Source organism: Actinomadura vinacea, from assembly GCF_039532545.1.
In the GTDB taxonomy this organism is placed as follows: domain Bacteria; phylum Actinomycetota; class Actinomycetes; order Streptosporangiales; family Streptosporangiaceae; genus Spirillospora; species Spirillospora vinacea.
This window is the reverse complement of the sequence record NZ_BAAARW010000020.1, coordinates 566443-622814: the sequence shown is the minus strand read 5'-3', so window position 1 is coordinate 622814 and position 56372 is coordinate 566443. Positions and strand designations below refer to the sequence as shown.

The 56372-nt window shown below is 71.6% G+C and carries 53 protein-coding genes and 1 pseudogene (2 of these 54 only partly in view); 20 read left to right on the top strand and 34 right to left on the bottom strand.

The annotated features are described in order from the left end of the window. Nucleotides 1-29: the 5' portion of a hypothetical protein gene (locus ABD340_RS27280; RefSeq protein ID WP_344592681.1), read on the bottom strand. 310 nt of this gene lie to the left of the window's left edge; only the first 29 of its 339 coding nucleotides appear in the window; its start codon is at nt 27-29; the stop codon falls past the left edge of the window. A 59-nt stretch (nt 30-88) separates the two neighbouring features. On the opposite strand from ABD340_RS27280, the pseudogene ABD340_RS27275 reads away from it, so the two are divergent. Both ABD340_RS27275 and ABD340_RS27270 read left to right on the top strand, forming a co-directional pair. Then, nucleotides 89-619: pseudogene (locus tag ABD340_RS27275) on the top strand (DUF5753 domain-containing protein); the annotation flags it as partial. Beyond that, nucleotides 616-813 carry a DUF397 domain-containing protein gene (locus ABD340_RS27270; RefSeq protein WP_344592679.1) on the top strand — a complete coding sequence of 66 codons (198 nt, stop codon included), beginning with the start codon at nt 616-618 and terminating at the stop codon, nt 811-813. The pseudogene ABD340_RS27275 and the gene ABD340_RS27270, both read left to right, overlap by 4 nt. A gap of 638 nt (nt 814-1451) precedes the next feature. Here ABD340_RS27270 and ABD340_RS27265 read toward each other — a convergent pair. From ABD340_RS27265 to ABD340_RS27220, 10 genes are all read right to left on the bottom strand, one after another. Beyond that, on the bottom strand, nt 1452-1655 hold the full coding sequence (locus tag ABD340_RS27265) for a hypothetical protein (protein WP_344592678.1): 204 nt from the start codon (nt 1653-1655) through the stop codon (nt 1452-1454). Between the two features lie 674 nt (nt 1656-2329). Continuing rightward, the gene (ggh, locus tag ABD340_RS27260; protein WP_344592677.1) at nt 2330-3739 is read right to left on the bottom strand and encodes a glucosylglycerate hydrolase; all 1410 of its coding nucleotides are present in this window, start codon (nt 3737-3739) and stop codon (nt 2330-2332) included. A 197-nt stretch (nt 3740-3936) separates the two neighbouring features. Continuing rightward, complete coding sequence (locus ABD340_RS27255; protein ID WP_344592676.1) at nt 3937-4998, bottom strand: ABC transporter ATP-binding protein; 1062 nt, start codon at nt 4996-4998, stop codon at nt 3937-3939. A 7-nt stretch (nt 4999-5005) separates the two neighbouring features. After that, nucleotides 5006-5845 (bottom strand): carbohydrate ABC transporter permease, encoded by an 840-nt coding sequence (locus tag ABD340_RS27250; RefSeq protein WP_344592674.1) that lies wholly within the window; start codon nt 5843-5845, stop codon nt 5006-5008. Next, nucleotides 5842-6723 (bottom strand): carbohydrate ABC transporter permease, encoded by an 882-nt coding sequence (locus tag ABD340_RS27245; protein WP_344592672.1) that lies wholly within the window; start codon nt 6721-6723, stop codon nt 5842-5844. The genes ABD340_RS27250 and ABD340_RS27245 overlap by 4 nt, the downstream gene beginning before the upstream one ends. After that, complete coding sequence (locus tag ABD340_RS27240; protein ID WP_344592670.1) at nt 6723-8027, bottom strand: ABC transporter substrate-binding protein; 1305 nt, start codon at nt 8025-8027, stop codon at nt 6723-6725. Before ABD340_RS27240 ends, ABD340_RS27245 begins: the two co-directional genes overlap by 1 nt. Nucleotides 8028-8135: 108 nt before the next feature. After that, nucleotides 8136-9359, bottom strand: a complete 1224-nt coding sequence (locus ABD340_RS27235; protein ID WP_344592668.1) for an ROK family protein — start codon at nt 9357-9359, stop codon at nt 8136-8138. A gap of 45 nt (nt 9360-9404) precedes the next feature. After that, nucleotides 9405-11021 (bottom strand): PH domain-containing protein, encoded by a 1617-nt coding sequence (locus ABD340_RS27230; RefSeq protein ID WP_344592667.1) that lies wholly within the window; start codon nt 11019-11021, stop codon nt 9405-9407. Between the two features lie 74 nt (nt 11022-11095). Beyond that, complete coding sequence (locus ABD340_RS27225) at nt 11096-11596, bottom strand: PH domain-containing protein (protein WP_344592666.1); 501 nt, start codon at nt 11594-11596, stop codon at nt 11096-11098. 10 nt (nt 11597-11606) lie between these two features. Next, on the bottom strand, nt 11607-12149 hold the full coding sequence (locus ABD340_RS27220; RefSeq protein WP_344592664.1) for a hypothetical protein: 543 nt from the start codon (nt 12147-12149) through the stop codon (nt 11607-11609). 158 nt (nt 12150-12307) lie between these two features. Here ABD340_RS27220 and ABD340_RS27215 point away from each other — a divergent pair, with 158 nt between their 5' ends. After that, nucleotides 12308-13552 carry a sensor histidine kinase gene (locus ABD340_RS27215; protein WP_344592662.1) on the top strand — a complete coding sequence of 415 codons (1245 nt, stop codon included), beginning with the start codon at nt 12308-12310 and terminating at the stop codon, nt 13550-13552. Then, the gene (locus ABD340_RS27210; protein WP_344592660.1) at nt 13549-14190 is read left to right on the top strand and encodes a response regulator transcription factor; all 642 of its coding nucleotides are present in this window, start codon (nt 13549-13551) and stop codon (nt 14188-14190) included. Before ABD340_RS27215 ends, ABD340_RS27210 begins: the two co-directional genes overlap by 4 nt. Before the next feature lies 1 nt (nt 14191). Here ABD340_RS27210 and ABD340_RS27205 read toward each other — a convergent pair whose 3' ends face one another. Beyond that, nucleotides 14192-15337 carry an MFS transporter gene (locus ABD340_RS27205; protein WP_344592659.1) on the bottom strand — a complete coding sequence of 382 codons (1146 nt, stop codon included), beginning with the start codon at nt 15335-15337 and terminating at the stop codon, nt 14192-14194. Nucleotides 15338-15531: 194 nt separating this feature from the next. On the opposite strand from ABD340_RS27205, the gene ABD340_RS27200 reads away from it, so the two are divergent. Continuing rightward, nucleotides 15532-16338: an SDR family NAD(P)-dependent oxidoreductase gene (locus ABD340_RS27200; protein ID WP_344592658.1), complete on the top strand. Its 807-nt coding sequence runs from the start codon at nt 15532-15534 to the stop codon at nt 16336-16338. A gap of 57 nt (nt 16339-16395) precedes the next feature. Here the strand turns inward: ABD340_RS27200 and ABD340_RS27195 are convergent, their stop codons facing one another. From ABD340_RS27195 to ABD340_RS27145, 11 genes are all read right to left on the bottom strand, one after another. Beyond that, nucleotides 16396-18717, bottom strand: a complete 2322-nt coding sequence (locus tag ABD340_RS27195; protein WP_344592656.1) for an NACHT domain-containing protein — start codon at nt 18715-18717, stop codon at nt 16396-16398. Nucleotides 18718-18806: 89 nt separating this feature from the next. After that, nucleotides 18807-20375: a serine/threonine-protein kinase gene (locus ABD340_RS27190; protein ID WP_344592654.1), complete on the bottom strand. Its 1569-nt coding sequence runs from the start codon at nt 20373-20375 to the stop codon at nt 18807-18809. Between the two features lie 103 nt (nt 20376-20478). Then, nucleotides 20479-21078 carry a dihydrofolate reductase family protein gene (locus tag ABD340_RS27185; protein WP_344592652.1) on the bottom strand — a complete coding sequence of 200 codons (600 nt, stop codon included), beginning with the start codon at nt 21076-21078 and terminating at the stop codon, nt 20479-20481. 75 nt (nt 21079-21153) lie between these two features. Further along, nucleotides 21154-22248, bottom strand: coding sequence for an acyl-CoA dehydrogenase family protein (locus tag ABD340_RS27180; protein ID WP_344592650.1), 1095 nt, complete (start codon nt 22246-22248; stop codon nt 21154-21156). Next, nucleotides 22239-23177, bottom strand: coding sequence for a VOC family protein (locus ABD340_RS27175; protein ID WP_344592648.1), 939 nt, complete (start codon nt 23175-23177; stop codon nt 22239-22241). The genes ABD340_RS27180 and ABD340_RS27175 overlap by 10 nt, the downstream gene beginning before the upstream one ends. Nucleotides 23178-23205: 28 nt before the next feature. Next, complete coding sequence (locus ABD340_RS27170; protein ID WP_344592647.1) at nt 23206-23979, bottom strand: enoyl-CoA hydratase/isomerase family protein; 774 nt, start codon at nt 23977-23979, stop codon at nt 23206-23208. A 29-nt stretch (nt 23980-24008) separates the two neighbouring features. Then, complete coding sequence (locus ABD340_RS27165) at nt 24009-25250, bottom strand: acyl-CoA dehydrogenase family protein (RefSeq protein ID WP_344592645.1); 1242 nt, start codon at nt 25248-25250, stop codon at nt 24009-24011. After that, on the bottom strand, nt 25247-27004 hold the full coding sequence (locus ABD340_RS27160) for an AMP-binding protein (RefSeq protein ID WP_344592643.1): 1758 nt from the start codon (nt 27002-27004) through the stop codon (nt 25247-25249). The genes ABD340_RS27165 and ABD340_RS27160 overlap by 4 nt, the downstream gene beginning before the upstream one ends. A 449-nt stretch (nt 27005-27453) precedes the next feature. Beyond that, on the bottom strand, nt 27454-28314 hold the full coding sequence (locus ABD340_RS27155; RefSeq protein ID WP_344592641.1) for a C40 family peptidase: 861 nt from the start codon (nt 28312-28314) through the stop codon (nt 27454-27456). 246 nt (nt 28315-28560) lie between these two features. Beyond that, nucleotides 28561-29847, bottom strand: a complete 1287-nt coding sequence (locus tag ABD340_RS27150) for a pyridoxal phosphate-dependent aminotransferase (RefSeq protein WP_344592640.1) — start codon at nt 29845-29847, stop codon at nt 28561-28563. Nucleotides 29848-29918: 71 nt separating this feature from the next. After that, nucleotides 29919-30401: an NUDIX domain-containing protein gene (locus ABD340_RS27145; protein ID WP_344592638.1), complete on the bottom strand. Its 483-nt coding sequence runs from the start codon at nt 30399-30401 to the stop codon at nt 29919-29921. Nucleotides 30402-30504: 103 nt separating this feature from the next. Between ABD340_RS27145 and ABD340_RS27140 the strand changes: the two genes are divergently transcribed. The 6 genes from ABD340_RS27140 (at nt 30505) to ABD340_RS27115 (ending at nt 35680) form a co-directional block, all read left to right on the top strand. Continuing rightward, nucleotides 30505-31035 (top strand): hypothetical protein, encoded by a 531-nt coding sequence (locus ABD340_RS27140; RefSeq protein ID WP_344592637.1) that lies wholly within the window; start codon nt 30505-30507, stop codon nt 31033-31035. After that, on the top strand, nt 31032-32174 hold the full coding sequence (locus ABD340_RS27135) for a sensor histidine kinase (protein ID WP_344592635.1): 1143 nt from the start codon (nt 31032-31034) through the stop codon (nt 32172-32174). Before ABD340_RS27140 ends, ABD340_RS27135 begins: the two co-directional genes overlap by 4 nt. Further along, entirely contained in the window at nt 32174-32830 is a 657-nt protein-coding gene (locus ABD340_RS27130; RefSeq protein WP_344592633.1) for a response regulator, read from the top strand. The genes ABD340_RS27135 and ABD340_RS27130 overlap by 1 nt, the downstream gene beginning before the upstream one ends. Before the next feature lie 232 nt (nt 32831-33062). Then, entirely contained in the window at nt 33063-33974 is a 912-nt protein-coding gene (locus ABD340_RS27125) for an ABC transporter ATP-binding protein (protein ID WP_344592632.1), read from the top strand. Beyond that, nucleotides 33971-34984 carry an ABC transporter permease subunit gene (locus tag ABD340_RS27120; RefSeq protein WP_344592631.1) on the top strand — a complete coding sequence of 338 codons (1014 nt, stop codon included), beginning with the start codon at nt 33971-33973 and terminating at the stop codon, nt 34982-34984. The genes ABD340_RS27125 and ABD340_RS27120 overlap by 4 nt, the downstream gene beginning before the upstream one ends. 168 nt (nt 34985-35152) lie before the next feature. After that, the gene (locus tag ABD340_RS27115) at nt 35153-35680 is read left to right on the top strand and encodes a methyltransferase domain-containing protein (protein WP_344592630.1); all 528 of its coding nucleotides are present in this window, start codon (nt 35153-35155) and stop codon (nt 35678-35680) included. A gap of 235 nt (nt 35681-35915) precedes the next feature. On the opposite strand, the gene ABD340_RS27110 is transcribed toward ABD340_RS27115, so the two are convergent. From ABD340_RS27110 to ABD340_RS27085, 6 genes are all read right to left on the bottom strand, one after another. After that, a complete protein-coding gene (locus ABD340_RS27110) occupies nt 35916-36521 on the bottom strand; it encodes a hypothetical protein (RefSeq protein ID WP_344592629.1) in 606 nt (201 codons plus the stop codon). After that, entirely contained in the window at nt 36521-37132 is a 612-nt protein-coding gene (locus tag ABD340_RS27105; protein ID WP_344592628.1) for an RNA polymerase sigma factor, read from the bottom strand. The genes ABD340_RS27110 and ABD340_RS27105 overlap by 1 nt, the downstream gene beginning before the upstream one ends. Nucleotides 37133-37904: 772 nt before the next feature. Then, nucleotides 37905-38630 (bottom strand): dienelactone hydrolase family protein, encoded by a 726-nt coding sequence (locus ABD340_RS27100; RefSeq protein WP_344592627.1) that lies wholly within the window; start codon nt 38628-38630, stop codon nt 37905-37907. 174 nt (nt 38631-38804) lie between these two features. Beyond that, nucleotides 38805-41747, bottom strand: coding sequence for a right-handed parallel beta-helix repeat-containing protein (locus ABD340_RS27095; protein WP_344592625.1), 2943 nt, complete (start codon nt 41745-41747; stop codon nt 38805-38807). 35 nt (nt 41748-41782) lie between these two features. Continuing rightward, nucleotides 41783-43117 (bottom strand): sensor histidine kinase, encoded by a 1335-nt coding sequence (locus ABD340_RS27090; protein WP_344592623.1) that lies wholly within the window; start codon nt 43115-43117, stop codon nt 41783-41785. Next, nucleotides 43114-43770: a response regulator transcription factor gene (locus tag ABD340_RS27085; protein WP_344592621.1), complete on the bottom strand. Its 657-nt coding sequence runs from the start codon at nt 43768-43770 to the stop codon at nt 43114-43116. Before ABD340_RS27085 ends, ABD340_RS27090 begins: the two co-directional genes overlap by 4 nt. 197 nt (nt 43771-43967) lie before the next feature. Between ABD340_RS27085 and ABD340_RS27080 the strand changes: the two genes are divergently transcribed. Genes ABD340_RS27080 through ABD340_RS27065 form a run of 4 tightly spaced genes read left to right on the top strand, consistent with a single transcriptional unit; the run spans nt 43968 to nt 47579 of the window. Continuing rightward, nucleotides 43968-44516: a hypothetical protein gene (locus ABD340_RS27080; RefSeq protein WP_344592620.1), complete on the top strand. Its 549-nt coding sequence runs from the start codon at nt 43968-43970 to the stop codon at nt 44514-44516. Further along, nucleotides 44513-45655: an efflux RND transporter periplasmic adaptor subunit gene (locus tag ABD340_RS27075; protein WP_344592619.1), complete on the top strand. Its 1143-nt coding sequence runs from the start codon at nt 44513-44515 to the stop codon at nt 45653-45655. Before ABD340_RS27080 ends, ABD340_RS27075 begins: the two co-directional genes overlap by 4 nt. Beyond that, the gene (locus ABD340_RS27070; RefSeq protein ID WP_344592618.1) at nt 45652-46350 is read left to right on the top strand and encodes an ABC transporter ATP-binding protein; all 699 of its coding nucleotides are present in this window, start codon (nt 45652-45654) and stop codon (nt 46348-46350) included. The genes ABD340_RS27075 and ABD340_RS27070 overlap by 4 nt, the downstream gene beginning before the upstream one ends. Further along, nucleotides 46350-47579 (top strand): ABC transporter permease, encoded by a 1230-nt coding sequence (locus ABD340_RS27065; protein ID WP_344592617.1) that lies wholly within the window; start codon nt 46350-46352, stop codon nt 47577-47579. Before ABD340_RS27070 ends, ABD340_RS27065 begins: the two co-directional genes overlap by 1 nt. A gap of 96 nt (nt 47580-47675) precedes the next feature. Here the strand turns inward: ABD340_RS27065 and ABD340_RS27060 are convergent, their stop codons facing one another. Further along, nucleotides 47676-49049, bottom strand: coding sequence for an MFS transporter (locus ABD340_RS27060; RefSeq protein WP_344592616.1), 1374 nt, complete (start codon nt 49047-49049; stop codon nt 47676-47678). Nucleotides 49050-49195: 146 nt separating this feature from the next. Between ABD340_RS27060 and mgrA the strand changes: the two genes are divergently transcribed. Beyond that, on the top strand, nt 49196-50221 hold the full coding sequence (mgrA, locus tag ABD340_RS27055; RefSeq protein ID WP_344592615.1) for an L-glyceraldehyde 3-phosphate reductase: 1026 nt from the start codon (nt 49196-49198) through the stop codon (nt 50219-50221). 92 nt (nt 50222-50313) lie between these two features. Here the strand turns inward: mgrA and ABD340_RS27050 are convergent, their stop codons facing one another. Continuing rightward, nucleotides 50314-50547, bottom strand: a complete 234-nt coding sequence (locus tag ABD340_RS27050) for a hypothetical protein (protein WP_344592614.1) — start codon at nt 50545-50547, stop codon at nt 50314-50316. Nucleotides 50548-50574: 27 nt separating this feature from the next. Here ABD340_RS27050 and ABD340_RS27045 point away from each other — a divergent pair, with 27 nt between their 5' ends. Together ABD340_RS27045 and ABD340_RS27040 are read left to right on the top strand one after the other, a co-directional pair. Beyond that, the gene (locus ABD340_RS27045; RefSeq protein WP_344592613.1) at nt 50575-51276 is read left to right on the top strand and encodes a HemK2/MTQ2 family protein methyltransferase; all 702 of its coding nucleotides are present in this window, start codon (nt 50575-50577) and stop codon (nt 51274-51276) included. Then, nucleotides 51260-51463 (top strand): CDGSH iron-sulfur domain-containing protein, encoded by a 204-nt coding sequence (locus ABD340_RS27040; RefSeq protein WP_344592612.1) that lies wholly within the window; start codon nt 51260-51262, stop codon nt 51461-51463. The genes ABD340_RS27045 and ABD340_RS27040 overlap by 17 nt, the downstream gene beginning before the upstream one ends. On the opposite strand, the gene ABD340_RS27035 is transcribed toward ABD340_RS27040, so the two are convergent. Further along, a complete protein-coding gene (locus ABD340_RS27035) occupies nt 51454-52512 on the bottom strand; it encodes an iron-containing redox enzyme family protein (RefSeq protein ID WP_344592611.1) in 1059 nt (352 codons plus the stop codon). The genes ABD340_RS27040 and ABD340_RS27035 overlap by 10 nt on opposite strands. Next, nucleotides 52502-53638 (bottom strand): carboxylate-amine ligase, encoded by a 1137-nt coding sequence (locus ABD340_RS27030; RefSeq protein WP_344592610.1) that lies wholly within the window; start codon nt 53636-53638, stop codon nt 52502-52504. The genes ABD340_RS27035 and ABD340_RS27030 overlap by 11 nt, the downstream gene beginning before the upstream one ends. A 156-nt stretch (nt 53639-53794) precedes the next feature. Between ABD340_RS27030 and ABD340_RS27025 the strand changes: the two genes are divergently transcribed. Further along, a complete protein-coding gene (locus ABD340_RS27025; RefSeq protein WP_344592608.1) occupies nt 53795-55306 on the top strand; it encodes an FAD-dependent oxidoreductase in 1512 nt (503 codons plus the stop codon). A gap of 45 nt (nt 55307-55351) precedes the next feature. Next, the gene (locus ABD340_RS27020; RefSeq protein ID WP_344592606.1) at nt 55352-56131 is read left to right on the top strand and encodes a 2-keto-4-pentenoate hydratase; all 780 of its coding nucleotides are present in this window, start codon (nt 55352-55354) and stop codon (nt 56129-56131) included. Here the strand turns inward: ABD340_RS27020 and ABD340_RS27015 are convergent. Then, nucleotides 56128-56372, bottom strand: partial view of an alpha/beta hydrolase gene (locus ABD340_RS27015; RefSeq protein ID WP_344592605.1) — the end only. The gene runs 670 nt beyond the window's last position; only the last 245 of its 915 coding nucleotides appear in the window; the start codon falls outside the window, past its right edge — the gene reads right to left on this strand; the stop codon is at nt 56128-56130. The two genes, ABD340_RS27020 and ABD340_RS27015, sit on opposite strands and share 4 nt — an antisense overlap.

Below are 56372 nucleotides of genomic sequence, written 5' to 3'. Positions count from 1 at the left end.
ACCGGGCGCGGGAAAAGCGGAGTCTGCATCGTTCAGGCGGGCGCGTAGCGCAGCAGGACGACTCCAAAATTGGTTCAATACGTACACTTCGTACGAACGCGTGGCTCGCAGGGTCGAGGTCTACCAAGCCCTGGTGGTCCCCGGTCTGCTCCAGACGTCGGATTACGGCCGTGCGCTGTTTGAAGCCGTTGAAGATGTGGTGGACGTGGATCAAGGCGTGGCGATGCGTCTTGAACGGCAGAAAATTCTCGACAGTGAAGAGCCTCCCCAGTTGCGTGTACTCCTGAAGCAGAGCGTGCTCGAAGATCCGGTAGGGGGCCCGGTCGTGATGAAGGCTCAGCTCGCCCACCTCTTGAAGGTCAGCACACGCCCGAACGTCCACGTTCGGGTGCTGCCCAGGTCTAAAGGGGTGCACGTTGGCCTGGATGGTTCCTTCATGCTCATTCAGGGGCGAAGGGGGGAATGTGGGTATATAGAGGCAGTTGACGGGGGAAGGTTGATCACAGACCCGACAAAGCTATCCTCGCTGCGAGTACGTCTCGACCGGATCGGGGACGACGCGTTGCCCCGAGAGGCGTCGAGGGAGCTGATCCTGCGGCTGATGGAGAGAATGACGTGAGCACCCCCCGGTGGCGCAAGAGCAGTCGTTCGGAGAGTGGGACGGCTGTTGAGTGCGTCGAGTTGGCCGACCTGGGAGGCAAGATCATCGGCGTCCGTGACAGCAAGGCCTCCGAAGTGGGGCATCTAGCACTTGATGCCGCTGACTTCGCCGCCCTCGTGGGCCAGATCAAAGTGGGCGGTCTGGACCTCTGACCAGTGGTGGAGGCGTGGTGAGCGATCCAGTGCGCTGTGCGCCGGACCGGATGCGGGCCGCTGGGGATCGTCCAGGACGGCGCCCCATCCTGACGCGGCTGGCCTGCGGATGTCCGCGGTTCGCCACGAACACCGGCGACGACTTCCTCGCCGTCGACCTGGACGGCGGGTCGTCCACATCAGCAAGGGCTACGGGGCCGTGTACGTCGCCGACTCCGTCACCGCGCTGCTGCGCCGCGGCGTCGAGGCGCTCGAGCGGCGGCCCCTCACCACGCGAGGCGCACGAGCGGGTACTCCGGTTCGGTGCCGACGCCGAGTACCACGTTGGCGACCTGAACCTGTGACCCGTGGTCAGGCCGCCGGCCTGGGCTGGCGCGCGTAGCGTATGAGATGGAGGACCAACCTGGCGATGAGAGCCTCCAGCAGCATGACAAGGGCCTTCGCGAGGATGGTGGTGACGATCCCGGGCACTGACGCCTCGCTGTCGGGTCGGGGGTGCTTCGTATTGTTTATCCCTCTACGTCACTGATGTAGGGACACGACCGTCTAGCGGGGGAATGAACAGCCACTGACGTTTGACGCATGCTGAACCCTGGGTCCTGCGCTCGATCGCAGGATCCAAGGCTCCCGGCCTGCGCCTACTCGGGCTTGGACCGTCCGCCCGGCCGGCGGGCCCGCCGCGCGATCATGGTGCCGACGCCGATCGCGGCGGCCACCGGCCATTCGATGACCCCGAAGACGGCGGTGGCGGCCAGCCCCCCGTAGAACGCGAGCTGCGGGGGAGACGGTAGGCGCGAGCCCGCGGAGCCGACAGCCTGCCCGGCCGCTGACATGTTGGGCATGCCAGGCGTCGGAACGCGAAGCCTGTAGACCTTCATGTGAGGAGTGACGACGGGAATCGGCACAGCGGTCCGCCGCTCTTCGGACGGCGCTGTCCGCGTCTCCCGGGCAGGCTTGCGCGTCTTGGCCTCCTCCGCCGCGGCCTTCCTCCTCGGTGCGGCCTTCTGTGCTGTGGCCCTCTTCCTTGGCGTGGCCCTCTGCTGCGTGGTCAACCCGACCACCTCCTGTGCCTGACGTCTGCTCCCTCTACCCGGTGCACGGCACGGCAATCCTCATGCGGCCACATTTGAGATTTGCTATAACGTGGCGCTCCCGCGGGTGGCCCCTCCCCGCGCACTATCTCATATGCGCTGGACTCATCCGCGCCCAGGGAATGGTTATTGCCGGGGATCTCGATGGCCAACCGAATGCTCGAAGTCGCAGCTCAGTGGGATCCAGTGTGGAAACGATTCATCTCAGGGCGACCCGCGTAGGAATACGCATCGGGCCGCAGGTACGCCTCTGTCCGCTGGTCGTCCTTATTGAGTTCGGCCCGTTCTCTTGCGAGCTGGTTCGCGGCCGCATCGGGGGCGGACGTCCATTCCTGAGCGGGCGCCATGCTTTTTCGCCCTGCTCGCCGCAGCGCAGCGGCTGTCGGCCTGACCCCGGCCTGCCTGTTCGGTTCTATGGCCGGACGTCAGTCGGTGAGGGCCAGGTCCAGGGCTACGGCGGCCGTCCAGGACTGGGGGCGGCCGCCCAGCGGGGTGCCGGTGAAGGGGTGGTAGTACTCGGCGAACACGCCGTCGGAGAGCTGGTCCAGGGCGGAGGCGCGCAGGACGGCGGCGGCCTCGGGTTCGCCGGAGCGTTCTAGGCCCCAGATCAACAGCCAGGTCATCGGGGGCCACTGCGGGCCGCGCCAGTAGCGGGCCGGGTCGAACGACGGCGAGGACGGGCTCGTGCTGGGGGGCAGGGCCACCGCCAGGCCGGGGTGGCCGCACCAGTCGGGGGAGAACAGGGCGTCGACGAGGGCCCGGTGCTGGGCCGGGGACACGCCGCCGCACAGCAGCGGCGCGAAGCCGGCGATCGTCTGGGAGTGCAGGGGCTGGCCGGTGCGAAGGTCGAGGTCGGTGGCGAAGCCGTCGTCGCCCGCGGTCGAGGCGACGCCGCGGCGGAACCGCTCGGCGTGGCCGGTCAGCTCGTCGGTGCCGGGCAGGCCCAACTCGTCGCCGACGGTGGCCAGTTCCGCGGAGGCGGCGGCGAAGATGGCGCTGGCGAACACGTCGGCGACCAGGAAGCTCAGCGTCTCGCGGGCGCGGGCGTCGTCGTAGCCCGCCTGCCGCAGCTCCTCGATCAGCCACTGGTAGCGGGCGTAGTCGCCGTCGGTGGGACGTTGCGCGGCGCCGTCCATCGTGTCGAGCGCGTGCACGTCGGCCCGCCGGAACGGGACGAACGCCTTGGCCGGGACGACGGCGGAGTACGGGACGTCCCAGCGGGGCGAGTTGTCCATCCCGCTCTCCCAGCCGTGGTAGATCGTCAGCAGCCCGCGGTGGTCGGGGTCGCGGCGCTCGGCCAGGTAGCGGTGCCAGGCCAGCAGGCCGGGCCAGAGGCCGCGGATCCGGTCGGCGGCCGAGTGCAGTTCGCCGGGGCCGGCGCGGCGGGCGGCGTCGAGGACGCGGCGCACCGCAATACCGTGGACGGGCGGCTGCATGAGGCCGCTGGTGGCCCGGCCCCGCGGGGCGTCGGCGGAGACCGCGCCGCAGGCCCAACGCTTGGGGCCGGGCTCGTAGGAGGCGTCGCCGTCGGCGAACACGATGTGGGGGACCATGCCGTTGCGCCACTGCGCGGAGAACAGCGTCTCCAGCTCGGTCAGCGCCCGGGGGATGGACAGCCGGGCCAGGCCGATGGCGATGAAGGCGGCGTCCCAGCTCCACATGTGGGGGTAGAGGCCGGGGGCGGCGACCGTGAGGGAGCCGCGGTCGTTTCCGCGCAGCGCGTAGGCGGCCCTGACGGCGGTCTCGACGTTGGTGAGAGCGGTCGGCTGGGGCCGGGCTAGCGGCTGGTGTCGTTGGCCGAGGCGAGGGACCTCCGCCGAGGGGGTTGCAGTCACGAAACTCCTACTTCGTCCGCAGAATCGGACACTTTGTCCGCGACGCAGGACATAGTCTCCCGTACGGGGACCCCGGTGCAAGGGTCCGGAGTCGTAACCCGGACGTAACACCTATGCAACATACCTGCCAAGAGCGGCACCTTATAGGGGCGGGGGAGACTGTCTTGGAATCCGCTTGACCTGCGGCTTCGGCGCCCTCAGGTGAGGGCGAGGCCGGTCCGCGGGTCGTAGCGGCCGAGCCGGTCGGGACGGGGACGCAGCCAGAGCCGGTCACCGGGCGCCACCGTGAAATCGGCCGGAACCTGGACCTTGAGCCGCTGCCCGCCCACCAGCGCGGTCACCAGGGTGGCGCTGCCGAGCGGCTCGACGACCTCGGCGGCGGCGCGCAGCGCGTCCGCGGCCTCGGTGCCGGACGCGATGATCGTCTCGGCCCGGACGCCGATCAGCACCGGCCCTGCGGTCCAGCCCGGCGGCGCCGGGATCCGCTGCCCTTCGAGCTCGATGGCGCCGCCGTCCACGACGGCCTCCAGGAAGTTCATCGGCGGGCTGCCGAGGAATCCGCCGACGAAGATCGAGGCGGGCGCGTCGTACACCTCCAGCGGCGCCCCGGCCTGGACGATCTCGCCCTCGTCCATGACCGCGACCCGCTCCCCGAGGGAGAGCGCCTCCACCTGGTCGTGCGTGACGTACACGCAGGTGGTGCCCAGGTCGGCCAGCAGCTTCTTCAGCTCGGCCCGGAACTGGAGCCGCAGCAGCGCGTCGAGGTTGGACAGCGGCTCGTCCATGAGCAGCACGTCCGGCTCCATCACGATCGCGCGGGCGACCGCCACCCGCTGCCGCTGCCCGCCCGACAACTGGGCGGGGTAGCGGTCCAGGAGGTCTTCGAGGCGGAGCAGCCCGGCGGCCCATTCGACCTTGGCCTCGATCTCCCGCCTGGCGGTCTTGCGCATGGCCAGGCCGAAGCCGATGTTGCGGGCCACCGTGCGGTGCGGGAAGACCGCGTAGCTCTGGAACACCATGGACAGGTCGCGCTCGCGGGGCGGCAGGTGTGTGATGTCGGCGCCTCCGATCCTGATCGTGCCCGCGTCGGGCGTCTCCAGGCCCGCGATCATCCGCAGCAGGGTGGTCTTGCCGCAGCCGGACGGGCCCAGCAGCACCAGCAGCTCGCCGTCGGCGACGGTCGCGGACACCGCGCGGACGGCGGGACGCGCGCCCCCGGGATAGGTCTTCTCCAGCCCGGTGATCTCGACCTCGGCCATGATCTCCCTATCTGAGCGTGCCGCCCCACATGTTCAGCAGGTACTTGCGCATGCCGAAGATGAACAGCAGGGCCGGGACGACCAGCGCGAAACCCCCGGCGAAGCGGTAGGCCAGCGGGCTCCACTGCAGCGAGCCGAGCACCTGGGCGGGCAGCGTGCGGTTGGTGAGGGTCAGGACGGCGGCGCCGAGGATCTCGTTCCAGGACAGCACGAAGGTGAACACGGCGGCCGCGGCCGTCCCGGGCAGCGCCAGCGGCGCCACCACCTGCCGGAACGCCTGGAGCGGCGTGCAGCCGAACACCAGCGCCGCCTCCTCCACGTCCCGCGGCACGGAGGTGAAGATGCTCGCGGTGATCAGGACGGTGGTCGGCAGCGCCAGCGCGGTGTGCAGCAGCGTCACCGCCAGGACGCTGTCGGAGGCGCCGACGGTGATGAACAACCGGGCCAGCGGCACCGACAGCACCACGATCGGCAGCGCCCGGGTGAACAGCAGGAACAGCTGGTAGGAGTCGCGGCCGGGGAACGCGAACCGGGCCAGCGCGTACCCTGCCGGGGTACCGAGCAGGAGTGCCAGCAGGACCGTGAACAGGCCGACGGACAGGCTGTTGAGCAGGGCCGGGACGACGCCGGTACTGGTCAGGAACGAGCCCATCGTCTCCGCCGACACGCTGGTCGGCAGGAACGACTTGGGGTAGGCGTTCAGCGCGTCCGGCGACGAGAACGCGGCCAGGGTGATCAGGTACATCGGTGCCACCATGAACGCGGTGATCGCCAGGCAGGCCGCCTGCACCAGGACCCGGTTCCGGCGGGCGCGCCGCCTGCCGTGCCGCTTCCGGACGGGGCTCATCGGGCGCCCCGCACGATGTCGGGCTGCCGCAGTGCCCGCAGGTAGATCACCGCCGTGCCCATCGAAACCGCCAGGATGACCATGCCCACCGCCGAGGCGACGTAGGGGTTCTGCAGGTTGACGTACCACTCGTAGGTCTCGCCGATCAGCAGCGGGAAGCCGCGCCCGGTGAGGGCCTGCGCGACCGCGAACGCCTGGAGCGCCAGGATCGTCCGCAGGATCAGCGCGACCTGGATGCTGGGGCGCAGCAGCGGCAGCGTGACGTGCCGCAGCCGCTGCCAGAGCGTCGCGCCGAAGACCTGCGCGGCCTCGTCGTACTCCTTGGGGATCACGCTCAGCCCGCCGACCAGGATCACGAACACCAGCGACGTGGCCCGCCACAGCTCGGCCAGGACGACCGCCAGCAGCATGGTGCCCGGGTTCCGGTACGACAGCCATTCGTGGCCGGAGCCGCCGAATCCCTCGATCGCCGAGTTCAGATAGCCCTGGTCGGCGAAGACGGCCAGCCAGACCAGCCCGGCCGCCAGGTCGGAGATCGCCAGCGGCACGGCCCACAGGTAGAAGTACAGGCCGGTCAGGCGGGGGCGCTCGCGCAGCAGCAGCGCCATGACGATGGCCAGCGCGAACTGGACGGGCAGCACGACCACGATGAGCAGGACGGTGTTGCGCACGGCAGGCCAGAAATGCGGCTCCTCGACCATGCGGCGGAAGCTCTCCAGGCCGTACCCGGTGCCCGTGGACGGGTCGTGCGCGGCCGTAGCGACGCCCTGCGCCAGCGGCCAGGCGAACAGCGCCAGCATGAACAGCGCGGACGGGACCAGCAGCAGGTACGGCGCGGGCAACCGGGGAGGCCCGCCGTCGGGGTGGCGGCGGGCCATCAGCCCACCCGGCACGTCTTGCCGCCGCTGTCGGGGTCGGGACGCCAGCAGGGTGCCTTGGCCGCGTCCAGGAGCTGCTGGATCACTTTGGCCTGCTTGTCGAGCGTCCGGCGGATGTCCTCCTTGTCCAGGACGATGCTGGTGAAGGTGTTGCGGAACGCGGCGCTCATCTCCCCGTCCCGGGTCCCGAGCCGGGCGGGTGCCAGGGCGAGGAGGCCTTCTTTCTGCTGGGAGTCCACGGCCCCCGCCTCAAGCCGTACACCGACCGGCAGGTCGTTGGGGATCTGCGTTTTGACGGCGGGGAAGAAGGCGTTCTGGCGCAGCACGTCCAGCTGTACGTCGGGCTTGGAAAGGGCTTCGATGAGCTTCTTGCCGTCCTCCTGCCTTGGCGCGCCCTTGGGAATGGCCAGGCCCGCCAGCACGCTCATATAGCCGAGCCCCTTGGGCCCCGACGGAGCGGGCACCATGACGAAATCGTTTGGCGCGCTTGCGGGGGCGCCCGCCAGCCGAGCCACATGGTCCCAGGCCACCTGCACCTGACCGGACGCCAACGGCTCCTGCATGAACTCGAACGTCGTGCTGGCCGGGACCATGTACTTCCACAGCTCCCGCATGTACTCCCACATCCCGACCGCCTCATCGCTGCGGAACGTGGTGATCTGCCCGCCCGTGAACGACGGGTACAGGTACCCCTGGATGAACCTGTGCAGCAGCCCCTTCGGCCCGCCCGGAAGGCCGAAGACAGGCCTGCCGTTCTTCGCCCTGGCCTCCTTGGCCCACGCCAGGAACTGGTCGTAGGTGAGCTTGTCGACGTCCGCGCCAGGGGGAAGGTGCGCCAGCGCCTTCTTGTTGACGGCGACGATGTAGGTGGCCTGCATCCACGGGATGAAATACGTCTTGTCCGTACCGAACTTGGCCAGCTCCAGCATGTCCTTGGTGTAGCCACCGCCGGAGAGCCTGGACGCAAGGCCGGACAGGTCTTCCAGTTGGCCCGGGGCGAACTGGGCCAGCTCGCCGTACAGGGCGCCGACGACCCCTGCGGTGACCTTCCTCGCCTGGACCTCGGCCGTCACCCGGGCCGCGAACGCGGCGGGCTCGGCCGCGACGAACGACGTCTCCGGCGCGGCCCGCGCCAGGATCGTCCGGAACCGCTGCCCTTCCTGGACGGCGTTGAACTGGCTGGACAGGAACACCAGCTTCCCGTCGCCGCCGGTCGTGCCGAAGCCGCCGCAGGCCGACAGCACCCCGCCGGCGCCCATCGTGAGCCCGGCACGCAGCACGACCCGGCGGCTGATCGCGGCCATGGAAGTCCTTCCTGCGCCGTCCCCCTACGACGCGCACGCCGGGGACTCGTCCCGCAGCGTGGACACTTCCCATACCCCGCGGCGCGGATCGTACGCCACGGCCTCCGCTCAGCCGGTGGGGCCGCGCCGTGCCGCGATCCGGGCGTCCACGGCCTCGGCCGCCAGCACCCGGTCCACCACCATCGACGCCGCGCCGATCACCCCGGCCCGCTCGCCCAGCAGGCCCTCGCTGATCCGCAGGCCGCGGGTGGAGCGGTTCTGGGCGACCCGGTAGACGACCTCGCGGATGCCCGACAGCAGATGCTCCCCGGTGCGGGCCAGCCCGCCCGAGACGATCAGCACCCCGGGATTGGTCACGCTGACCAGCGTCGCGATGACCTCCCCGAGCACCAGCCCCGCCTCCCGGGTGCGGCGGACCGCGGCAGGATCGCCCGCGTTCACCAGCCGGACGACATCAGCCGTCTCCAGAACCCCAGAAACCGACTCCCGGCCCGCCGCGTCCGATTCCTCGGCCAGTTCGCGGGTCAGGTCGCGGGCCAGTGCCGCGCCGCCGGCGACGGCCGCCAGGCAGCCGCGGGAGCCGCACACACAGACCACATCGTCGTATCCGCGCAGCCGGATGTGCCCGATCTCGCCCGCCGCGCCGCCCGCGCCGTGCAGCACCCGGCCCTCCTCGACGATCCCGGCGCCGATGCCGGTGCCGACCTTGACCAGCACCAGCGTCGCGGTGCCGGGCTCGCTCGCGGTGAACTCGCCGAGCGCCATCAGGTTGGCGTCGTTGTCGGCCACGATCGGGCCGGGGAACTGGGCCGACAGCGTCGAGACGACGTCGTGGTCATGCCAGCCCGCCACGATCGGGGTGGGGATCACCCGTCCGGTGCGCTGGTCGATCGGGCAGGGCAGGCCGACGCCGACCCCGCACACCTCGACCATCGACCGTCCCGCCTCGGCCAGCAGCGTGTGGAACCGGGACGTCGCCCAGGCCAGCGTGGGTTCGGCGCCGTCGGCCACGTTCAGCCGCCCGGCGGATTCGGCGAGGGTGCGTCCGGCCAGGTCGACCACGGCGGCGCGGCCGTGCGTGGCGCCCAGGTGCGCGGCGAGCACCACCGCCGAACCCTCGTCGATCCGCAGCAGGTTGGGACGCCGCCCGCCGGAGGACACGTCGACCCCGCCCTCGCGCAGGTAGCCGGCGCCGACCAGCTGCTCCACCCGCTGCGCGACGGTGGACCGGGCCAGCCCGGTGAGCTCCATCAGATCCCGGCGGGTCCGGGCCCGGCCCTGCCGGACCAGTTGCAGCAGCTGCCCGGCCGAGGGCGCGCTCACCTGCGGCATATCACCCACTCCACTTCCCTTGCGGTGCGAAAAGCGTTGTTCCTCCTATGATCGTCGCGCGCCGGTCCCGGTGAGGAACGGGGCGAGCAGGCCGGGCACCGCCGCGTCGGCCAGCGCGAGGCCGTCGTCCCAAGCCGCGTCGTGGACGCGGTAGACGTTCTTGCCGGCCGCGGTGGCGGCGGCGACGGTGATCAGCCCGTGCCGGCGCTGGAACGGCGACTGCGACAGGGTCCAGCCGGTGATCGCGGTGCGCCGCAGCGCGACCGAGCGCCGGTTGATCGTGCCGGACCGGGCCAGCAGGTACTCGTCCGACAGCGCGTGGCCGAGGGAGCGGTACGCGTCCTGCGCGAGCGTGAGCCCGGCGGCCGTGGCGAGGGCGCCGAACGCGAGCGTCCAGGGCAGCGCGGCGAGGAGGAAGTGGAGGGCGAGCCAGGTGAGGACGATCAGCGGCGGAAGCACGCACCACACCGTCCGCGCGTCGCGCCTGCGCTGCGCCACGCGCGGGTGACCGGCCCAGCGGATGCCGTCCATCGGCGCGGTACCGGACCCGAGCACGACGGCGATCACCTCCAGCGCGCGGCGGCGCGGCGCGGGCGGCAGCAGCGCCGTCTTCGCCGCCGCCGAGCCGTCCTCGTGCGAGCCGAGCCCGACCGCGATCGCGTTGGCGCGGGCGCCGCCGGCCCAGCGCAGCGGCAGCGGCTCGGTGAGCTGCGCGCCGCGGACCTGGTCGCTGCGGATGGTCGTCGAACGGGTCGTGAGGAGGCCGCGCAGGACCGTGAACGTGCCGGCGTCCTCGCGCTGCAGCAGGAACTTCCACCACGTCTCGACGAACCCCGCCGTCGCGCCGAGACCGCCCGCCACCAGGACGATCACGACGGCGACGGTGACGGCGAGGGCGGGCGGCATGTCCGCGAACCACTCCCAGGTGCCCCTGAGGAACGCCACGTCCTGGGGCTTGAGGCCGATCGCGTCGATCACCCGGAAGCAGGTGCCGACGGCGATTCCCACGCCGCCGACCGCCCACGGGGTCAGCGGGGCGTACCGGATCCAGCGCCAGTCGATCGAGGCCACCGGGGGCGCGGCGCCGCCGGCTCCGGCGTGCTCCAGCAGCCGGGTGCGCAGCTCGCGCGCCTCGGCGCGGCCGATGCCGCTCAGCGTGAGCCGCCCGGCCGCCGCCGACCCCGCGGCGACCTGTTCGCCGGTGCCGATCGTCAGCGTGGCGAGGCCGAGGAGCCGGTGCAGCGGGTCGGCGGTGACGTGCACGCCGCGGATCCGGTCCAGCGGCACGGTCCGCCGCCGCCGGAATAGCAGCCCGGACCGGATCTCCAGCGTGTGCCGGTCGGCCCGGTAGCGCGTGGTCGCGTACCGCAGCGTCAGGACGGCGGCGACGATCAGCGTGGCGAGCAGCAGGCTGCCGAGCGGGATCGCGATGGCGAGGGTGACGCCGCCCGCCGCGGCGGCGCCGAGCGCGGACGCGCCGAGCGGCCCCAGGAACCAGGCCAGGGCGGCGGCGATCGACCGCGGGTGCGGGCGCCGCCACTCGGGCGCCGGTGCCGGAATGCCAAGGCCGTGAAGCCCGGTCGTGCCGTGTTCCTTGTGGGGGGACGACCCCCCACTCCCCCCGGGAAGAGCACGCATCATTCCCTCGCTTCGCTCGGTCATGCCGTGTTCCTTGTGGGGGGACGACCCCCCACTCCCCCCGGGAAGAGCACGCATCATTCCCTCGCTTCGCTCGGTCATGATGCGTCCCCCGGGGTGCGCTGGGTGGCCTTGGTCAACGTGTCGAGCAGGTCGTCGGCCGCCGCGGCGTCCAGGCCGCGGATCCTGATCGGCCCGGCCGCCGACGCGGTGGTGACCGCGATCCCGGCGAGGCCGAACATCTGCTGGAACGGTCCCCGCAGCGAGTCCACGGTCTGGATCCGCGACAGCGGCGCGACCCGCCAGCGCCGCCAGAAGCAGCCCGAGAGCGTGTAGACGGCCTCGCCGGTGACCTCCCAGCGGTGGATCGCGTACATGCGGCGCGGCACCACCAGCGTGCACGCGGCGCTGATGACGGCGGTGGCCGCCAGCCACGGCGCAAGCCACGGCCGGGCCGGCGGGATCAGCAGGGTCAGCAGGGCCAGGGTGAGGACCGGCGGGAGCGTCAGGACGAGCGACACCACCGTCCACATGCGCACGGCCTTGCGTTCGATCGGATTGCGCGGGGGCCGGAGTTCCCGGCTGCGGGGGGTTGTCATCAATGCCGCCTTAGTTGGGAATCGACGTGTTCGGGACGGCCTGGCCCGCGGCGGCGCGGCGCAGCCTGATCCGGGCGTGCATGACCACTCCGGTACGGGCCAGCACCATGGTCAGCGCCAGGAAGACGAAGGCGTTGGAGAAAACGTCCGGACCGCTGATCCGATAGTTGACGCAGAATTCGATGATGGCTTTCAGGAACCAGTGCTCCGCCCCGTACACGAACAGGATCCGGGCCGCCGTGACCGCCACCCAGAAAAGGGCATAGGCCCATCCGGCGATGGTGAACACCTTCCCGGACGGCTCCGCGTGCGCCGGCAGCATCGCCCCGGCGACCAGCCCGAGAATGACGCCGAGCCCGGCCCCGGTCAATTGCAGCGCGAGGTCGTTCCCTTCGTGCGGGACGGAGCCGACGAAGACGACCAGGACCGCGCCGACCACGACCAGCGGCCGGGCCAGCCGCATCGCCGTGACCTCCCGGCGACCCAGATCGCTGGCGAAGATGATGGCGAGGACGATTCCGCTGACCACCATTGTCGTGACCAATGGACTCATTATTCCGGCTCCCTTTGTCGCGGCTTTCTTCGGCGCTTCAACGCCTTGCCAGAAAATCTAGGAGCAAAGGGCGCCGCGCGATGTCGACCGGCCGGGGGTTTCGCTGTCCACCGACCGGTGGACAGCCGGGCTCCGGGGCGCGTGATAGGACTATTTTCGTGTCTTCGGATCGTCCCCCGCCCCCGCCCCAGGCTCCCCGCGCCCGCCCGACCGCGCCCGACCGCGGCCCGCGCGTGGCGGGGTTCGCCCTCTGGGACGGCTACTTCGGCGTCACCTACCTCGTCACCACGATCATGCTGCTGACCTGGGCGCAGCCGGGACGGGCCGCCGCGGTCTCGGTCACCGCGCTGACGCTGATGGTGCCCTGGTACGCCGGGTTCGGCCGCGGCCTGATGCGCGGCGACCGGACGCTGTGGCCGGGCGGGCTCTTCGGAGCCGTGCTGGTCGCGCTGTTCGGCACCGCCACGCTCTTCCACCCGGCCGCGATCTTCGCGCTGTTCGCCATGGTCCCGATGCTGATCATGAGCCTGCCGGCCCGGGTGGGCGTGCCCGCCGGAACGCTGGTCAACATGGTCCCGGTGGCGGTCGGGCCGTGGTCGGGCGCCGACGTGCGCGGGCTGATGCCGGCCGCGCTCATGGGCGCCGGGCTGTCCATCCTGCTCGGGCTGTGGATCACCCGGATGGTGCGGCAGAGCCGGGAGCGCGCCGATTTGATCGACGAACTGCGCCGCAACCGCGCCCGGCTCGCCGAGCTGTCCCGCGAGGCCGGTGTCGCCGCCGAACGCGAACGCCTGGCCCGGGAGATCCACGACACCCTGGCCCAGGGCCTGGCCAGCGTGATCAACTTCGTTCAGGCGGCGGGCGCCGACCTGGACGACGAGCCCGCCCTGGCCCGCCGGCATCTCGCGCACGCCGAGAACATGGCCAAGGAGAGCCTGGCCGAGGCGCGCCGGTTCGTCGCCGCGCTGAGCCCGCCCTCGCTGCGGGACGGCTCCCTGCCCGAGGCGATCGGGCGGCAGGCCGACGACCTGGCCGCGCGCACCGGGATCACCGTGCACCGCCGGGTGGAGGGGCGGGAACGGCCGTTGCCCACGGCGGCCGAGGTGGTGCTGCTGCGCTCGGTGCAGGAGGCGCTGGCCAACGTCGGCAAGCACGCCGGCGCCCGCACCGTGGACGTGCGGCTCGAGTACGACGCGGCCGAGGTCCGGGTGACCGTCGCCGACGACGGTCGCGGCTTCGACCCGGCCGACCGCCACGACGGCTACGGACTGCCCGGCCTGCGGGCCCGTGCCGCTGAGATCGGCGGCGCGGCCACCGTCCAGGGCGCCCCGGGCGGCGGCACCACCGTCCAGGTGACCGTGCCCGACCGCGAGGACGACGACGGTGAAGGAGAAGGCCGATGACGGCGGGAGGCGGGCGGCCGATCCGGGTGATCCTGGTCGACGATCATCCGGTGGTGCGCGAGGGGCTGGCCGCGATGCTGCGTTCGGCCGCGGACATCGAGGTGGTGGGACAGGCCGGGTCCGGGGACGAGGCGGTCGCGCTCTGCCCCGTCCTGGAGCCGGACGTGGTCCTGATGGACCTGCGGATGGAACGGATGGACGGCGCCGCCTCCACCGCCGCGATCGTGTCCGCCGCGCCGCGGATCAGGGTGCTGATCGTGACCACGTACGAGACCGACTCCGACATCCTGCGCGCGATCGAGGCGGGCGCGACCGGATACGTCCTTAAGGGCAGCTCCCGCGACGAGCTGATCGCGGCCATCCACGCCGCCGCCCGGGGCGAGACCGTGCTGTCGCCGTCGGTGGCGAGCCGGCTGTTCCAGGTCCGGGCGCGGCCCGCGCCGAACGCCCTGTCCGAGCGTGAACGGGAGATCCTGCGCCTGGTCGGCCGCGGCCTGTCCAACGCCGAGATCGGCAAGGAACTGCTGATCGGCGAGGCGACGGTGAAGACCTACCTGCTGCGCGCCTACCGCAAACTGGAGGTCTCCGACCGCACGGCCGCCGTCGTCGCCGCTATGGAACGCGGCCTGCTCGGCTGACTCACGCGTCCGGGCCGGACGGCAGCCGGCGGGCGGCGACACCGGCCCAGCCGAGACCGAGCGCGCTCACGAGCAGCACCCCGCCCGCCCCGGTGCCCGCCGCCAGCAGTCCGGCGACGCTGGGAATGACGATCTGGCCGGTCCGGTTGCCCGCCAGCCGCAGCGACATCGCCTGGCCCCGCGACCCCGGCGGCGCCGACTCGGCCAGCCATGACATGGTGAGCGGCTGCCCGGCGCCCAGCCCGAACCCCACCACGGCCAGCAGCGCCCCGATCGCCCAGACCGGCAGCGGGAACGCGACCAGCGCCAGCGCGACCGCCGCGCCGATCGTGCTGGTGACGAGCACGGCCCGCCGCCCGAAAGCGGCGGTGAGTCGTCCCAGGAAGAACCGCGACCCCATCGACGACAGCCCGCGGATGGTGAGGAACGCCCCGACCGTCCCGGACGACAGTCCCCGTTCGGCGCCCAGGGCGGGCAGGTAGGCCAGCGTGATGTCGACCGCGGCGAGCACGACGCAGCTGGTCAGCACCGCGCGTCCCAGCCCCGGAGTCCGCAGCAGGACGCGCACCCCGCCCGCCGCTCGGGCGCCCGCCGCCTTCGCGTGGCCGCTGCCCGGCAGCAGCACGCTGAGCACCACCAGCCCGGCGGCGATCCCGCTCGTCCAGGCGAAGATCGCGGTGGTGTCCGGGATCGCCCTGGCCCCGCCGAACAGCGCGATCAGCGCCGGCCCGGCGGACTGGCCGAGCGCGGCGGCGAAGGTGTAGTGGCCGAAGGCCGTGTCGTACCGTTCCCGCCCGGTGGTGTTGGCGACCAGCGCCTGCTGCCCGACCACGCAGCCCAGATGGCCGGTGCCCAGGAGCATGCTCGCCGCCAGCAGCCCGCCGACCGTCCCGCCCAGTTCCAGGAACGCCAGGGACGAGGCGGTCAGGAGCAGCGCGCCGCCGACCATCACCCGGCGCTCGCCCACCCGGTCCACCAGCCGCCCGGCCGGCAGCGCCAGCACCAGCGGCGCGATCGCGAAACTCGCCGCCAGCGCGCCGAGCATGGCGGACGGCACGTGCAGCTCCAGCGCCCGGTAGGTCATCGTGGGCCGCAGCACGAACGTGAGCAGCTGCGTGATCACCGAGTGCGCCAGCAGGATCGCCATCCGCGCCCGCGGTCCTCCGGGGACCGGCACTACCGCGCACCCCCTCGACACTGATCTGAAAGACATGAAATGACCGGACAAAGCGGATCATGCCCCATCGATCAGTCCACCGATCAGGCGGGGGCGCCCGCAACCGCCACCGAGGCGCCGGTGTTCACCGCGGTGAGAACGTCCCTGAGAGAAACGAGCCGATCATGGATCTCCGCCTCACCGGCAAGGTCGCCGTCGTCACCGGCGCCTCCAAGGGCATCGGGCTGGCCGTCGTCCGCACCCTCCTGGAAGAGGGGGCCCGGGTCGTCGCCGCGTCCCGCACCAGCGGCCCCGGCCTGGACGCCCTCGCGGGGCCCGACCTCCTGCACGTTCCCGTCGACCTGATGGACGCCGCCGCACCGGCCCAGGTCGTCGAGCGCGCCGTCGAGCGATTCGGCGGCCTCGACATCCTCGTCAACAACGCCGGCGGGCCCCCGCCCGGCGCCACCCTGCCCCGCTTCGGGTTCCTCACCCCGACCGACGACGACTGGCGGGACATGTTCGAGTTCAACCTGTTCTCGACCGTCCGCGCCGTCCGCGCCGCCATCCCCCACATGCTCGCCCGCGGCGGCGGCTCCATCATCAACGTCTCCAGCGTCAACGCCCGCCACCCCGCCCCGATGAACGTCGACTACAACGCCGCCAAGGCCGGTATGAACAACCTCACCCAGGGACTGTCCGAGGAGTACGGCCCCCAGGGCATCCGCGTCAACACCGTCTCGCCCGGTCCCGTCCAGACCGACTGGTGGACGAAGGAAGGCGGCGCCGCCGACGTCATCGGAGCCCAGGCGGGCGCCGACCGCCAAGCCGTGATCGACAAGCTCGCCCCGGAGATGATGTCCCTCACCACCGGCCGCCTGGCCGACCCCCAGGAGATCGCCGACGCCGTCGTCCTCCTGGCCTCCCCCCGCTCCGCCAGCACCACCGGCGCCGACTTCGTCGTCGACTCGGGCTTCCTGAAGCACGTCTGAGCGGACCCCGGGACCGGTGAGCCGGCCGCGCCGGCCACCGGCTCGACCAGGAGCGCATTATTCGGTTGCGGGCCGGTCGCCGCTGAGCCTGCGTTTCAACTTGAAGGCGAGGTCGAAGGAGAGGCCTTCGTCGTCCCAGAACAGGCGGGCCGTGCAGGGGCGATCGTCGAGCCGGCGGAGGGTGAACGTCAGCCGGGTCGGCTTGCCGGGGATTCCCCGGGCGAGGTCCTTGAGCGGGGCCTCCCTGAACTGGGAGCCGGTGATCGAGGCGGCTCCGGCTCCCGCGAGCCGGAGTCCGACCGCCGCCCCCTGGCAGCCCTCGACCGCGAGGGTGCCCGCGAGGCCGACGATGGGCTGCTCGGTGAGGCCCTTCGAGACCTTGAACGTGGTGGTGGCCACGGCGCCGGGCGGCAGCTCCCAGGCGAACGCGAATCCGCAGTCCAGCGTTTCGGGGGCTCGGCAGTGGGGGTTGTCCACGGCAGAGTACTGACGTGGTTCGGCCCCGGAGTGGTAGTCGAGGCGGTACCCCTGTGGGATGAAGAAGAGGATCATTGTGGGGAACGTGACCGCCATGGCCAGAGCGAGCTGGCGGCTCCAGAAATTCTCCGGCATTTCCCGGTCTTCCTCGGGCTGCTCAGGGCGAGGCCGGAGAGGCGCCAGCCAGTCCTGGAGGCGGGCGTGCCGGAACTGGTAGACCGTCCCGGCCTGCCGGAGAACACCGCGGTCGTGGGCGTCGATGATGAACCGGCGGAGTCCCGGCGGGAGTCGCCCCGTCGCCGCCAGGCTGAGGCGTGAAAGGAAGAAGGTGCCCCAGGGCGTGTTCGCCACGGACACGATCATGAATACCGAACCGAAGATCCCCGCGAACTGCAGGGCCGAGCGGCCGTTCGCGCCAAGGGCGACCGTCACCAACGCGGCGACGGCGAGTCCGACCCCGAGCCCGCCCAGCAGGGCGAAACCGATGGCCGTCAGGCGCTGGCGGCGGAACATGCCGAGCGGGTCGACGGCCCGCGAGCCCTGCTGGTGAACCTCACCCCAGACGCCGAGTTTGACAACGTAGTAGGCGGCACCCGCCATCGCGAGCGCACCGGGCGCGGCCAGCGGCGGCGCGAACAGCAGGCGCAGGAACAGCCAGCCCATGACACCGAAGATCGCCGCGACGGTCAGGGCGGCGAACCGGGACCGGAACTGCCACCAGGACAGGTCGCGGGTGCCGTGCGCGGCCATGGTCTCCGCGAGGAAGGTGAGCCGGCGGCGCGCACGACGGGGGTCGCCGGAGGCATAGACGGCGGGGATGAAGGCGTCGAGGAGATGGTCCTCGATCGCGGCGCGGTCGGTGAACTCCAGCAGCTCGGCGGGATCGGCGGGACGGCGTTCGTAGACGATGCGGGCCAGGTCGGCCATGAGCGGGGTCGACAGGGCCTTGGCGAGAGGGCCGTCAGGGTGGGCGCGCAGGTGGGCGCGGACCGGATCCCAGCGGTCGTCTTCCGGGATATGGGTGAGGTCGAGGAAATCGATGACCTCGGCGACCTTGAGGTCTTCGAGTTCGATGACGGCGGCGCGGCCGAGGAACGAGTCGGCGGACGCCACGGCCGTCTGATACTCGTCGCCACGGCAGGTCAGCACAAGCGGGCCGGTGCCCACGGCCTTTCCGATCGCTCCGATGGCCTTCGCGTGCAGGTGCGGGGCGAGTTCGTCCAGGCCGTCGAGGATCGGCAGCACCTTCCCGCCGCGGAGCAGCGTGGAGACGACGTCCTCGATGAGCGTCGGATGGTCGGCCCGGATCCGGCGCACCATCCATGCGAAGAGGTCCTCATTGGGATTCCAGGACGACAACGGGAGCAGGACCGGCACTGGCTCGTTCTCCTGCGGATCCTTCAGCAGACCGAGGAGAAGCCGCGTCGCCAGGACCGTCTTCCCCGATCCCGGATCCCCCAGGACGACGAGTTGCCTCCTGGGGAGGGCGCGGAAGGCTTCGACGATCCGGCCGACGTCGCCGCTCAGCCGAAGGCGGATCGGACGCGCGCCGGTCGGGCCGCGGCCGAGCACGGCCTCCGGCGGCGCCTGCACCGGCCGTCCGGTGCTGGACCAGCGGACGTGCAGCGGTTCCGGCCTGGCCAGTGACCCGAGCGTGGTCTTCTCTTCCGCCCACTGCTCATGCACTCCGGCGGCGAGAGTGCGCGCGGCCGCGTCGAGGTCCACAGCACTTCGCGTTACGCGCAGGCTCGCGACCGCGAGGCCCGCCCCGATCAGGCTGACGAACCCGCTGAGAACGCTGGCAGCCTGGTCCGCGCGGTTCAGGCTGCCGAGGACCAGCAGGACGACACCGAGGGCGAGCAGGGCCAGCGCACCGCCGATTCGCTCCACTTTTCGCAGCATCGGGCCAAATCTACAATTCCTGCGGATCTGATGCTGGAATCTTCGGGTCGGGCCCAGGGCGCAAAGCGGACAGCCGTCTTGCGACGTGCTTATTTCTGCTTGGTCAGCCGTCCTCTGCTGGGGGGTGTGGAGGCCGTCACCAGATATTCGAGCGACCCGTCATCGCGACGAGTGAGGACCATCGGCACCAGATTCGCGCAATTGCCACGTCCGGTGGTAATGCGTTCGCGCAGGTCGAGCCGTGTCGGCGACGCCTTCTCCAGCTCCAGCTCGCCGGAGCACTTCAGCTTCGCGTACCTGGACGTGCCGACGGTGGTGTCGACCTTTCCGGCACGGATCTCGATCACCGCCGTGTACCTGGACTTGGCCTTCCCGCTGGACAGGTACTCGGTGACGGTGCCGCTCCACCGTCCGATGAAGCGCTTGTCAACGTTCTTCCGCGCGGCGCTCTCGGCTTTCACCCGTTCGCCGAAATCGGTGGCCTCCAGTCCCTTATTGATGAGCACGAGCGCCACGACCACGACGACCAGCCAGATCAGCGCGCGGCGCAGGGGGCGGCGGCGACGGGGCGGATACGGCGCCGGATACGGAGGGGGAGTGCCGCCGACGTACACCACGGGCACCGGCGGCCCGGTGACCGGCGGCATCGGCCCCGGTGGCAGCGGTGGCCTGGGGCCCGGTAGCCCGACGTGATGCGGCGGCGGCACGGGTGGCGGCGCGGGTGGTGGCGTGAGCGGCCCGGGCGCGGGCGTCATCATCCTCGTCGGCGGATTCCCGACCCTGGTCGGCGGGTCCGCGATCCTGGTCCCCCCGCCGGTCCCGCCGCCGGTCCCCCCGCCGGCCGCCCCTTCCAGGCTCGCGGAGAAGCCGTTGAGCAGCTCGGACGCCGTGGGGCGCTGCTCCGGACGCTTGCTCAGCGCCCGCTCGACCACGTCCCGCAGCATCGGGTCGAGGCCGTCCAGGTCGGGCGGGTGCGAGCCGACCTTGTTGAGCACCTCGTGCAGGCTCCGCCCGTCGAACGGCATGCGCCCGGTCCCGGCGAACGCGATCACACCGCCCCACGAGAACACGTCGGCCGCGGGGGTCAGCGGACGGCCGTCGATCAGCTCGGGCGCGATGTAGGCGGGGGTGCCGACGATCTGGCCGTGCGCGGTGATCCGGGTCGCCTCGTCCACCGCGCGGGAGATGCCGAAGTCGATGACGCGCGGCCCGGTCGGCGACAGCAGCACGTTGGACGGCTTGAGGTCGCGGTGCACCAGCCCGGCCTCGTGGATCGCACGCAGCGCGGTGGCCACCCCGACCGCGAGCTGCTCCAGGGACGAGCCGCGCAGCGGCCCCCGCTCCGCGACCGCCGCCTCCAGGTCGGGGCCGTCGATGAACTCGATCGCGACGTAGAGCGGGTCATCGTCCAGCGACGCCTCCACCACCGGGGCGGTGGAGTGCGACCGGACCCGGCGGGCCGCGCTCACCTCGCGCCGGAACCGCGCGCGGAAGTCGGCGTCTGCGGCGTGCTCGGCGTTGATGAGCTTGATGGCGACCGGCGGTGAGCCGTCGGCCTCGCCGAGGTACACCGTTCCCATCCCGCCGCGGCCGAGCTTGGCGGTCACCCTGTAACGGCCGATGGCCTCCGGATCGTCCGGTCCAGGTGGCTCGCGCATACTCGGCCCAATTCTCTCGATCGGCGGTTCACCGATCCTAGTGCCTTCACGACACTTGACAGGAAAGGACCCCGTACCGGGTACGGCATGCGACCTCTTCTGATCACGGGTAGCGAACGCGGTAGCGGAGGTGGGTGACGTCGCGGCCCTCGACCACCGAGACCGGTCCCTCGAGTTCGACCGGGACGTTCTCGAGCCCGTCGAAGAACGGTGTCCCGTCTCCGAGCAGGACGGGCACCAGGTCGATCCACACCTCGTCCAGAAGCCGCGCCTCCAGGCACTGGCTGGCGATGGTCCCGCCGTTGACGCCGACCGTCTTGTCACCGGCCAGCTCGGCGGCCTTCGCGACGGCGCTCTCGATGCCGTCGGTGACGAAGGTGAGCGCCGAGTCCTTCCGGGGCCACCCGTCGGGCACCTTGTGGGTCAGGACGACCACCGGCACGTCCATCGGGTGGGTCCCGCCCCAGCCGTCGGTGATGTCGAACAGCCGGCGGCCGACGACCAGCGCGCCGGTGCCGTCGACGATCCCGCGCCAGTGCTCGGCGCTCTGCGGAGTCAACCGGAACGTCAGGTCGCTGTGCGTGGTCGCGACCTCGACGTCGCCGTTCCCGTACCACTTGAAGAGCTGGTCGAACCCCGAGTTTCCCGGCCCGGAGATGTAGCCGTCCAGCGACATGCTCGCCCCGGTGTAGACCTTCGCCATCGCTCTGCCCTCACTGTCGTCCAGGCTGACTGCTCACAAGTACGGACACGAGGGGGTTGCGAAACTCATCGGTCCTTAGGCGAGGCCGAGGTGGTCGGCCAGCCGGTCCAGGTGGTGGTCGTCGTCGCCGAAGGCCAGCGCCGTCGCCATCGCGTGCCGCGAGTACAGGTGCAGGTCGTGCTCCCAGGTGAAGCCGATCGCGCCGTGCACCTGGTGGCCCAGCGCGCACACCCGTTCGTACGCGTCGCTCACCCACGCCTTGGCCATCGACACTTCCTCGGCGGCCTCGCGTCCCACCGACAGCCGCCAGATCGCCTCGTAGGCGATGAAACGCGATCCCAGCACGTCGATGGCCATGTCGGCGCAGTGGTGCTGGACGGCCTGGAACGAGCCGATGGGCTTGCCGAACTGCTCCCGTTCGGTGGCGTACGCGACGGTCGTGTCGAGCACCCGCTGCGCCGCCCCGACCATCTCCGCGCAGGTCGCGGCCGCTCCGAACGCCGTCATCGCGTCCACGGCGGCCCGGTCGGCGCCCAGCGCGCGGTCCGCCGGGACGTGCACGCCCGCGAACGCGACCCGGCACGGACGGTCCAGGCCCACCGTCCCGGCGGGCTCGATCGTGATGCCGGGCGTGGCGGCGTCCACCAGGAACGCGCGGGGCTCGCCGTCCAGCTCCGCCGCCACGAGGAAGGCCTCGGCGGACGCGGCGTACGGGACGAACGACGCCGCCCCGTCGAGCTCGAACCCCGAACCCGACGCCACGGCCACCGGCCCTTCGCCAGGACGGTCCCACGGGACGGGCGTGAAGCTCATGACCCGCCCCTCCGCGATGGCGCCGAGCCACTCGTCCTTCTGCGCCGCCGTCCCGTACCGGGCGATCGGCAGCGCGCAGCACGCCGCGACGGGCAGCAGCGGGCTCGGCACGAGCGCGTACCCGAGCTGCTCGAACAGCAGGCACACCTCCAGGAACCCGCCGCCGACGCCGCCGTGCTCCTCCGGGACGGCCAGCCCGGTCCAGCCGAGCCCGACCATCTCCTTCCACAGCGCGGCGGAGTACCCGGCGGGTTCGTCCGCCATCGCGCGCGCCCCGGCCGTCGCGGCCCGCGAGTCCAGGACCTCGCGGGCGGTCGAGGCGATCAGCTCCTGGTCCTCGGTGAGCGTCAGGTCCATGGCGCCGGGATCTTGTCGGAGCGCACCCACACGCCCGGCCGCTCCTCCCAGAACAGCTGGACGAGCACGCCGCCGGTGTGCTTGGGGTGGATGAACGCGTCCCGCCAGGCGGCGCCGTCGGTGCCGCCCTCGTTCTCGCCGAAGGTGGGCGTATCGTGCGCCGAGCACGCGGCCATGGCCCGGTCCCAGTCCGCGACCTCGAAGGTGACGTGGTGCGCGGCGGCGCCGTTGCGGTCCCAGAACCGCTCGATGAACGAGTCCTCCCCGCGCGGCATGATGATCTCCCAGCAGATCGCCGAGCCGGGGATGTTCATCACCAGGTCGGCCATGTCGGGATGCTCGTCCAGCGGCGTCCGCCACACCGGGACGAACCCGGCCAGGTCGGCGTACCAGCGGGCCAGCTCGTCGCGGTCGGGGAACGCCTGGCACACGTGGTCGAGCGCCGTGATCCCGAGCGTGGACCCGTTCGCGGCGCTCGGCGCGGCGGGTACGGCGTCGTCGTCGCCGCACATGCCCAGCGCGCCCGGCCCGCGCATCCGGAACAGCACGCCCGGCCCGTGCTCGGGCGGCGACAGCGACGCCTCCAGCCAGTCGCCGCGCGCGCCGCTGGACGGCTTGATGCCGCGGCCCTCCAGGTCGGCGCGGACGGCGTCGAGGTCGGGCACCTCGGCACCGATGTGGTGCAGCCCGGCGCGGCCGCCGTGGTCGTCCAGCCACGTCTGGAGCGGAGAGCCGTCGCCCGAGGGCGCCAGCACCTCCCACGCCTGGCCCCAGCTGCCCGGGACCTCCAGCCGCACCCCGCGGGTCCCCTCCTCGGGACTGTCCCAGCGGCGCACCGGGCGGAACCCGAACAGCCCCTCCAGGAGCGCGACCTGCGCGTCGAGGTCGGGTGTCACCTGGCCGACATGGTCGATCCGGTAGATCAGCACAGTGTTCTCCTTCTCACGACGGCCAGGGTCAGCTCGGGTGCGGCTCGATCCAGTCGTAGCCGTAGGTGACCAGCTCCTTGACCAGACGCAGGTTGTAGCGGTTCATCGCGGCGATCCGCTCGGCCAGCTCGCCGACCCGCTTGTCGAACTCCTCGGTCGGGAACACCTCGTTCACCAGGCCCAGCTCCAGGGCGCGCTCGGCGTCGATGCGGGCGCCGGTGAACAGCAGCTGCTTGGCGCGGGCCTTGCCGATGCGTTCCGGCAGCCGCTTGACGCCGCCCCAGCCGGGCGCCGAGCCGCCGAACTCGGGCTGGTCCGGGTCGCCGTCCTCAGTGATCTTGGGACGGTACGGCGGCCGCGCCGACAGCGTGATCTCGACCAGGCCCATCTTGGCGTTGTCGGCGGCCACGATGAAGTCGGCGGCCAGCGCCAGCTCCAGCCCGCCGCCGACCGCGTACCCGTGCACGGCCGCGATCACCGGGAGGGACAGCCGCTCCATCATCGCGAACGTCTTCTCGCCCAGCCGGCCCTGCTCGATCCGCTCCTTCCTGGTGAGCGACTCCGACCAGCCGAGGTCCATGCCGGCGCAGAACGCCCGCTCGCCCGCGCCGCGCAGGACCACCGCGCAGACGTCCTCGTCGTCGTCGACCGCGGTGAAGAAGCTGCGCAGCTCACCCATCGTCGTGGGCGTGAGCGCGTTGAGCTTGTCCGGGCGGTTCAGCGTCAGCCACGCCACCCGCTCCTCGATCTTCAGGTCGACGGTCTCGTAGGGGCCGTAGGCGTCGCCGGCGTTTACGGGCATGAACCGATTCCTCCCAGGTGGTTGCTCAGTCAGGTGCGGGGCAGGCGCAGGCCCCGGGTCGCGATGACGTTCCGCTGGATCTCCGACGCGCCGCCGAGGAAGGTGGCGGCGATCGAGTCCCGGCGCATGTGGGTGAACGCGGCGTTCAGCGGCGCGCCGCCGCCGCGCTCCCAGAGCGCGCCGGACCGTCCGAACGCCCTGGCCCCGGTACGGGCCAGCCGCTGGTGCAGCTCGGCGCCGAACAGCTGGTTGACCGACGCCTCGAAACCGGGCTCCTCGCCCGCCGCCTGCTTGGAGACGGTGTAGCGGGCCAGGTTGTACAGCACCCGGATCTCGGTGTGCCGGCGCGCGATCTCCTTGCGGTACGCCGCGCCGCGGTCGGCCCGCGCGAACCCGCGGCCCTCCTCCGACCGCAGGTAGCCGACCAGGTCGTGCAGCGCCTGCTCGTACTTGATGGTGGCGCCGATCCCGGCCCGCTCGAAGCCGAGCGCGGACATCGCGACGTACCAGCCGCGGTTCTCCTCGCCGACCCGGTCGGCCACCGGCACCCGCACGCCCTCGAAGAAGATCTCGCAGAACGGCGCGGCGCCGCGCAGATCGGTGATCGGCCGGATCGTGACGCCCGGCGCGTTCGCCTCGACCAGCAGGAAGGTGATGCCGCGATGCTTGGGCTCGGCGTCGGGGTCGGTCCTGACCAGTACGAACAGCCAGTCGGCGAACTGCCCGAGCGAGGTCCACACCTTCTGCCCGTCGACCACGTAGGCGTCGCCGTCCCGCACCGCGCGGGTGCGCAGGGACGCCAGGTCGGAACCCGAGCCCGGCTCGGAGAAGCCCTGCGCCCAGGTCACCTCGCCGCGCGCGATGCCGGGCAGGTGCCGGGCCTTCTGCTCCTCGGTGCCGTGCACGAGCAGGGTCGGGCCGAGCAGGAACGCGCCGATGCCGTTCACCGTGGGCACCCGCGCCCGCATCAGCTCCTCCTGCAGGATGAACTCCTGCATCGCCGGCAGCCCGGCGCCGCCGTACTCCTCCGGCCAGTGCGGCGCGATCCAGCCGCGCTCGGCCAGCGCCGCCGCCCAGGCCCGCGCGCCCTCCCGCCGCTCTGGATCGTCGCTCGCCCGGTCCTCGGCCCAGTTGTAGCCGCGCACGTCCTCCGGCTCCAGGCTCTGCTCGCCGGCCGGGTCGGGACGGTACGACGAGGGGAAGCGCGCCCGGACGAAGGCCCTGACCTCCTCGCGGAACGCGGCCTGCTCTGGGGTGTCGTCCCAGTTCACGCCGTGCCCTCCTGCTGCCGGTCCCACGTCGGGGTCTCCTGCGCGGGCACGTCTTGGACGGATATCTCCGGCGCGAGCGCCTCCTGGACGGGTGCCTCCTGGACAGGGGCCTCCTGGACAAGGGCCTCCTGGACGGGCGCCGCCTGGCGGTCCCACGTCGCCGGCGTGATCCCGTGCTCGCCCTCGGCCCGGAGGCGGTACTTGGCGACCTTGTCGGTCGGGGTGCGGGGCAGTGCGTCCACGAACTCCACGTACCGGGGCACCATCGAGCGCGGCAGCCGCTCCTCGCAGAACGCGACCAGCTCCGCCGGGTTCAGCGGGCCCGAGCCGGGCCGCACGACGACGCTCACCTTGATGTCCTCGTCCTCCAGTTCCGAGGGCACGCCGATCGCGGCGCACTCCTGCACCGCCGGATGCAGGTTGATCTCGCTCTCCAGGTCGAAGGCCGAGATGTTCTCGCCCCGACGCCGGATCGCGTCCTTCATCCGGTCCAGGAAGTAGTAGTAACCGTCGTCATCCCGCCATACCCGGTCTCCGGTGTGGAACCACATGTTCCGGAAGCAGCGGGTCGTCGCCTCCCAGTCGCCGTAGTAGCCGCTGGTCAGCACGAACGGCTGTTTCGGCCGCAGCACCAGTTCCCCCGGCTCCCCGGGGCCCACCTCCCGGTCGTGCTCGTCCACCACCGCCACGTGGAACCGCTCGTCGTGCGCCCGCCCGCACGACCCGGTACGCCATTCGCCGTACGGGCTGCCCGTCGCGATCCCCGCCTCGGTGCTGGTGTAGGTCTCCACCGAACGCACCCCGAATCGTTCCCGCAGGGGCTCGTCCAAACTCGATTTGCCCATGTAGAACGTCTCCATCGGATGGTCCCGGTCGTCCGGCGCCGGCGGCCGGCTCAGCAGGATCGGGATCATCGAGAACACGCTCATCGTGACCTGGGCGTTGAAGTGGCGGACGTCGTCCCAGAACCGGGACGCGCTGAACCGCTCCACGATCGCGATCGACCCGCCGCCCAGCAGCGCCGCCAGCATCCCGTCCCACAGCGCGGCGGCGTGGAACAGCGGCAGCGGGCAGTAGACCGTCTTGCCCCACCGGTCGAGGAAGTCCAGCGAGTCGTAGGCGCAGGTCAGCGCGAGCGCGTGCGACACCATCGCGCCCTTGGACGGGCCGGTCGTCCCCGAGGTGTACATGATCGCCTGCAGGTCGGAGAAGCGGACGTCCGCCCTGACCTCGCCGGAGCCGTTGCCGCTCGCCAGCAGCCCGGACATCTCGACGGCGGGCTTGCCCAGCGCCCCCATCGGCACCCCGGCGGCGGCGCCGTCCCGGACGACGACCAGGCCGAGGTCGGGGAGCCGCGGGGCCACGTCCGGGATCCGCTCGGCGTAGGGGCCGTCCACGATGAGCCAGCGCGACTCCGAGCCGGCCAGCACGTGCCGGAGCAGCTCGCCCCGGTAGGCGATGTTGATGGGCACCGCGACCGCGCCCAGCCGGGCCAGCGCGAAGACGATATGGACGATGTCGGCGCAGTTGGGGAGCATCACGCCGACGTGGTGGCCGGGGCCGACGCCGAGCGCGGCCAGTCCGCGGGCCATCCGGTCGGCGGTCGAGTCCACCTCGCCGTAGGTGAGCTCGCCGTCCCGGAACTTGAGGAAGGGAGCGGCCCGGTGGACCCGGGCCTGCGACCTGAGCACGTCGCCGAGGACGAAGCTCTCCAAGGTCGCCGAGCGCAACTCCGTGCGCAACCGATCGCGCATCCGAACCTCCGCTGCCGCCATTCGGGCGGCGTTGTGGGTGCGGCCGTATGGGTGGGGGAGCGTCTGGGGTCGGCGTCAACGGCGTGCCGGTGGCCCTGCAGCTGGCGTGCGGCAGGGACACCGACCCGAATATCCGAACATGAAAGGACAAAAACGGCAACAGGGGCATTGGGGAGCAAAAAACTCACCTGGGGGTTGCATGGGACCCCCGTGCCCACTGGGGCCTCGACCCCTGAGGGGTGTCCCGAAGGCCTGGAGGCGACGCCGGCAGGCCGCCGGGACATCGGACGGCGCACCCCGGAGCCGCCCACCCCGAACTGGAGCGGCGTCCACAAGCCGGACACCCTCGCCAACATCGCACCCCCCACTTTCACGACCCCCGCTGAACCTCCCGACCGGGCCACCGCGGCACCCGCGGCGGCTCGTCCGCGTCGCGCGGGTATGCGCGGTCAGTCCTCGGGCTTGTCGTCAGGGCCGGAGCCCAGGCTTCCGACGAGCGGCGCGGTGAACGTCGCCGTCTCGTACTTGGACGGTGTGACGGGAAGGGCGTTCACGGGCGTACCGGGCGACGAATCCTCCGGGGACTCGGGGTCCGGACGGCTCGCGTTCCGCTGCTCCTTCGCCAGCCGCCGGGCCAGCTGCGGGATCGGGGCGGGCCACTCCCGGTGTTCGGGAGCACCCGGCCGGACGGCTCCGGAGAATTGCTTCCTGCGGACTCCGGAAAGCCGGTCGATGCGAATGCGGGCCCTTCTGTTTGGCGCATGGATGTAGCGATTGTCCGATACGTACATGCCGACATGCGCGCGGCCCCGGAAGAAGACCAGGTCGCCCGGCCGCAGTGACCGAATGGGCACCTTTCGCGGGACCGCGCGGTATTGCGAATAGGTCACCCTCGGCAAGCGCACGCCGGCCCGCCGCCAGGATTTCATGACCAGGCCGGAGCAATCGTAGGCGCGCGGGCCGGTGGCGCCCCAACCGTAGGGCTTGCCGACCTGCTTGCGGGCGAACCGGAGCGCGGTCCTGGCGCGATTCTGCTGGCGCGCGACCGCGCGCCGGTATTTGTTGTAGGCGCGCACCTTGCGCAGTGTCGCGGGGTCGAACGCGAGCCGCTGGGCGGACGCCGGCCGCGGCTCGGGGACCGGGGCCGGCCGCGCCGACGCCTCGGCCGGGACCGTCACTAACATCGTCGCCGCCAGCAGGCATCCGGCGGTTTGCGGCATCATGCGGGCCGCCCGTTTGGAGCGGGTACGCGGTTTTCCGGCTTTATGTTGGCGCGGGAATGGTCGCCGGCCGTGCGGTGCGATGTCCATGCGGCATCCTCCGTTGTGCACGTCGCGTGTCGACGTTTTCCGAGGAATCGACTACCCGCGCACCTTGCCCGGCTATTCGGCGGCTCGCCGAACTTTAGGTGATCATGGTAGTGGCATGGAAATGTCATGTTCGCCGATTGGCGGCGGCGCCGCTAAGCAACGAACAAGAAAGTCATCACGCGCGAAAAGCCCAGAGTCCCCCGTAGGCGGAGATCGGCGGCGCGGCGGTCCGCGGCGGTGGCGCGGTCACCCGGCGCGGGTCTGGTAGACGGCCTCGATGGGAGTGGCCTGCAAGTGCGGCGGCTGCTCGTAGGTGTAGTGCCGCTCCTCCGCGTAAGGCCGTTCCTCCACGTAGGGCGGCCGCTCCTCCGCGCTCATGTCCGGAGGGCTCACCGTGCTGATCAGGTGCGCCTTCTCCGTCCCGTACAGGTAGGCGCCCAGCCCGGTCAGCAGCCGGTGGACGTCCTGCGGCGGCCGTACCACCAGCCGCAGGAACTGGCTGGTGCTGCCCAGCTTGTTCCCGCACTCCCGGACGAACACGCCGTGCTCGCTCAGCAGGTAGTCCCGCAGCTGCACGCCGTTCTTGTCGTCGGGCAGCTTGACCAGGATGAAGTTGCCCTGGGAAGGGAACACCCGCAGCCCCGGCATCGACGCCAGCTGCCGCTCCATCGACCTGCGGTCCAGCGCCGCCCGGGCCAGGCTCGCCCGGTATTCGGCGCGGTGCTCCTTCAGCAGGAACACCACGATCTCGGCGAAGGAGTTCAGGTTCCACTTGGGCAGCATCTTCCTGACCCGCCCGGCCAGCGCCGGGTTGGCGACCATGTACCCGAACCGGATGCCGTGCAGCCCGAAGTTCTTCCCCAGGCTCTTCAGGACGATCACGTTCGGCCGGATGGCGGCCTCTTCGGCGACGCTGGTCAGCGGCTCGGCGTCCACGAAGTCGATGAACGACTCGTCCACCACCACCAGGTCGAGGTCGACCAGCGCGTCGAGCATGCGCAGCACGTCCCGGCGCGGGATGTAGTTCCCGTCGGGGTTGTTGGGGTTGCAGATCACCGCGACCCGGGAGCGGCGCTCGCGCAGGAACCCGACGAACGCCTCCAGGTCGAGGGCGAAGTCGCGGTTCTCGGGAAGCGGGAACATGTCGACCCGCTTGCCGGTCTCCAGCGGCTGGTCGGTCCACCGCCCGAACGTCGGGATCGGCGTGCACAGGCTCTCCTGGACGAGCAGGTGGTCGATCCAGGTGATCAGCTCGGTGGAGCCGTTGCCCATCGCCACCGTCTGCGGGTTGAGCCCCAGCGTGGCGCACAGTTCGGCGGTGATGGTGTCGGCGCTGCTCGGGTAGTACTTGAGGATCGTCTCCAGGTTGTCCCGGAGCCGCCCGAACATGTCGGGCGTCGGGAAGTACGGGTTGCAGGGGATGCAGAAGTCGACCAACTCGGCGCCGTTTCCGGTGTCGGCACGGTTGAGCGCGAAGAACGACGGGCTGTGCGCGTTCTGCCGGAGCAGGTTCGCGTCGATGGATCCTGCCAACTCGGACCTCCAGGGGGATGGGCACCGAGAGGAGATACGAGCCCGCGCGCGGAGAGGTTCGACCGTGTCCGCTACGCCCCCGCGGAGAGGTAGATCGTCCGCCCCCGCTTGCGCGCCTCCCGCGCGGCGGGGATCCGCGGCGCGGTCAGCGCGGGCAGCAGCTCGGCGGCGTCCTCCCACGGGTAGAACCGGGCGTCGTCCAGCTCCTCCTCCTGGAGCCGGATGCGCGCGGGGTCGTCGACGACGCCGCCGTCCCACATGAACGTGACGATGGGCCTGGGCCGCTCGCCGTCCGCCGGCAGCCACCCCATGACCAGCAGGTCGCCCAGCCGGACGTCCAGCCCCAGCTCCTCGGCGACCTCGCGCACCGCGGTCTCGTGGGGCGGCTCGCCCTCGTCGGCCATGCCCCCGGGGAACGCCCAGTGGTCCCGGTAGTTCTGCTTGACCAGCAGCAGCCGGTCGTCCTCGTCGGTCAAGATCACCGACGCCGACATGTAGAGGGTGGGCAGGCTTCCGTACCATTCCGCCGCAGGCAACCAATCCGCACGTCCCACCCGCCTCACGCTAGCCCACGGGCGTCGGAACCGGTCCAAAGCACGGCCGCGACCGTACTTTCGGCCGGTTCCGCCGACGCCGCCGCTTCCTAGCCTCGAAACCATGGACGCAATGGAACGGCCCAGGGGGCCGGGCGGAACGCTGGTCAACATCGGGCTGGGCGCGGTGTTCGCCCTGGGCATCGCCTTCACGGCGTACATGCTCATCGACAGCTGGGGCAAGGCGTACTGGATCTTCACCACCGCCATCGCGGTGGTGATGGGCGCGCTCGCGCTGCTGCGCGAGCGGCAGCGGCTGTGGACCGCGGCCGCGGGCGTGGCGGTGACGGCCGCCGCCGTCGTGGCGGCCCTGGTGGCGGAGCTGCCGCAGGAGCCGTCGCCCATGGCCGCCCTGGCCCTCGCCGTGCTCGTGGGCTCCTCGATCAGAACGCTGCCGGTGTGGCCGGCCGTCGCCATCGCCGGGGGCGGCGCCGGGGTGGCCGCGCTGGCCTGGGCCTCCGGGCCCACCGGGGTGGCGGCCATGACCACCATGCTGGTGGTCGGGGGCCTCATCGCCGGGCCGGTGCTGCGCGCCTTCGCCCCCGGCCCGCGCTCCGGCGTCCCGGCCGGCGAGTCAGTAACCTGGCCGCCGTGACCGTTCCGGAGCGATGGGTCAGGGTCGCCTCCGTGGCCGGCCTCGGCGCCGTGTTCCTCGCGGCGATCGCCGGCCAGGCCGCCGCCATCGCGCAGACCTGGGGCGCCTGGTACTGGGTGCCGGGCAGCATCTCCGCCGCGGCGGTGTGCCTGCTGGCGCTGCTGGGACGGCACCGGCCGCCCTGGCCCGCGGTCGCGGGCCTCGGCGTCACGGCGCTGGCGATCCTGGTGCTCCTTCTGGTCGACCGCGACCTCCCCGCCGAGCCCAGCCCCGCCCTGGCCGTGGGCCTGGCGGTGCTGATCGGTTCCGCGGTCCGGACCCTGCCGCCGGTGCCGGCCGGTGCCGTCGCGGGCGCCGGGCTGGCGGTGGTCGCCGCCGGTCAGCTCGCCGCCGCGCCGCCGCCCGCCGGCTCGTCGGTGACGTCGATGGCCGTGCTGTTCTGGCTGGTCGCCGTCGTGGCCGGGCTGACGCTGCGGCTGCTGGACTCCCGGGCGCGCGACGCCGCCGAGCGGGTGCGCCGGGCCGAGCGGCTGGAGCTCGCCCGGGAACTGCACGACGTCGTGGCCCACCACATCACGGGCATGCTCATCCAGGCGCAGGGCACCCGCGTGCTCGCGCGGCGGAACCCGGAGCAGGTGGCCGACTCCCTCAGCGAGATCGAGGCCGCCGGCACCGACGCCCTGGCCGCGATGCGGCGGGTCGTCGGGCTGCTGCGCGACGAGGACGACGCGGCGCCGGCGGCCCCCGGGCCGGAGCGGCTCGGCGCGCTGGTCGAGCGTTTCCGCCGGCAGGGCCCGGAGGTGCGGTTGAACATGCGGGACGAGGACGCGGAGTGGCCGCCGGAGGTGACCAGCACCGTGTACCGCGTCGTCCAGGAGGCGCTGACGAACGTGCTGCGGCACGCGCCCAAGGCCAGGTCCGTCGCGGTCGCGGTCGAGCAGGGCCCGCAGGGCGTCAGCGTCGAGGTCACCGACGACGCTCCGGCGGTCTCCGCCCAGCCCCACCACCGCGGCGGATACGGTTTGATCGGCATGCGCGAACGCGTCGAGACGCTCGGCGGCTCGCTGCACGCCGGACCCCGGCCCGGTGCCGGCTGGTCCGTGCGGGCGACCCTGCCCGTCCGCACCAGGGAGCCCTGATGACCATCTCGGTCCTGCTCGCCGACGACCAGGCGATGATCCGCCGCGGGCTGCGGCTGATCCTGGAGGACGAGCCCGACATCAGCGTCGTCGGGGAGGCGCCCGACGGAGCGGAGGCGGTCGCCATGGCCCGGCGGCTGCGTCCCGACGTGTGCCTGGTGGACATCAGGATGCCCCGGCTCGACGGCATCGAGGTGACCCGCGCGCTGGCCGGCCCGGGGGTGCCCGACCCGATGCGGGTCATCGTGGTCACCACGTTCGACCTCGACGAGTACGTGTACGGGGCGCTGCGCGGCGGTGCGGTGGGGTTCGTCCTCAAGGACGCCGGGCCCGCCCTGCTCGTCGAGGCGGTCCGCGCCGCCCACAACGGCGAGGCGCTGGTCTCGCCGTCGATCACCGTCCGGCTGCTGCGGCACCTGACGGCCGCCTCGGCCCCGTTCCGCGCCGCGCAGTCCCCGCCGCTGTCGGACCGCGAACTCGAGGTCGTCCGGGCCCTGGCGCGCGGCCGCACCAACCAGGAGATCGCCTCAGAGCTGTTCATCTCGCTGAGCACGGTCAAGAGCCACCTGTCGGGCATCCAGACCAAGCTGGGGGTCCGCAACCGCGTGGGCATCGTCACGTGGGCCTGGGAGAACCGCCTCGTCGAGCCCAGATAGCGGGCCGTCCCGACACCATGCTCGGCGACCGCACCCCGGCCGAGGCGGGTCCGCCAGGCCGTCAAATCCTCCGGCGGTCCGCGAGCGCCCCCGGCGCCGGCGGGGTGCCCCCGCCGGCATCGTGTCAGCGAATGGCCCCGGCGGCTGAACCGGTCGAAAGTACGAGCGCCCACGACCCGATCCGTGCTTTGGACCGATGCTCGAAGGTGCCGCCGATTTCCAACATGGACGCATGCGACATGACGTTTCCACCCCGGTCTTGCAGGCCGAGGGATTGACGAAGAGGTACGGCCGCCGGGTGGCCTTGAACCAGGTCGACCTGACCATTCCGGCCGGCCGCGTCGTCGGCCTGGTCGGCCCGAACGGGGCCGGCAAGTCGACGCTGCTGAACATGGCCTGCGGCCTGCTGGAACCGACCTCGGGCACGCTGCGCGTTTTGGGGTCGCGCCCGGCGGAGAGCGCCGCGCACCTGGCCCGGGTCGGGTTCGTGGCGCAGGACACCCCGGTGTACCCGTCGTTCAGCGTGGCCGACCATCTGCGCCTGGGGTCGCGGCTGAACCCGTCCTGGGACCAGGGACTGGCCGAGCGGCGCATCGCGCAGGTCGGGCTGAACCCGGACCAGCGGGCGGGCGGGCTGTCCGGCGGCCAGCGCGCGCAGCTGGCACTGACGATCGCCGCCGCCAAGCGTCCCGAACTGCTGATCTTCGACGAGCCGGCGGCCGCGCTCGACCCGCTGGCCCGCCGCGGGTTCATGGAGAGCGTGGTGGAGTTCGTCGCCGAGCTCGGCGCCAGCGCCGTGCTGTCCTCGCACCTGATCAGCGATATCGAACGGGCCTGCGACCACCTCGTCGTGCTGTGCGAGGCGCGGATCCAGGTCGCCGGCAAGGTCCGGGACCTGCTGGCCGGCCACCACCGGCTGGTCGCGCGGCAGGGCGAGCTCGACCGGCTGCCCGCCGATGTCGAGGTCATCCAGACGGAGCACCACGGCCAGTTCAGCCGCGCCCTGGTGCGCACCCAGGCACCGCCGTCGTCGATCCCGTGCCAGATCGAATCCGTCACGCTCGAAGAACTGGTGCTCGGCTACATGTCCCGGGCGAACACCGCGTCCGCCGTCCCCGCCGCGGCCTGGGAGGAAGCGCGATGATCTGGTTGAACTGGCGGCAGTTCCGCCTCCAGGCGCTCGCCGGCGCCATCGGGCTCCTCGTGATCGCCGCCTACCTGCTGTACCTGGGCGTGGAGGTCCGGGACGCCCACGACGCCTACCGCTCCCAGTGCCCCGGCAAATGCGCGCAGGCCCGAAGCGAGTTCCAGAGCACCTACCAGAACACGCTGCTGTTCCTGGCCGCCGGGCTCTGGCTGATCCCCGTCATCGTCGGCGCGTTCTGGGGAGCGCCGCTGATCGCCCGAGAGCTAGAGCTCAACACCCACCGGCTGGTGTGGAACCAGAGCGTGACCCGCCGCCGCTGGCTGACCAGCCGGATCGCGTTCGTCGGCCTGGGCGCGATGATCCTCACGGGCCTGGTCGGCCTGCTGCTCACCTGGGCGGCCGCCCCCTACGACCAGGTGGCCGCAGACCGGTTCGGCACCGTGGAGTTCGGTGCCCGCAACATCGCCCCGATCGGCTACGCCTTCCTCGCCTTCACCCTCGGCGCCGTCGTCGGCCTGCTCGTGCGCCGGACGCTCCCGGCGATGGCCATCACGGGCGTCGTCTTTCTCGTGCTCCAGATCTCGGTGGCGAACATGGTGCGGCCGAATCTTATGCCGGCCGAGAAGACGACCCTGCCGATGACCGCGCAGAACATCAACCAGGCCAGGAACCTGGGCAGCATCACCGGCTCGCCCTCCATCGGCGGCCTGCAGGTGCCCGGTGCCCCCGACGCGTGGATCAGCGAGATCAGCCCAATGCGCACCGCCGACGGCCGGACGGTCGCCTCGAGCGCGTTCAACGGGTGCCTCAACACCCCACCGAAGACCGGCGCCGGCGGAACGTTCGGCGACACCGCGGTGTGCCTGTCCAAGCTCAACCTGCACGTCGAAATGAAGTACCAGCCGGGCAGCCGCTACTGGCCGTTCCAGCTGACCGAGACCGGGCTCTATCTGGTGGTCAGCGGAATCCTCATAGCCATCGCCCTCCAGCGCGTAAGGCGCGCCTGAACCGACACCCGCGCCGGTTGCGCCGCCGGAAAACTCCTGATGCTCTTGGCCGCCTACCGGCTGCTCACCCGCCCCGAATCGCCTGTTCTCACTCCCGTTCCAGCCAAGGAGACATGATGAACCTCCCGACGGCCGGTGCCCCCGGCAGCGGTGCGGAAGCCGAGACCGGTGACGAAGGACGCCAAGGCCACCGGAGAGAACAGACGCACCCGCCCAGGCCTCGTGTCGGCGACGCGGTCGGGGAACATGCTGCTCGCGGCCTACCAGGCGTCTCTGGAGCTGGCGGCCGACCCGGTTCTGCGGATCGCCGAACGTGACGACGGGCTGGGGGTGCGCCTCCCCGTCACGCATTGGATCGCCCCGATCGACCAGTGGCCTGACGAAGAACGCCAGGCATTGGACCTGGTCAAGGGCAAGGTTCTGGACATTGGCGCGGGCGGCGGACGGGCCGCACGAGTGCTGCTCGACCGGGGACATGACGTCACCGCACTCGACGTCTCACCGGGTGCGCTGGAGGTCTGCCGACGGCAGGGCATCCAATCCGTCGTTTGCGGCACGGTCGACGGCGGACGCCACAAGGTCATCTGGACAGGACAACGGCACGCGCGCGACAAGATCAGGAGTTCTCAGACAGGCTCCTACCTTGATGCTGTTGGTGATCGCGGTCGGTGGCCGCGAGCATGCCGTCCAGCATGACGTACGCCTTGCACTGCACGATCCGTAGAGCTTCGCGCAGGTCAGGAGCCACTTCGACGAGCAATTCCGCGACCTCGGTCACGCAAGGTCATCTGATCACAGCCGACCAGCGGGCGGGATGCTTCCGCGTCCCGCCCGCTGGATCCTCGCCCGTGCGCGACGTGCGCCGGTCGCTGTGATAGCGGGCTGCCTCCATACAGGTGACCGAACCCGGTGAACGAATGTGGTCAGCGCATCAGGAACCGGGGCCGTCGACGAGCTTGCAGGGTTTTACGGGCCCGTCGGTGATCTCTGGCGACATGCCGGCGGTCCATGCTGGTCCGATCCCCTCTGTGAGGGCGAACTCCAGCACGACGGTCTGCCCGCTCTTGACGACCCGCGGATCGATGGCGAAGACGCCACGATCGCTGTCACCCTCCGGGAGGACGGACAGTTTCGAGCTGGCGGGTAGGACGTTCTGTACACGAGGCCCGGCGCATTGCTTGCCGTCGGGAACGAAGTCCACCACCGCGTTGAGGCCCATCTCCCGCAGGTCCCCCTGCAGCCTCTTGGGGTTCTTCATGTCACCCAGGGTGATGAGGATGGTGCCGTCCTTCTGCTTGGAGACGGCGTACGCCTCATCGCCACCTAGGACCTGTGGACCTGCGACGGCCACGGCCACGGCAGCGGCCAGCACCGGCGCCAGCACGGCGGGTCGCAGCCGCCGCCGCTTCGGCTTGACTTCCTGGCGGATCTCGGTCATGACGAACTCCTTGATGTGCCGCTGCCGGTCCCGGGGGAGTCGAGGCTCGTCCCGAGGCGGCAGCAGTCGTGCCAGTTCCTCGCGCTCGCCTGCGTTCATCAGTACGTCTCCTCTGTGGACCGGACCGCGTTTTCGCGGTCACCTCTTACCTGTCGCGGCACTGCGCGCGGTTCCCTGTCGGCGACGGCCTTTTCCAATTTCCTGCGCGACCGGGAAAGCCGGGACCGCACCGTCCCCACCGAGATGCCCAGCGCCTCGGCCGCCTCGGCATAACCCAGTCCCGACCACACCACCAGTGCGAACACGTCCTGTTCCTGCCGCCGCAGAAGCCCGTACGCCTTCCGCACCGCGGCCAACCGCTCCGCGTCGTCGATCCGCCCCGCCACCTCATCGGCGAAATCGGGCATTTCGCCCCTGCTCGGCATCCTGGCCATCGCCGCGTCGAACCTGCGCGCGGCTCTCCGCCTGTTGCGCGCCACGTTCGTCGCGATCCCCAGCAGCCATGGCCGCAGCGATCCGCCCTCGGGATCGATCCGCGCCCTGAGCCGCCACGCCTCGAGGAACGTCAACGACATCACGTCCTCGGCGGCCGACCAGTCTCCTGTCAGCCGGAACGCATGCCCGTAGACCGATTGGGCGAGCTCATCGAAGAGCCGCTCGAAAGCCTCGGCATCCCCGTCCCGGATCCGTATTCGTATCGATATGTCCACATAGAGGTACTGTCCGCACCGTCGCGCGAGTTCCCGACGAGTCCGAAGCCGAATCCCAGATGATCAGACGCGCGGACGCAACCAGCCTGTGGCCAGCAAGATCGGGATAGAAAGGGCTCAGCGTTGTGCAAGCCAAACTGCGGGCGGCCGGGTTGACGATTCCGCCCGGCGGCTGACGAAGCTCTGGTGTCGTCATATCGGGGCCGGGCGATCACGCGCGTGTTCTCGACCTGGCGGGGCTTGTGGGTCGGCTCCGATGCGCGCAGCAAGCGTTTCGCGTTGCCCGGTTGCGACACCGTCGTCCTCCGATACGCGGAACGCATTGAAGAGGTCAACCGGCCGGGCTTTCCGCAGCGCTTCGGGGCAGCGTCGCGGGGGACAGCGCAAACCACGACCCGCCACGCGATCGACCACGGCCGCCCGATGAGCCCACGGGGAGGGAGGAACGGCCGTTCGACGTTGGTCACCCGCGGCTTCAGGTGCGCGCCAGATCCTGCGGGCCGCGGGCTGTCTACACGGGCGCTCGCCCCTGCACGAGCGCGCCCAACTCCAGGTCGATGTAGGGCTCATTGAGACTGAGGCAGTCTCATCGGATTTCGAGGCAGCCTGCTCCTCGTTGACACCCGTGACGGCGATCCTGGCCGTCACGTCCGAAGACTCCGGCACGATGCTTCCGATCCACGTCGTTGCAATGCCTTCACCGGCCAACAGCCCCTACCGTGGCCGCGGTCTTCGAGCCGTGTACTTCGGGTTTGGTTTCCGAGCTGGAGCCTCAGGTGTTGGTCAGGGTGCGGTGGAGGAGGGGGAGCAGGCGGTCCCAGTGGCGCTGCAGTGCGGAGGGGTTGAAGGCGTCGGTGTCGGACATGGTGAAGCCGTGGACGGTGCCGGAGTAGATCTCGGAGGTGTAGTCGACACCTGCGGCATCCAGGGCCTGGTTGAGCTCGCTGAGGGCCTCGGGCGTGATGTCGGTTTCGGCGTGGCCGAGGTGGACCTGGGCGGTGAGCTCGGAGAGGCCGACGGCGTCCACGGGGCAGTGGAATCCGGCGACGGCGGCCACCTGGCCGGGGTGGGCCGCGGCGGTGCGCATCGCCAGGAGGCCACCTATGCAGTAGCCGGTCACCGCGACCGGCCCGGCGCTGACCTCGGGCTGGGTGGTGAGGAACCGGAGGTAGGCGTCGGCGTCGCGCAGGACGCGTTCGGTAGTGTGCTCCTCGATCAAGGGCATCAGCTGGGCCATGACCGCGGGCCGGACCTCTTCTCCGATGTGCTCGGGAAGTTCGATCACCGGTGCCGGACCGTGCCGGTAGAAGAAGTTGGGGACGAGCACGTGGTACCCGTGCCCGGCCAGTTCGCGGGCCATCTCTCGCAGCACGGGCCGGATGCCGAAGCCGTCCGCGTACATCAGCACCCCCGGGTGGCGCTCGCCGTCGTCGGGGAATGCGGCGAAGGCGTCGGCCTGGCCGTCGGTGGTGGGAATCTGCAGAGTCTTGGTGGGCATGGCTTCTCCTGTCGTGGTTGATGCGTCGAGCCTGTGATCAACACGACGGAGGCGGAGCCCGTGCGGCGCTCAGAAGAGCACCGGGTCACCAATCCGTGTGTGGCGCAATGCCGTCCCGGTAATCATCGCCGCACAGCGTACCGGACAAAGCCGACGCCCTTGTCGGTGGCTGGGCTAGAGGCCGGCTACGTCCTGGGGGAGGATTAGGCGGAGGTCGTCCAGGGTCGGTTCCAATTTGCTGCGTTCCAGGCGGGCCATGCGGCGGGCGTGGGCGGTCTTCAGGGTTTCGAAGAGCTTGCGGACCTCCCGGCCGTTGCCCTGGGCGTAGGTCTCGGCGGCGGCCACGAGGTGGGCGCGGATCGCCTCGGCCGCGCCGTCCTGTAGGACGAACCCGGACGACTCGGTCAGGGCGGTCAGGATGGCCAGGAGCTCGTCCGGGCTGTACGCGGGGAAGGCGATCGTGGTCGAGAAGCGGGAGTCGAGCCCGGGATTGGCGGCGAGGAAGCCGTCCATCTCCTCGGTGTAGCCGGCCGCGATGACGATGACCTCGTCGCGGTGGTCCTCCATCAGCTTGACCAGGGTGTCGATGGCCTCCTGCCCGAAGTCGTGGCCGCCGCCCCCGGGGCGGACGAGCGTGTAGGCCTCGTCGATGAACAGGACGCCGCCGCGGGCCCGTTCGAAGACCTGGGTGGTCTGGACGGCGGTGTGCCCCACGTGCCGTCCGACCAGGTCGCCGCGGGAGGCCTCGACGACCTGGCCGCGGGCCAGCACGCCGAGGGCGGCCAGCAGCTCGCCGTACAGGCGGGCGACGGTGGTCTTGCCGGTGCCGGGCGGGCCGGAGAAGACCAGGTGGCCGGGCATCGGGTCGGCGGGCAGCCCGGCCTGCCGGCGGCGGCGGTTGGCCGCGATCACCGCGAGCAGGTCGTGGATCCGCTCCTTGACCTCGGCGAGGCCGACCATGCCGTCCAGCCGGTCCATGATCGACTGGAGCTGGCCGGGGTCGCGGGCGTCGCCGTGGCGGATGCCGAGCCCGCCCTCGACGATCCCGTCGAGGTCCGCGGCGACCAGCAGGGACAGGTCGGACGCGGACGGGGCGTCGAGGTCGGCCAGCCGCAGCGCCTGCTGCTGGAGGGCGGCCTCGAAGATGCGGCGGGCCTCCCGGCCGTTGCCGAAGTGCTCGTCGCGGCGGGCGGACTGGAAGTGCCCCAGGAGGGCCTCTTCGAAGGGCGGATCGATCTGGAAGCCGTACTGCTCGGCCAGCAGCCGGACGATCGAGGTCAGCTCGGCGGGCGCGTAGTCCTCGAATTCGATCGTGCGGGAGATCCGGGACTGCAGGCCGGGATTGGCGCTCATGAAGTCCCGCATCTCGGCCGAGTAGCCGGCGAAGACGAGCACGACCTCGTCGCGGTGGTCCTCCATCAGCTTGACAAGGGTGTCGATGGCCTCCTGCCCGAAGTCGGTCCCCGAGCCGAACCGGCGGGACAGGGTGTACGCCTCGTCGATGAACAGGACGCCGCCGATCGCGTTGCGGAACACCGCCGTCGTCTTCTGCGTCGTCTCGCCGAGCACCTTGCCGACCAGGTCGCCGCGCGACACCTCGGTGAAGTGGCCGTCCGGGACGGCGCCCAGCGCCGCCAGCAGCCGCCCGTACAGGCGGGCGACGGTGGTCTTGCCGGTGCCGGGTGAGCCGGAGAACACCATGTGGCGACCCATCGCCGGGCCTTCCGGCAGCCCGGCGGCGCGGCGCTGCTCGGCCACCCGCAGGAACTTCACCAGCTTCCCGATCTCCTGCTTGACCTGCTGGAGCCCGATCATGGAGTTCAGCTCGGCCAGGAGGGCGTCCACGTCCTTGGGCCCGGCGGCGGGCTGCGGCGCGGGGGCCTTGGCGGGCGGCTCGGCGGGCGCCTCGGCCGGGACCTGTGCCTGCCCGTCCTTCGGCTTGATCACGAGGTCGGTGACGTCGGCGGAGCCGTTGTCGTGCGACGACGTGCCCTCGAGGTTCACCCGCGACCCGCGCGAGATCACCAGCCCCGCCCCTCTGCTGCCGGTGATCGTGCAGTTGAGCAGGTTCAGGTCGGTGTCCGGGTCGACCAGGACGCCTTTGCCGTTGCCGGTCACCGGGGTGCCGTCCATCGTCAGCGTGCCCTTGGTCGAGACCGCCGCGCCGTAGCCGCAGGCGGTCAGCGCGCCGCCCCTGAACGTGCCGGTGGCACCGCCCAGCACGATGAGGCCGTAGCTCGCGACCTCGACGACCTCGCAGTTCGAGAACGAGCCGGTGGCGCGCTTGTCGACGGCGATGCCGTTGTCGCCGCCGCCGCGGATCCGGACCCCGGTCGCCGTCACGTTCGCCGACTCGACGGCGGCGATGGCGACCAGCCCGGAGCGCTCCACCTCCAGCCGTTCGATCAGCGCCTTGGAGTTGTCGCTCACCGTCAGGGCGTTCTGCCCGCTGCGCCGGATCGCGCCGCCCCTGATCACGACGTCGGAGCGTTTCTGGACGAGGATCCCGCCCGCCTTGGGGTCGGTGATCTCGCAGTCCTCGATCTGCGGGGACGCCCCGGTGTTGACCCAGATGCCGTGCTCTCCGGCGTCGCTGATCCGGACCCGGCGCAGCGTGACCTTGCTGCCGGTGTGCAGCGCCACGCCGCACATCGCGGGGCCGGTCACCTCGGTGTCCTCGATCGTCCCGCGCGAGTCGGCGAGGACGATGCCGCCGTCGCGGACGGTGCACCCGCGCACATGCAGCTCGGACCCGTTCCACACGCTGATCGTCCGGTTGGAGGTGCTGATGAACTCCGACCGCTCCGCCCGGCACGTGCCGCCCATGACCTGCAGCGCCGCGCCGGTCTCGTGCCAGTTCCGCAGCGTGAGCCCTTCCAGCGTGACGTTCCCCTCGACCCGCAGGTCGTACTCGCCGGTGCTGTCGATCACGACCGTCCCGGGGCCGGCCGCGGCGGAGATGTGCGCAGTGCCCCAGTACCTGACCGCGTCCATCCGGTACTGCCCGGGCTCGATGACGATGTGCCGGGTCACACCCTGCGGGAGGGACTCCTTGAGCGCGTCGAAAATCGTTCGGAAGGCTCTCGGGGCGTTCTGGGACACCACCAGGCGGTGCACGTGGCCTCCTCGAATCGGCTGATCTCGCCACAGTATTATCCGGGCGCGATCGACCGGTTCGGGACGGGAGGCTCGATTTCCGGTTCGGACGCGTAATCGTCCGGGCACGCCGGGAGGGTCACCGTCACCGCCAGGCCGCCTTCCTCGCGCGGGCGCGCCGTGACGTCGCCGCCGTGCGCGCGGGCCACCGACCGGACGATCGACAGCCCCAGCCCCGCCCCCTTCGCGGTGATCACCCGTTCCGGGCCCAGCCGGCGGAACGGCTCGAACAGCGACGGCACCTCGTACGGCGCCACCCGCGGGCCGGAGTTGGTCACCACCAGTTCGATCAGGTCTCCGTCCGGGCGGGTCCCGCTGGCGACCCGGACCCAGCCGCCTTCGGGGACGTTGTGCCGGATGCCGTTCTCCACCAGGTTCTGCACGAGCCGTTCCAGCAGCATCGCGTCTCCGGAGGTGGGGGCCTCGCCCGGTTCGTGGTGCACGGTGACGCCGGCGCGGCCCGCCTCCAGCGTGGTCTGCGCGGCGACGTGGCCGACGATGTCGGCGAGGTCGACCGGCGCCGGGGCGGTGACCTCGCGTTCCGAGCCCGCGAGCAGCAGCAGGCCGGTGATGAGCCGCTCGTGCCGCAGGTTGATGTCGAGCAGGTTCTGCCCGAGCTGCCTGACGTCCGGGGACGCCGACGGCCGGTGCATCGCCATCTCGACCAGTGCCCGTCCCACGGTGAGCGGGGTGCGCAGCTCGTGCGAGGCGTTGGCGACGAAGCGGCGCTGGCCGTCGAAGGAGCGGTCGAGGCGTTCCAGCATCGTGTCGAAGGTGTCGGCCAGCTCCTTGACCTCGTCGTGCGGGCCGTCCAGCGCGATCCGCTCGTGCAGGCCCTTGTCGGCGGCGGGCGCGGCGGCGATCCGCCGGGCGGTGTCGGTGACGCGGTGCAGCGGCGCCAGCATCTGCCCGGCGATCAGCCAGCCGAGCCCGGCGGCGGCGCCGCCGACCACGACCAGCGCGATCGCGCCCTGGGCGAGGAGCGAAGTGGTCGCGGCCTTGCGCAGTTCCCGCTGCTGGCCGACCATCCAGCGCTCGGCGGCCTGGCCGGTGATGATCTTCCCGTCCTCGGTGAAGGCGAACGGCTGGTCCTTCGGGCGCGACCCACCGGACGGTACCTGCGAAGCCCTCGGGGACGGCGTGGACGTGGCGGCGGGAGGCATCTCGGTGCGCGCGAGCACCTTGACGCCCTGCCGCCCGATCTGCTGGGTGAACAGCGCGTAGGTGACGCCGAGCAGCACCACCCCGGCCAGCATGAACAGGACGGCGTAGGTCAGGGTCAGCCGGGCCCGCAGCGGCATCCGGTGCGGCAGCAGCGTCGAGGTCTTCATGGAATGCGGTACCCCACTCCGGTCACGGTCTCGACGACGGGCGGGTCGCCGAGCTTGCGGCGCAGCTTCAGGATGGTGAGCCGGACGGCCCCGGTGAACGGGTCGGCGTGCTCGTCCCACGCCTTCTCCAGGAGCCGCTCGGCGGAGACGACGGCGCCCTCGGCGAGCATCAGCTCGTTCAGCACGGCGAACTGCTGCTTGGGCAGCGGGACGTAGCGGCCGTCCCGGAACACCTCGCGGCGGGCCGGGTCGAGCGTGATGCCCGCGCGGCGCAGCACCGGCGGCGCGGCCGGACGGCTGCGCCGGCCCAGCGCCAGCACCCGGGCGGCCAGCTCGGGGAACGCGAACGGCTTGGTGAGGTAGTCGTCGGCGCCCAGGCCGAGGCCGTCCACCCGGTCGGTGATCTCGGCGGCGGCGGTGAGCAGCAGCACCCGCGCGTCCGAGTCGCCGGCGACGGCCCGCCGGCAGACCTCGTCGCCGTGCACGACGGGCAGGTCGCGGTCGAGGACGACCACGTCGTAGTCGTTGACCGCGAGCCGTTCCAGCCCGGCGCCGCCGTCGTAGGCGACGTCGACGGCGTGCGCCTCGTCCCGCAGCCATTCGGCGATCGCGTCGGCGAGCAACGGCTCGTCCTCCACCACCAGCACCCGCATCCGTCCGCCCCTTCCTCCGTGCCGCGCAAACGGCTCCACGCGGATGATCCCGGATCGCGTGTTTCCTTTCCGTTAGTAGATCGCCGAGGGCGCGGAAACACCGGAACGGCGGAAACACGGGGGAAACGGCCGCCCGAGTTGCATCGCTTCCGTCGGCCGGAACAGGTCCGGCCCGGACGGGATGAGAAGAGAACACGATGCGACTTCGAACGCGTGGCGCCCTGGCGGCGTTGCCGCTGGTGCTGGCCCTTTCCCTGGCCGGCTGCGGCGGGGAGGAGAAGGAGAGCGGGATCCCGCAGGGCGGCAACGGCACCGCGGGCGGCGGCAAGAACGCCGCGGCGGGCATGAGCCCGGAGGACAGGGCCGTGAAGTTCGCCGAGTGCATGCGCAAGAACGGCATCGACATGGAGGACCCCAAGCCCGGCCAGGGCATCCAGCTCAGGGGCAACAAGGGCGACGAGCAGCAGATGAAGAAGGCCCAGGAGGCGTGCCGCCAGTACGACCCGATGGCGCAGCAGAGCGGCAAGCCCGACCCCGAGGCCGAGGAGCGCGGCCGCAAGTTCGCCGAGTGCATGCGCAAGAACGGCGTGGAGAAGTTCCCCGACCCCGAGCCGGGCCAGCGCGGCGTCCGGATCACCGGTGAGGCCGGGAAGGACCCGGACATGGACGCGGCGATGGAGAAGTGCCGCCAGGAGGCCCCGATGCGTCCCGGCGGTGGCGCCGGCGGTGGCGGAGGCCGGCAGTGACCGGTGAGGCCACGGTGGAGGACCGGATCGAGCAGCGGGCGCCGGACGAGCGGCGCCCGCGCCGGAAGCGGCGCTCCCGCCGCCGGATGGCGCTGGCGGCCGCCGCGGTGGTGGCGGCCGGAGGTGTCGCGGTCGTCGGCACGCTGGGGCTCGGCGGCGGATCGGAGGGCGGCGCGGCCACCACGAACCTGCCGCCGAACACCGCCCAGGTGACCAAGCAGACGCTCAGGGACACCCAGGACGCCGACGGGGAACTGGGCTACGGCCCCACCAGCAACGCCACCAGCCGGCTGTCGGGCACGATCACCGCCGTGCCCGACAGCGGCGCCACCGTCACCCGCGGCCACTCGCTGTACCAGGTGGACGACCGGCCGGTGACGCTGATGTACGGCGCCAAGCCCGCCTACCGTCCGATGAAGCCGGGCACCGAGGGCGAGGACGTCGAGCAGCTGGAGAAGAACCTGAACGCCCTCGGCTACGACGGGTTCACGGTCGACGACGAGTACACCTCCGACACCGCGGACGCGGTCCTGGAGTGGCAGGACGACCGCGGCCTGGAGGAGACCGGGATCGTCGAGCTGGGCCGGGTGGTGTTCGCGCCCGGCGCGGTGCGGATCGGCAGCGTCGAGGCGGGCGAGGGCGACCCGACCGGGCCCGGCAAGAAGGTCCTCACCTACACCGGCACGGACAAGGCCGTGACGGTGCAGTTGGAGACCTCCGACCAGCGGCTGGCCAAGAAGGGCGCCGAGGTCGACATCACGCTGCCCGGCGACGACACCGTCAAGGGCAGGATCGACGAGGTGTCGACGGTGATCGAGCCGGGCGCGCAGGGCGAGGACCCCACCACCAAGATCGAGGTGGTGGTGTGGCTGACCGACGGCAAGGCCCGCGAGGCCGCGAAGAAGCTGTCGCTGGCCTCGGTCGACGTGGCGTTCACCGCCGAGACCCGCCGGGACGTGCTGACCGTGCCGGTGACCGCGCTGCTGGCGATGCAGGAGGGCGGTTTCGGCGTGGAGGTGGTCAAGGGCGGCACGACCTCGTACGTCCCGGTCACCACCGGCCTGTTCGCCGCCGGCAAGGTGGAGATCAAGGGGACCGGGATCGCGGCGGGGACGGTCGTGGGGGTGCCCAAGTCGTGATCTCCCTGCGGAACGTGACGAAGCAGTACTCCGGCGGCGTCACCGCCCTCGGCGGGGTGTCGCTGGACGTCTCCGCCGGGGAGTTGGTGGCGATCGTGGGCCCGTCCGGGTCGGGGAAGTCGACGATGCTGAACGTGCTGGGCACGCTGGACCGTCCGACCTCCGGCGAGGTCCGCATCGACGGGCACGACGTCGGCACGCTGTCGGACGCCAAGCTGTCGGCGCTGCGGGCGAGCCGGATCGGGTTCGTCTTCCAGCACTTCCATCTCGCCGGCGGGACCCCGGCGGTGGAGAACGTGGCCGACGGGCTGCTCTACACCGGGCTGCGGGCCGCGGAGCGGGTCCGCCGCGCCGAGGCCGCGCTCGAACGGGTGGGGCTGGGGCACCGGATGGACCACGAGCCGCACGAGCTGTCGGGCGGTGAGAAGCAGCGGGTGGCGATCGCGCGGGCGGTGGCCGGGGAGCCGCCGCTGCTGCTGGCCGACGAGCCGACCGGCGCGCTGGACTCGGCGTCCGGCGCCGGGGTGATGGAGCTGCTGCGGGAACTGCACGCGGCCGGCACCACCGTGGTGATCATCACCCATGACCGGGAGATCGCCGCCGCGCTGCCCCGGCAGGTGTCGATGCGGGACGGCAAGGTGGTCGGCGACGTCCTGGCCGGTCGGCGCGGCGCCGCAGTGGCGGAGGTGGGCTGATGGTCGCCTTCGCGGGGGCGCGCGGGGAGCCGTCCGCGCTGCGCCCGGCCCGGATGTGGCCGCGGGACGTCCTCAAGGTCGGCGCGGTGGGCCTGCGGACGCGGCCGATGCGGGCGTTCCTGTCCGCGCTGGGCATCGCCATCGGGATCGCCGCGATGGTGGCCGTGGTCGGGATCTCCTCGTCCTCGCGCGCCGAGCTGGACCGGACGCTGGCGGCGCTGGGCACCAACCTGCTCACCGTGACGCCCGGCAGCACCATGACGGGGGAGGAGGCGCAGCTGCCGTACGAGGCCGAGTCGATGGTGGGGCGGATCGCGCCCGTCCACACGGTGTCGGCGGTCGGGCTGGTGGACGACGTCAAGGTCTACCGCAGCGACAGGGTCCCCGAGTCCGAGACCGGCGGGCTGTCGGCGTACGCGGTCCGCACCGGGCTGCGGCAGGCGGTCGGCGCCGAGCTGGCCAGCGGGAGCTGGCTGAACGAGGCGACCGGTTCGTTCCCGGCCACGGTGCTGGGCGCCAAGGCCGCCCAGCGGCTGGGGATCGGCCATGCCGGGCCCGGCACCCAGGTCTACATCGGCGGCCGCTGGTTCACCGTGGTGGGGATCCTGAAGCCGGCCGCGCTGGCGCCGGAGTTGGACAGCGGCGCGCTGGTGGGGTGGCCGGCGGCGCAGAAGGAGCTGTCCTTCGACGGGCATCCGACCAGGATCTACACGCGTGCGGACGAGGCGAACGTAGAGGCCGTCCAGGGCGTATTGGGCGCCACGGCCAATCCGGAGTCGCCGAACGAGGTCGAGGTGTCGCGCCCGTCGGACGCGCTGGCCGCCCAGCAGGCGGCGGGCGAGGCGTTCACCGGCCTGCTGCTCGGGCTGGGCGCGGTGGCGCTGCTGGTCGGCGGGGTCGGTGTGGCCAACACGATGGTGATCTCGGTGCTGGAGCGGCGCGCGGAGATCGGCCTGCGCCGGTCGCTGGGCGCGACCCGCGGGCAGATCCGCACCCAGTTCCTGGCCGAGTCGCTGCTGCTGTCCGCCCTCGGGGGCGCGGGCGGCGCGTTCATCGGGACGCTGGTCACCTTCGGCTACGCCTTCTCGCAGGATTGGCCGACGGTGGTGCCGATGTGGGCGGTGCTCGGGGGCGTCGGCGCGACGCTGCTGATCGGCGCGGTGGCCGGGCTGTATCCGGCGATCCGCGCGTCCCGCCTGTCGCCCACGGAGGCGCTGGCCGCGCAGTAGCGGCGCGGCGGAACAACACCACCGGCAGGGAACAAGAGCGCGCCTCCGCCAGGGCGGGGAAGGCGGAGGCGCGCTCGCTTTGGGCCGCCCGGGGGGTCAGGCCGTGGCGGGCACCGGCTTGCTGGACCGGCCGCACTTGCCGATCGGCACCCGGGCCGTCTCCGGCAGCACCAGGATCGGCACCAGGGCGATCAAGGCGGCGATGATCACATAGTAGGCGGGGATGTAGTTGCTGCCGGTCGTCTTGATCAACTTTTCGATGACCAGCGCGGCGGTGCCGCCGAACAGCGAGGTGGAGATGTTGTAGCCGATCGCGAACGCGCCGTACCGCACCCGGGTGGGGAACATGGCGGGGAACGTCGACCCGATGACGGCCAGCATCAGCACCAGCAGCCCGCCCATCAGTGCGAACCCGCCGGCCACCGCCAGCGGCTGCTTGGTCTGCATCAGCGCGATCGCCGGCCAGCTCACCACGATGAACCCGATCGCCGACGTCATCAGCAGCGGCTTGCGGCCGACCCGGTCCGACAGCGCGCCCAGCGGAACGATCACGGCGATCATCGCCAGCTCCACGCCGATGGTGATGAGCGAGGCCTCGGTGTCGCCGATGTCGAGGTTCTGCGACAGGTACGACGGCATGAACGTCAGGAGCATGTAGTTGGCGACGTTGAGCAGGATGACGATCCCGATCAGGTTGAGGATCATCCGCCAGTTGTGCAGCAGGGTCTCCTTGAGCGGGGACCGGGCCACCTCGCCCGCCTGCTCGAGCTTCTGGAACTCGGGGGTGTCTTCCAGCCGGGACCGGATGTAGAGGCCGACCAGGCCGAGCGGCAGCGCGATCAGGAACGGGATCCGCCAGCCCCAGGAGTGCAGCGCTTCGTCGCTGAGCATCAGGTCGACGCCCAGCACCAGGCCGGCGCCGAGCACGTAGCCGGAGAGCGTGCCCAGTTCCAGGAAGCTGCCGAAGAAGCCGCGCCGTTTGGTGGGCGCGTATTCGGCGATCACGGTGGCGGCGCCGCCGTACTCGCCGCCGCAGGAGAAGCCCTGCACCAGCCGCACGACCAGGAGCAGCAGCGGCGCGGCCATGCCGATCGAGTCGTAGCCGGGCAGCACGCCGATCACGAAGGTGGAGCCCGACATCAGGATGATCGTGATGGCCAGCACGCCCTTGCGGCCGATGCGGTCGCCGAGCGGGCCGAAGAACATCCCGCCGAACGGGCGGGCGATGAACGCCGCGGCGATCATCGCGAAGGAGCGCAGCGCCGCCCCGCCGCCGTCGTCCGGCGGGAAGAAGACGGTGCCGACGATGGCGGTCATCACCCCGGCGCTGAACACCCCGAAGTCGAACCACTCGATGCAGTTGCCGATGGCCGAGGCGGCGACGGCCTTGCGGACCGTGGCCTTGTCAGGCCCTTCCTGCTCGGGTTCCCGTTCCGGTTCCTGCTTCGGCGGAGTCTGCTCAGTAGTCATGTGCCTCCCTTGAGGACCAGAGGTTGGGCGACCCTACCGAACGCCAGACTGAAAGGAAAATAAAGTTTCGATAACCGGGTAAACCTGTTGCCCGCCTCAAACGTCGGCCCTGTCTTGAGGGTTGGACGAGGTGACAGACTCGGAGCATGATCTACCTCCCCGCTGAAGATCGTTATGGCCGTCTTCCGTACCGGCGCTGCGGGCGCAGCGGGCTGAAGCTGCCCGCGGTGTCGCTGGGGCTGTGGCACAACTTCGGGGACGACCGCCCGCTGGAGACGCAGCGGGCCATCCTCCGGCGGGCGTTCGACCTGGGCGTCACCCATTTCGACCTCGCCAACAATTACGGGCCGCCCTACGGCTCGGCCGAGACCAACTTCGGCAGGCTGTTCCGCGAGGACTTCCGTCCATTCCGCGACGAACTGGTCATCTCCACCAAGGCCGGGTATGACATGTGGCCCGGCCCCTACGGGGAGTGGGGATCGCGCAAATACCTGCTCGCCAGCCTCGACCAGTCGCTCGCGCGGATGGGCGTGGACTACGTCGACATCTTCTACAGCCACCGGTTCGACCCGGAGACGCCGCTGGAGGAGACGATGGGGGCGCTCGACCACGCGGTGCGCTCCGGCAAGGCGCTGTACGCCGGGATCTCCTCCTACTCGCCCGAGCGGACCGCCGAGGCCGCCGCGATCCTGCGCGAGATGGGCACGCCGCTGCTCATTCACCAGCCGTCGTACTCGATGCTCAACCGCTGGATCGAGGGCGGCCTGCTCGACACGCTGGAGCGGGAGGGCGCCGGCTGCATCGCGTTCTCGCCGCTGGCCCAGGGCATGCTCACCGACCGCTACCTGACGGGCATCCCCGAAGGGTCGCGGGCCAGCCAGGGCAAGTCCCTGTCGCCCGACCTGCTGACCGATGAGACGCTCCGGCACGTGCGGGCCCTGAACGAGATCGCTCAGGCGCGCGGGCAGTCGCTGGCCCAGCTCGCGCTGGCCTGGGCGTTGCGCGACGCCCGGGTCACCTCGGTGCTGATCGGCGCCAGCAGCGTCGCTCAGCTGGAGGACAGCCTGGCGAGCGTGCAACGGCTCGACTTCAAAGACGAGGAACTGGCGGCCATCGACAGGGACGCGGTGGAGGCGGGCATCAACATCTGGGCCGCTTCCAGCGCGTTCTGAGCCGTCCCGGGCGGCGGCCGCCGGGACGCGGCCCGGCAGAGCGGCAGCCCCGGAGAGGACGTCCTCTCCGGGGCCACCGGTGTCCACCCAGGTCAACGGCGACCCGCGCCCGTCAGCCTTGGAAAGCCGTAGCCCTGACCCTCGGACCACACGAGCGTGCCTTGTTCCCGGTCGATGTAGGCCTTGTTGCCCTTCACCTTCACCTGCTCGACGTTCCGCCGCGCGTACTCGGCCATCAGGTACGTGCCGTAGGACTCGCCGAGCAGGTCCAGGCGCGGCACGCCCAGCCTCACCTGCACGGCGTACGCCGGTAGGGCGGGTTTCATCAGGCTTTATGGAGGTAGAGGGTCTTTATGGTGACGCTGAGGCTACCCGGCGTCTACGCGTCTCAGGGGGATACGGCGCTCCTGTGCGAGGCCGTGAGACGGGCCGCCGTGCTGGACGGGGCCCGCGTGCTGGACGTGGGCACCGGGACGGGGGCCGTGGCGGTCGCCGCCGCGCGCGCCGGGGCGGCGGCGGTGACCGCGGTCGACGTGTCCGGGCGTGCCGTCCTGACGGCCCGGGTCAACGGGCTGCTCGGCGGGATGCGGCTACGGGTGCTTCGGGGCGATCTGTTCCGGCCGGTGACCGGGGAGGTCTTCGACGTCATCCTCACCAACCCGCCGTACGTCCCCGGCGGGCGGCCGGTCTCGCGGCACGGCAGGGAGCGCGCGTGGGAAGGGGGACCGGGAGGCCGTCGAGTCCTGGACCGGATCTGCATGCAGGCGTCCAGGCACCTGGCGCCCGGCGGAACGCTCCTGATGGTGCATTCGGCGTTCAGCGGCGTGGAGCTCAGCCTGGAGATGCTGTGCCGGTCCGGACTGCGGGCCGAGGTGGTGGTGCGGCGGTCCGAGCCGTTCGGCCCGGTGATGCGGGCCAGGGCCGCTGCGCTGGAGGCGCGCGGGGTCATCCGGCCAGGACGGCGGTCCGAGGAACTGGTGGTCATCCGTGCCGACCTGACCGCGGCGCGCGACCGGGTCCCGCGAAGGGGAGGCGCCGATGCGGCCCGGTTCTGAGCGGCGGCGCGTCACACTGGTCCGGGACGGGCCGATCCTGGTCGAAGGGCCGGTCGAGGTGGTCCTGGACGACGGCACGGTCGTGACCTCCGACCGTTTCGTGGTGGCTTTGTGCGCGTGCCGGTGCAGCAGCCGGTACCCGTTCTGTGACACCAGCCACCGCGCCCGCCCGCCCTCTCAGGGCTGACCTGCCGAGGCGCCGGGGAGTGGGCGCCGCAGCGAGGTGCGCGGGGCGGGCGCCCGCCAGCAGGCCAGCAGGTGGTTTTCGAAACGCTGTTCCACGAGCCCGGTGGCCTGGACGCCCAGTACGACGTCGGCGGCCAGCCGCGGGTCCTCGGCGAGCAGCACGCCGACCACGTCGCGGCGGAGGACCTGCTCATGCACCGCGTCGGCCTCGATGTGCTCGGTGTAGAACCGGGTCCCGCGCTCGCCCACGCCGAAGTGGTGGAGCACGGCGGCGAAACGCCGGGCGCTGGGCCCGGTCGTGATCTCGGCGGCGGCGAAATGCCCGACCAGGGCGCCGCGCAGCGAACGGTGCAGCCCGAACAGCGACATCATGTTGGTGATCGCGAGCGTGGGTGCGTGGACGAGGCCGACGTAGGCGCCGTACGAGGAGTCGAGCCCCGCCTCCTCCATCAGATCGGCGAACAGCCGCGAGTGCATCCGCTCGGCGCGCCCGCCGCCGAACTCGTCGAACTCGACCGCGACCAGCGCCGCCTTTGCCCGGCCGCGCAGCCGCGGCAGCACCCAGGCGTGCGGGTCGGCCTCCTTCAAGTGGTAGACCGAGCGATGCGCGAGGTACTCGCGGAGCTGCCACCACTCGCCCGCCTGACGCAGGTGCCGGGGGACCGCGCCCGCGCCGGCCGGCTCCACCAGCAATTCGTCCAGGACGCCGGCGGCGTCGTCCCCGCCGGGCGTTCCAGCGCGCAGGGCGGTGAGGAAGGTGCTTTCCATCGCGCCGCGCAGCTCAAGGAGCGAAGGGGCCCATTCCCAGGCCGCGTCCACCTCGTCGAATCCCTGGTAGTGCAGCTCGTAGCAGATGTGCAAGGCGAGTTGGAGGTCGTCGCCGAAGGGGTCGGCGCCGCGCGCCGCGGCCAACGAGCGCGTGCACGTCCGGCTGGACGACGGGCTTCGCGCCAGCATCGTGACGACGGCCTCCGACAACCGGCCGCGCGGCTCCGGGAGGGAGGGCACGGCCACGTCCGGCGCCGTCCCGGTGGCGACGTCATCGCTCATGTGGTCGTCCAATCCTCTCCCGGGTTCCGGTGGTCTGGCGGGCGAGCATCCCGACCACCGCGCGCGGGCCACCGGAGGCCGCCGCCCGCTGCCGCCTCGCGCCCGACCCCGCACGCGAGAGCCAGGCCAGCAGCGACTGGACCGCCTCCAGGTCCCCGGCGTCCTCAAGGGCGGGACCGATGTGGTGCATCAGCTCGTCGAGCAGCCTGCTCACCGGCACCTGACGTTCCTCGAACGGGTGGACCCCGGGCCCTTCCAGGCCGTGGCGCGCCGCGTTCCACACGGCCGCGGCGCACACCCCGGGGTCGACCGGGGGCGCCTCGCGCCCGGAAGCCAGATCGTCGAGCGCCGCGCGGACGAGTCCCCGTGTGACGGCCGCCTGCAGGACGGCCTCCTCGGCGGTCGCGACGGCGTCCGCCGCGCGGACCTCCACGGTCGGGTAGCGGGGGGAGGGGCGCGCCAGCCAGAACGACATCGCCGGATCGGCGATCACGCCGCAATCCACGAGCCGCGCCACGCTCCGGTCGAGTTCCGCCGCGGAGGCGAAGACCGGCGGCACGCCCGCCCCCGGGAACCGCGCCTGCTCGATCATGCGCCAGCTCGCGTAGCCGGAGTCGCGGCCGTGGCCGTACGGCGAGTTGGCCGACAGTGCCAGCAGCGTCGGCAACCAGGGCCGCAGGTGGTTGACGACGGCGACCGCCGCCTCCCGGTCGTCCACGCCGACGTGCACGTGGCAGCCGCAGACCTGGTAGTCGGCCGCGACCCCCGCGTACATCGCGGCGATGGCGTCGTAGCGCTCGTCGCCGCCGGAGACCGGCACCCGTCCGGGCAGGACCGGGGTCCCGGCCGACACCAGCAGGAGGCCCGCGCCGTCCGCCGCCGCGCCGAGCGACTCCCGCGCGCCCCGGAGCTGCCGGCTCACGTCGTCCAGCGGACCGCACACCCCTGTCGCGGCCTCGACCTGGCAGGCGAGCAGCTCGCGATGGTACCGGCCGCCGGACGCGTGGAAGGGGTGCTCGGCCGCCCGGAGCAGGAGCTTGTCCGCCCCCGCCGCGGTCGCGCCGGAAACCGGATCGGCCAGCAGGAACTCCTCCTCGACGCCCACGGTCAGACGCAACCAGATCACCGCGCCCTACTCGTTTCGCCCCTGTCGCCTGAGCCCTACCCGCCTCGCGAAGGTTATGCGTCAATCCAGAACCAAGCCGATCCACGGCCCCGATTCGGTGTGTCTCGGTTGGGTAGAGCCGGTGCAAAACTCCCGCATGCAGTGAGGTGATGGCCGGTGATCGAGGGAATCGCCCAGTCGTACTGGATGGCGTCATCGGACCCGACGTCCTACCCCGCTCTGACCGAACCCGCCGAGGTGGACGTGGCCGTCGTCGGGGGCGGCATCGCCGGGCTCGCCACGGCCTGGGAACTGGCCCGCGCCGGCCGCGCGCCCGTGGTGCTGGAGGCGGACCGGATCGCGGCGGGCGTCACCGGCTTCACCACCGGGCGGCTCTCGGCCGCGCACCCGTGGATCTACAGGCCGCTGCGCGACTCGCTCGGCCCGGACGTCGCTCGCCTGTACGCGCGCTCCCAGCAGGAGGCGGTCGAACGGGTCGAGCGGACCGCCCGCGAACTGGGCCTCGACTGCGATCTCGAACGACGCCCCTCGCACGTCTACGTGGAGTCGCCCGATCGCGTGGACGCGCTGAAAACCGAGACCGAGGCCGTCCAGGAGGCGGGCCTGCCCGCCTCGTTCGTCACCGGCACCGACCTCCCCTACGAGGTCGCCGGCGCGATGCGCGTCGAGGACCAGCTGCAGTTCCACCCGCGCCGCTACCTGCTGGGGCTGGCGGAGGACCTGGTCCGGCGGGGCGGACGCGTCCACGAGCGGACCCGTGTCGTGGAGGTGGCCGAGGAGAGCGGAGACCGCCCGCACGTGCTCACCACTTCGGACGGTGTCACCGTCACCGCGCGCGAGGTCGTCATCGCCACCCTCTTCCCGATCATCGAGAGCGCGCTGCTGTCGTTCCGGCTCACCCCGCTCCGCGAACTGGTCATCGCCGCGCCCATCGACGCCGACGACGACCCTGGCGCCATGTACATCACGCGGCAGGAGAACACCCGCTCGGTCCGTACGGCCCCGTACGGGGACGGGCGGCGGCTGCTCCTGGTCACCGGCGAGTCGTTCTCCCCGGGCGATGACGACGTCGCCCGGCACCAGCGGGAACTGGTCGCGTGGACCCGCGAGCATTTCAAGGTCGGCGACATCGAGTACTGGTGGTCGGCGCAGGACCTCGACACCTCCGACAAGATCCCGTACGTGGGCGCGGTCGCGGACCGCCTGTACGTCGCCACCGGCTACGCGCGGTCGGGCATGAGCCACGGGATCATGTCGGGAAGGCTGCTGGCCGGCCTCATCACCGGCGACCCGCCTGAATGGGCCGACCTGTACGACCCGCGCCGCGCCCATCCGCGCCGCGAGGCCAGGCCCATGCTCAGCGCGGGGATGACGAACATGCGGCGCTTCCTCGAGGACCGGGCCCGCGTCCGCTCCGGAAGCCTGGACGACATCGCCCTCGGATCGGGCGAGGTGATCCGGCACGGGGGACGGCACTGCGCCGCGTACCGGGACGAGGACGGGACCCCGCACGTAGTGTCGGCACGCTGCACGCACATGGCCTGCCTGGTCGCCTTCAACGCGACCGAGCGCGTGTGGGAGTGCCCTTGTCACGGCTCCCGCTTCGCCGTCGACGGTTCCGTCCTGCAGGGCCCCGCGACGACGGACCTGGCCCCGGTCGACCCCTAGCCGGTACTTTGCGCTCGAATCCGCATGACGAAGCGAGGAGGACCGGTGACCACCGGATGGGACGTCGACCGCGCCGCCACCGTGCTGCGCCGAGCCGAGGACGACCGCGCCGACCGCGGCCCGGTCACCGACGAGTGGCCGGAGCTCGACCTGGAGACCGCCTACCGCGTCCAGGACGAGGTGCTGCGCCGCAAGGTCGCCGAGGGGCGCCGCGTCACCGGTGTCAAGCTCGGCCTCACCTCGCGGGCCAAGCAGGAGCGGATGGGCATCGACTCGCCGCTCACCGCCTGGCTCACCGACGACATGCCGCTGGACGGCCCGCTGGCCGTCGGCTCCCTCATCCACCCGCGGGTGGAGCCGGAGATCGTGTTCGTGCTCGGCGAGCGGCTGTCCGGGCCGGACGTCACCGCGGCCCGGGCCATGAGCGCGGTCGCGCGGGTCGGCGCCGGGCTGGAGGTGATCGACAGCCGCTACACCGACTTCAAGTTCACCCTCCCGGACGTGGTGGCCGACAACGCCTCGTCCGCCCGCTACGTGACCGGCGGCACCTGGCACGAGGCCGGCGCGTTCGACCTCGCCGCCGAGGAATGCGCGCTGGAGATCGACGGCGAGACGGTCGACACCGCGACCGGCGCCGCCGTCCAGGGCCACCCCGCCGAGGCCCTCGCGCTGGCCGCCAACACCCTGTCCCGGCGCGGAATCGCCCTCGAACCCGGCTGGATCGTCCTCACCGGGGGCCTCACCGACGCCGTGTTCGCCCGTCCCGGGAACACGATCTCCGCCCGCTTCGCCAACCTCGGCACCGTCGCCCTGCGCTGCGATTAGGCGAGGTGCCGTCCGAGGAAATCGAGCTGGTCCGGAAGGCGCGCCCTCCAGAACGCCCCGTCATGGCAACCCTTGCTCATCCCACCGGCGGGCCGCAGCCGACCGCGCAGCTGCTCGACCATCGGCGCGAACGGATCGCTGTTTCCGCAGTCCACGCGCACCGGAACGCCTCTGAGCCGGTCCAGCCGCCGGAACACGTCCTGCCGCGCGAAGTCGGCCGCGTCATCGAACGCGAGCCCGT

Bases quoted from the DNA above. Each gene is read 5' to 3' on its own strand.
- ABD340_RS27265 (WP_344592678.1), bottom strand. From the start codon at position 1,655: ATGCCCAACATGTCAGCGGCCGGGCAGGCTGTCGGCTCCGCGGGCTCG.
- ABD340_RS27255 (WP_344592676.1), bottom strand. From the start codon at position 4,998: ATGGCCGAGGTCGAGATCACCGGGCTGGAGAAGACCTATCCCGGGGGC.
- ABD340_RS27250 (WP_344592674.1), bottom strand. From the start codon at position 5,845: ATGAGCCCCGTCCGGAAGCGGCACGGCAGGCGGCGCGCCCGCCGGAAC.
- ABD340_RS27245 (WP_344592672.1), bottom strand. From the start codon at position 6,723: ATGGCCCGCCGCCACCCCGACGGCGGGCCTCCCCGGTTGCCCGCGCCG.
- ABD340_RS27240 (WP_344592670.1), bottom strand. From the start codon at position 8,027: ATGGCCGCGATCAGCCGCCGGGTCGTGCTGCGTGCCGGGCTCACGATG.
- ABD340_RS27235 (WP_344592668.1), bottom strand. From the start codon at position 9,359: ATGCCGCAGGTGAGCGCGCCCTCGGCCGGGCAGCTGCTGCAACTGGTC.
- ABD340_RS27230 (WP_344592667.1), bottom strand. From the start codon at position 11,021: ATGACCGAGCGAAGCGAGGGAATGATGCGTGCTCTTCCCGGGGGGAGT.
- ABD340_RS27225 (WP_344592666.1), bottom strand. From the start codon at position 11,596: ATGACAACCCCCCGCAGCCGGGAACTCCGGCCCCCGCGCAATCCGATC.
- ABD340_RS27220 (WP_344592664.1), bottom strand. From the start codon at position 12,149: ATGAGTCCATTGGTCACGACAATGGTGGTCAGCGGAATCGTCCTCGCC.
- ABD340_RS27210 (WP_344592660.1), top strand. From the start codon at position 13,549: ATGACGGCGGGAGGCGGGCGGCCGATCCGGGTGATCCTGGTCGACGAT.
- ABD340_RS27205 (WP_344592659.1), bottom strand. From the start codon at position 15,337: ATGGCGATCCTGCTGGCGCACTCGGTGATCACGCAGCTGCTCACGTTC.
- ABD340_RS27200 (WP_344592658.1), top strand. From the start codon at position 15,532: ATGGATCTCCGCCTCACCGGCAAGGTCGCCGTCGTCACCGGCGCCTCC.
- ABD340_RS27195 (WP_344592656.1), bottom strand. From the start codon at position 18,717: ATGCTGCGAAAAGTGGAGCGAATCGGCGGTGCGCTGGCCCTGCTCGCC.
- ABD340_RS27190 (WP_344592654.1), bottom strand. From the start codon at position 20,375: ATGCGCGAGCCACCTGGACCGGACGATCCGGAGGCCATCGGCCGTTAC.
- ABD340_RS27185 (WP_344592652.1), bottom strand. From the start codon at position 21,078: ATGGCGAAGGTCTACACCGGGGCGAGCATGTCGCTGGACGGCTACATC.
- ABD340_RS27180 (WP_344592650.1), bottom strand. From the start codon at position 22,248: ATGGACCTGACGCTCACCGAGGACCAGGAGCTGATCGCCTCGACCGCC.
- ABD340_RS27170 (WP_344592647.1), bottom strand. From the start codon at position 23,979: ATGCCCGTAAACGCCGGCGACGCCTACGGCCCCTACGAGACCGTCGAC.
- ABD340_RS27160 (WP_344592643.1), bottom strand. From the start codon at position 27,004: ATGCGCGATCGGTTGCGCACGGAGTTGCGCTCGGCGACCTTGGAGAGC.
- ABD340_RS27155 (WP_344592641.1), bottom strand. From the start codon at position 28,314: ATGGACATCGCACCGCACGGCCGGCGACCATTCCCGCGCCAACATAAA.
- ABD340_RS27140 (WP_344592637.1), top strand. From the start codon at position 30,505: ATGGACGCAATGGAACGGCCCAGGGGGCCGGGCGGAACGCTGGTCAAC.
- ABD340_RS27130 (WP_344592633.1), top strand. From the start codon at position 32,174: ATGACCATCTCGGTCCTGCTCGCCGACGACCAGGCGATGATCCGCCGC.
- ABD340_RS27125 (WP_344592632.1), top strand. From the start codon at position 33,063: ATGCGACATGACGTTTCCACCCCGGTCTTGCAGGCCGAGGGATTGACG.
- ABD340_RS27120 (WP_344592631.1), top strand. From the start codon at position 33,971: ATGATCTGGTTGAACTGGCGGCAGTTCCGCCTCCAGGCGCTCGCCGGC.
- ABD340_RS27110 (WP_344592629.1), bottom strand. From the start codon at position 36,521: ATGAACGCAGGCGAGCGCGAGGAACTGGCACGACTGCTGCCGCCTCGG.
- ABD340_RS27100 (WP_344592627.1), bottom strand. From the start codon at position 38,630: ATGCCCACCAAGACTCTGCAGATTCCCACCACCGACGGCCAGGCCGAC.
- ABD340_RS27090 (WP_344592623.1), bottom strand. From the start codon at position 43,117: ATGAAGACCTCGACGCTGCTGCCGCACCGGATGCCGCTGCGGGCCCGG.
- ABD340_RS27085 (WP_344592621.1), bottom strand. From the start codon at position 43,770: ATGCGGGTGCTGGTGGTGGAGGACGAGCCGTTGCTCGCCGACGCGATC.
- ABD340_RS27080 (WP_344592620.1), top strand. From the start codon at position 43,968: ATGCGACTTCGAACGCGTGGCGCCCTGGCGGCGTTGCCGCTGGTGCTG.
- ABD340_RS27065 (WP_344592617.1), top strand. From the start codon at position 46,350: ATGGTCGCCTTCGCGGGGGCGCGCGGGGAGCCGTCCGCGCTGCGCCCG.
- ABD340_RS27060 (WP_344592616.1), bottom strand. From the start codon at position 49,049: ATGACTACTGAGCAGACTCCGCCGAAGCAGGAACCGGAACGGGAACCC.
- mgrA (WP_344592615.1), top strand. From the start codon at position 49,196: ATGATCTACCTCCCCGCTGAAGATCGTTATGGCCGTCTTCCGTACCGG.
- ABD340_RS27050 (WP_344592614.1), bottom strand. From the start codon at position 50,547: ATGAAACCCGCCCTACCGGCGTACGCCGTGCAGGTGAGGCTGGGCGTG.
- ABD340_RS27045 (WP_344592613.1), top strand. From the start codon at position 50,575: ATGGTGACGCTGAGGCTACCCGGCGTCTACGCGTCTCAGGGGGATACG.
- ABD340_RS27040 (WP_344592612.1), top strand. From the start codon at position 51,260: ATGCGGCCCGGTTCTGAGCGGCGGCGCGTCACACTGGTCCGGGACGGG.
- ABD340_RS27035 (WP_344592611.1), bottom strand. From the start codon at position 52,512: ATGAGCGATGACGTCGCCACCGGGACGGCGCCGGACGTGGCCGTGCCC.